Annotated in this window: 59 protein-coding genes and 1 pseudogene (1 of these 60 only partly in view); 29 read left to right on the forward strand and 31 right to left on the reverse strand. The window is 68.0% G+C overall.

Features of this window, described 5'->3' with window-relative positions; all coding sequences use genetic code 11:
* Window positions 1–45: 45 nt before the first annotated feature.
* Window positions 46–660: a zinc metalloprotease gene (locus tag LI337_RS07920; RefSeq protein ID WP_227229265.1), complete on the reverse strand. Its 615-nt coding sequence runs from the start codon at window positions 658–660 to the stop codon at window positions 46–48.
* 361 nt (window positions 661–1,021) lie between these two features.
* On the opposite strand from LI337_RS07920, the gene LI337_RS07925 reads away from it, so the two are divergent.
* Window positions 1,022–2,401, forward strand: coding sequence for a TIGR00341 family protein (locus tag LI337_RS07925; protein ID WP_227229266.1), 1,380 nt, complete (start codon window positions 1,022–1,024; stop codon window positions 2,399–2,401).
* An 84-nt stretch (window positions 2,402–2,485) separates the two neighbouring features.
* Window positions 2,486–3,199, forward strand: coding sequence for an SIMPL domain-containing protein (locus LI337_RS07930; RefSeq protein ID WP_227229267.1), 714 nt, complete (start codon window positions 2,486–2,488; stop codon window positions 3,197–3,199).
* 21 nt (window positions 3,200–3,220) lie between these two features.
* On the opposite strand, the gene LI337_RS07935 is transcribed toward LI337_RS07930, so the two are convergent.
* Window positions 3,221–3,655, reverse strand: coding sequence for a universal stress protein (locus LI337_RS07935; RefSeq protein WP_227229268.1), 435 nt, complete (start codon window positions 3,653–3,655; stop codon window positions 3,221–3,223).
* 124 nt (window positions 3,656–3,779) lie between these two features.
* Here LI337_RS07935 and LI337_RS07940 point away from each other — a divergent pair, with 124 nt between their 5' ends.
* A complete protein-coding gene (locus LI337_RS07940; protein ID WP_227229269.1) occupies window positions 3,780–4,232 on the forward strand; it encodes a universal stress protein in 453 nt (150 codons plus the stop codon).
* A gap of 37 nt (window positions 4,233–4,269) precedes the next feature.
* Here LI337_RS07940 and LI337_RS07945 read toward each other — a convergent pair whose 3' ends face one another.
* Both LI337_RS07945 and LI337_RS07950 read right to left on the reverse strand, forming a co-directional pair.
* Window positions 4,270–4,815: a GNAT family N-acetyltransferase gene (locus LI337_RS07945; RefSeq protein ID WP_227229270.1), complete on the reverse strand. Its 546-nt coding sequence runs from the start codon at window positions 4,813–4,815 to the stop codon at window positions 4,270–4,272.
* Window positions 4,816–4,817: 2 nt separating this feature from the next.
* The gene (locus LI337_RS07950; RefSeq protein WP_227229271.1) at window positions 4,818–5,186 is read right to left on the reverse strand and encodes a universal stress protein; all 369 of its coding nucleotides are present in this window, start codon (window positions 5,184–5,186) and stop codon (window positions 4,818–4,820) included.
* Window positions 5,187–5,276: 90 nt separating this feature from the next.
* Here LI337_RS07950 and LI337_RS07955 point away from each other — a divergent pair, with 90 nt between their 5' ends.
* Window positions 5,277–6,080, forward strand: a complete 804-nt coding sequence (locus LI337_RS07955; protein ID WP_227229272.1) for a DUF5806 family protein — start codon at window positions 5,277–5,279, stop codon at window positions 6,078–6,080.
* Between the two features lie 47 nt (window positions 6,081–6,127).
* Here LI337_RS07955 and LI337_RS07960 read toward each other — a convergent pair whose 3' ends face one another.
* The gene (locus LI337_RS07960) at window positions 6,128–6,799 is read right to left on the reverse strand and encodes an SWIM zinc finger family protein (RefSeq protein WP_227229273.1); all 672 of its coding nucleotides are present in this window, start codon (window positions 6,797–6,799) and stop codon (window positions 6,128–6,130) included.
* A 157-nt stretch (window positions 6,800–6,956) separates the two neighbouring features.
* On the opposite strand from LI337_RS07960, the gene LI337_RS07965 reads away from it, so the two are divergent.
* Window positions 6,957–7,154 carry a DUF7472 family protein gene (locus LI337_RS07965; protein ID WP_227229274.1) on the forward strand — a complete coding sequence of 66 codons (198 nt, stop codon included), beginning with the start codon at window positions 6,957–6,959 and terminating at the stop codon, window positions 7,152–7,154.
* Window positions 7,155–7,208: 54 nt separating this feature from the next.
* On the opposite strand, the gene LI337_RS07970 is transcribed toward LI337_RS07965, so the two are convergent.
* Window positions 7,209–8,336, reverse strand: coding sequence for a DNA primase large subunit PriL (locus LI337_RS07970; RefSeq protein ID WP_227229275.1), 1,128 nt, complete (start codon window positions 8,334–8,336; stop codon window positions 7,209–7,211).
* 270 nt (window positions 8,337–8,606) lie between these two features.
* Between LI337_RS07970 and LI337_RS07975 the strand changes: the two genes are divergently transcribed.
* Together LI337_RS07975 and LI337_RS07980 are read left to right on the forward strand one after the other, a co-directional pair.
* On the forward strand, window positions 8,607–9,413 hold the full coding sequence (locus LI337_RS07975) for a coenzyme F420-0:L-glutamate ligase (RefSeq protein ID WP_227229276.1): 807 nt from the start codon (window positions 8,607–8,609) through the stop codon (window positions 9,411–9,413).
* A 121-nt stretch (window positions 9,414–9,534) separates the two neighbouring features.
* Window positions 9,535–10,518: a 5,10-methylenetetrahydromethanopterin reductase gene (locus LI337_RS07980; RefSeq protein ID WP_227229277.1), complete on the forward strand. Its 984-nt coding sequence runs from the start codon at window positions 9,535–9,537 to the stop codon at window positions 10,516–10,518.
* Here LI337_RS07980 and LI337_RS07985 read toward each other — a convergent pair.
* On the reverse strand, window positions 10,472–10,714 hold the full coding sequence (locus LI337_RS07985; protein ID WP_227229278.1) for a DUF8024 family protein: 243 nt from the start codon (window positions 10,712–10,714) through the stop codon (window positions 10,472–10,474). The genes LI337_RS07980 and LI337_RS07985 overlap by 47 nt on opposite strands.
* Before the next feature lie 123 nt (window positions 10,715–10,837).
* Here LI337_RS07985 and LI337_RS07990 point away from each other — a divergent pair, with 123 nt between their 5' ends.
* Window positions 10,838–11,137, forward strand: a complete 300-nt coding sequence (locus tag LI337_RS07990; protein WP_227229279.1) for a DUF7573 domain-containing protein — start codon at window positions 10,838–10,840, stop codon at window positions 11,135–11,137.
* Here the strand turns inward: LI337_RS07990 and LI337_RS07995 are convergent, their stop codons facing one another.
* Entirely contained in the window at window positions 11,138–11,488 is a 351-nt protein-coding gene (locus LI337_RS07995) for an ArsR/SmtB family transcription factor (RefSeq protein ID WP_227229280.1), read from the reverse strand. It lies immediately after the preceding gene.
* Window positions 11,489–11,865: 377 nt separating this feature from the next.
* Here LI337_RS07995 and LI337_RS08000 point away from each other — a divergent pair, with 377 nt between their 5' ends.
* A complete protein-coding gene (locus LI337_RS08000; RefSeq protein WP_227229281.1) occupies window positions 11,866–12,201 on the forward strand; it encodes a MarR family winged helix-turn-helix transcriptional regulator in 336 nt (111 codons plus the stop codon).
* 573 nt (window positions 12,202–12,774) lie between these two features.
* Here LI337_RS08000 and LI337_RS08005 read toward each other — a convergent pair.
* Complete coding sequence (locus LI337_RS08005; protein ID WP_227229282.1) at window positions 12,775–14,919, reverse strand: heterodisulfide reductase-related iron-sulfur binding cluster; 2,145 nt, start codon at window positions 14,917–14,919, stop codon at window positions 12,775–12,777.
* A gap of 180 nt (window positions 14,920–15,099) precedes the next feature.
* Between LI337_RS08005 and LI337_RS08010 the strand changes: the two genes are divergently transcribed.
* Window positions 15,100–15,294 (forward strand): hypothetical protein, encoded by a 195-nt coding sequence (locus LI337_RS08010; RefSeq protein ID WP_227229283.1) that lies wholly within the window; start codon window positions 15,100–15,102, stop codon window positions 15,292–15,294.
* 42 nt (window positions 15,295–15,336) lie between these two features.
* On the opposite strand, the gene LI337_RS08015 is transcribed toward LI337_RS08010, so the two are convergent.
* Genes LI337_RS08015 through LI337_RS08025 form a run of 3 tightly spaced genes read right to left on the reverse strand, consistent with a single transcriptional unit; the run spans window position 15,337 to window position 17,435 of the window.
* The gene (locus LI337_RS08015) at window positions 15,337–16,041 is read right to left on the reverse strand and encodes an energy-coupling factor transporter transmembrane component T family protein (protein WP_227229284.1); all 705 of its coding nucleotides are present in this window, start codon (window positions 16,039–16,041) and stop codon (window positions 15,337–15,339) included.
* Window positions 16,035–16,796: an energy-coupling factor ABC transporter ATP-binding protein gene (locus tag LI337_RS08020; protein ID WP_227229285.1), complete on the reverse strand. Its 762-nt coding sequence runs from the start codon at window positions 16,794–16,796 to the stop codon at window positions 16,035–16,037. The genes LI337_RS08015 and LI337_RS08020 overlap by 7 nt, the downstream gene beginning before the upstream one ends.
* A 57-nt stretch (window positions 16,797–16,853) precedes the next feature.
* Window positions 16,854–17,435 (reverse strand): biotin transporter BioY, encoded by a 582-nt coding sequence (locus LI337_RS08025; RefSeq protein ID WP_227229286.1) that lies wholly within the window; start codon window positions 17,433–17,435, stop codon window positions 16,854–16,856.
* Between the two features lie 170 nt (window positions 17,436–17,605).
* On the opposite strand from LI337_RS08025, the gene LI337_RS08030 reads away from it, so the two are divergent.
* Window positions 17,606–18,208 (forward strand): hypothetical protein, encoded by a 603-nt coding sequence (locus LI337_RS08030; protein ID WP_227229287.1) that lies wholly within the window; start codon window positions 17,606–17,608, stop codon window positions 18,206–18,208.
* Between the two features lie 80 nt (window positions 18,209–18,288).
* Here LI337_RS08030 and LI337_RS08035 read toward each other — a convergent pair whose 3' ends face one another.
* Window positions 18,289–19,242 (reverse strand): oxidoreductase, encoded by a 954-nt coding sequence (locus LI337_RS08035; RefSeq protein WP_227229288.1) that lies wholly within the window; start codon window positions 19,240–19,242, stop codon window positions 18,289–18,291.
* A gap of 102 nt (window positions 19,243–19,344) precedes the next feature.
* A complete protein-coding gene (locus LI337_RS08040; RefSeq protein ID WP_227229289.1) occupies window positions 19,345–19,830 on the reverse strand; it encodes an Lrp/AsnC family transcriptional regulator in 486 nt (161 codons plus the stop codon).
* Between the two features lie 260 nt (window positions 19,831–20,090).
* On the opposite strand from LI337_RS08040, the gene LI337_RS08045 reads away from it, so the two are divergent.
* The gene (locus LI337_RS08045; RefSeq protein WP_227229290.1) at window positions 20,091–21,032 is read left to right on the forward strand and encodes a DMT family transporter; all 942 of its coding nucleotides are present in this window, start codon (window positions 20,091–20,093) and stop codon (window positions 21,030–21,032) included.
* A gap of 54 nt (window positions 21,033–21,086) precedes the next feature.
* Here the strand turns inward: LI337_RS08045 and LI337_RS08050 are convergent, their stop codons facing one another.
* The 6 genes from LI337_RS08050 to rio1 all read right to left on the reverse strand — a co-directional run bounded on the left by LI337_RS08050 (window position 21,087) and on the right by rio1 (window position 26,866).
* Window positions 21,087–21,374, reverse strand: a complete 288-nt coding sequence (locus LI337_RS08050; protein ID WP_227229291.1) for a DUF6360 family protein — start codon at window positions 21,372–21,374, stop codon at window positions 21,087–21,089.
* Between the two features lie 769 nt (window positions 21,375–22,143).
* Window positions 22,144–23,799: a thermosome subunit alpha gene (thsA, locus tag LI337_RS08055; RefSeq protein ID WP_303645246.1), complete on the reverse strand. Its 1,656-nt coding sequence runs from the start codon at window positions 23,797–23,799 to the stop codon at window positions 22,144–22,146.
* A gap of 218 nt (window positions 23,800–24,017) precedes the next feature.
* Window positions 24,018–24,902, reverse strand: coding sequence for an NAD(P)H-hydrate epimerase (locus LI337_RS08060; protein WP_227229292.1), 885 nt, complete (start codon window positions 24,900–24,902; stop codon window positions 24,018–24,020).
* Window positions 24,903–24,981: 79 nt separating this feature from the next.
* Window positions 24,982–25,521 carry a KH domain-containing protein gene (locus LI337_RS08065; protein WP_227229293.1) on the reverse strand — a complete coding sequence of 180 codons (540 nt, stop codon included), beginning with the start codon at window positions 25,519–25,521 and terminating at the stop codon, window positions 24,982–24,984.
* Between the two features lie 8 nt (window positions 25,522–25,529).
* Window positions 25,530–25,928, reverse strand: a complete 399-nt coding sequence (locus tag LI337_RS08070; protein WP_227229294.1) for a hypothetical protein — start codon at window positions 25,926–25,928, stop codon at window positions 25,530–25,532.
* 80 nt (window positions 25,929–26,008) lie between these two features.
* Window positions 26,009–26,866, reverse strand: a complete 858-nt coding sequence (rio1, locus tag LI337_RS08075; RefSeq protein WP_227229295.1) for a serine/threonine-protein kinase Rio1 — start codon at window positions 26,864–26,866, stop codon at window positions 26,009–26,011.
* Window positions 26,867–27,742: 876 nt separating this feature from the next.
* Between rio1 and LI337_RS08080 the strand changes: the two genes are divergently transcribed.
* Complete coding sequence (locus tag LI337_RS08080; RefSeq protein WP_227229296.1) at window positions 27,743–28,423, forward strand: class I SAM-dependent methyltransferase; 681 nt, start codon at window positions 27,743–27,745, stop codon at window positions 28,421–28,423.
* Between the two features lie 25 nt (window positions 28,424–28,448).
* On the opposite strand, the gene LI337_RS08085 is transcribed toward LI337_RS08080, so the two are convergent.
* From LI337_RS08085 to LI337_RS08095, 3 genes are read right to left on the reverse strand one after another with little or no spacing between them, the layout of a single operon-like run.
* Complete coding sequence (locus LI337_RS08085) at window positions 28,449–29,543, reverse strand: ABC transporter ATP-binding protein (protein ID WP_227229297.1); 1,095 nt, start codon at window positions 29,541–29,543, stop codon at window positions 28,449–28,451.
* Complete coding sequence (locus LI337_RS08090) at window positions 29,540–31,240, reverse strand: ABC transporter permease (protein ID WP_227229298.1); 1,701 nt, start codon at window positions 31,238–31,240, stop codon at window positions 29,540–29,542. The genes LI337_RS08085 and LI337_RS08090 overlap by 4 nt, the downstream gene beginning before the upstream one ends.
* Window positions 31,241–31,267: 27 nt before the next feature.
* The gene (locus LI337_RS08095; RefSeq protein ID WP_227229299.1) at window positions 31,268–32,398 is read right to left on the reverse strand and encodes a thiamine ABC transporter substrate-binding protein; all 1,131 of its coding nucleotides are present in this window, start codon (window positions 32,396–32,398) and stop codon (window positions 31,268–31,270) included.
* A 132-nt stretch (window positions 32,399–32,530) separates the two neighbouring features.
* Between LI337_RS08095 and LI337_RS08100 the strand changes: the two genes are divergently transcribed.
* Window positions 32,531–33,628 (forward strand): AI-2E family transporter, encoded by a 1,098-nt coding sequence (locus LI337_RS08100; protein ID WP_227229300.1) that lies wholly within the window; start codon window positions 32,531–32,533, stop codon window positions 33,626–33,628.
* 434 nt (window positions 33,629–34,062) lie between these two features.
* On the opposite strand, the gene LI337_RS08105 is transcribed toward LI337_RS08100, so the two are convergent.
* Window positions 34,063–34,464: a hypothetical protein gene (locus LI337_RS08105; RefSeq protein ID WP_227229301.1), complete on the reverse strand. Its 402-nt coding sequence runs from the start codon at window positions 34,462–34,464 to the stop codon at window positions 34,063–34,065.
* Window positions 34,465–34,587: 123 nt separating this feature from the next.
* On the opposite strand from LI337_RS08105, the gene LI337_RS08110 reads away from it, so the two are divergent.
* On the forward strand, window positions 34,588–34,857 hold the full coding sequence (locus LI337_RS08110) for a hypothetical protein (protein ID WP_227229302.1): 270 nt from the start codon (window positions 34,588–34,590) through the stop codon (window positions 34,855–34,857).
* A 166-nt stretch (window positions 34,858–35,023) separates the two neighbouring features.
* A complete protein-coding gene (locus LI337_RS08115) occupies window positions 35,024–36,805 on the forward strand; it encodes a site-2 protease family protein (RefSeq protein WP_227229303.1) in 1,782 nt (593 codons plus the stop codon).
* Between the two features lie 395 nt (window positions 36,806–37,200).
* Here LI337_RS08115 and LI337_RS08120 read toward each other — a convergent pair whose 3' ends face one another.
* Window positions 37,201–37,722: an archaemetzincin family Zn-dependent metalloprotease gene (locus LI337_RS08120; protein WP_227229304.1), complete on the reverse strand. Its 522-nt coding sequence runs from the start codon at window positions 37,720–37,722 to the stop codon at window positions 37,201–37,203.
* A 39-nt stretch (window positions 37,723–37,761) separates the two neighbouring features.
* On the opposite strand from LI337_RS08120, the gene LI337_RS08125 reads away from it, so the two are divergent.
* From LI337_RS08125 to yciH, 5 genes are all read left to right on the forward strand, one after another.
* Window positions 37,762–38,184, forward strand: coding sequence for a UPF0146 family protein (locus LI337_RS08125; protein WP_227229305.1), 423 nt, complete (start codon window positions 37,762–37,764; stop codon window positions 38,182–38,184).
* Window positions 38,185–38,302: 118 nt separating this feature from the next.
* Window positions 38,303–39,169 carry a TIGR01548 family HAD-type hydrolase gene (locus LI337_RS08130; RefSeq protein ID WP_227229306.1) on the forward strand — a complete coding sequence of 289 codons (867 nt, stop codon included), beginning with the start codon at window positions 38,303–38,305 and terminating at the stop codon, window positions 39,167–39,169.
* Complete coding sequence (locus LI337_RS08135) at window positions 39,166–39,363, forward strand: DUF7534 family protein (RefSeq protein ID WP_227229307.1); 198 nt, start codon at window positions 39,166–39,168, stop codon at window positions 39,361–39,363. Before LI337_RS08130 ends, LI337_RS08135 begins: the two co-directional genes overlap by 4 nt.
* Before the next feature lie 112 nt (window positions 39,364–39,475).
* Window positions 39,476–40,144 carry an NADPH-dependent F420 reductase gene (npdG, locus tag LI337_RS08140; protein WP_227229308.1) on the forward strand — a complete coding sequence of 223 codons (669 nt, stop codon included), beginning with the start codon at window positions 39,476–39,478 and terminating at the stop codon, window positions 40,142–40,144.
* Between the two features lie 127 nt (window positions 40,145–40,271).
* Window positions 40,272–40,565, forward strand: coding sequence for a stress response translation initiation inhibitor YciH (gene yciH / locus LI337_RS08145; RefSeq protein ID WP_227229309.1), 294 nt, complete (start codon window positions 40,272–40,274; stop codon window positions 40,563–40,565).
* Window positions 40,566–40,662: 97 nt separating this feature from the next.
* Here yciH and LI337_RS08150 read toward each other — a convergent pair whose 3' ends face one another.
* Window positions 40,663–41,034: a rhodanese-like domain-containing protein gene (locus tag LI337_RS08150; protein ID WP_227229310.1), complete on the reverse strand. Its 372-nt coding sequence runs from the start codon at window positions 41,032–41,034 to the stop codon at window positions 40,663–40,665.
* A gap of 829 nt (window positions 41,035–41,863) precedes the next feature.
* Between LI337_RS08150 and sucC the strand changes: the two genes are divergently transcribed.
* Both sucC and sucD read left to right on the forward strand, forming a co-directional pair.
* Window positions 41,864–43,009 carry an ADP-forming succinate--CoA ligase subunit beta gene (gene sucC / locus LI337_RS08155; RefSeq protein WP_227229311.1) on the forward strand — a complete coding sequence of 382 codons (1,146 nt, stop codon included), beginning with the start codon at window positions 41,864–41,866 and terminating at the stop codon, window positions 43,007–43,009.
* Entirely contained in the window at window positions 43,006–43,875 is an 870-nt protein-coding gene (gene sucD, locus LI337_RS08160) for a succinate--CoA ligase subunit alpha (RefSeq protein ID WP_227229312.1), read from the forward strand. Before sucC ends, sucD begins: the two co-directional genes overlap by 4 nt.
* 1,007 nt (window positions 43,876–44,882) lie before the next feature.
* Here the strand turns inward: sucD and tatC (LI337_RS08165) are convergent.
* A pseudogene (gene tatC / locus LI337_RS08165) lies at window positions 44,883–45,704 on the reverse strand (twin-arginine translocase subunit TatC); the annotation flags it as partial.
* 143 nt (window positions 45,705–45,847) lie between these two features.
* On the opposite strand from tatC (LI337_RS08165), the gene tatC (LI337_RS08170) reads away from it, so the two are divergent.
* The 4 genes from tatC (LI337_RS08170) (at window position 45,848) to LI337_RS08185 (ending at window position 49,454) form a co-directional block, all read left to right on the forward strand.
* A complete protein-coding gene (gene tatC / locus LI337_RS08170; protein ID WP_227229314.1) occupies window positions 45,848–48,091 on the forward strand; it encodes a twin-arginine translocase subunit TatC in 2,244 nt (747 codons plus the stop codon).
* 111 nt (window positions 48,092–48,202) lie between these two features.
* A complete protein-coding gene (locus LI337_RS08175; RefSeq protein WP_227229315.1) occupies window positions 48,203–48,379 on the forward strand; it encodes a ribbon-helix-helix domain-containing protein in 177 nt (58 codons plus the stop codon).
* Between the two features lie 78 nt (window positions 48,380–48,457).
* A complete protein-coding gene (locus LI337_RS08180; RefSeq protein ID WP_227229316.1) occupies window positions 48,458–49,186 on the forward strand; it encodes a queuosine precursor transporter in 729 nt (242 codons plus the stop codon).
* 76 nt (window positions 49,187–49,262) lie between these two features.
* The gene (locus LI337_RS08185; protein ID WP_227229317.1) at window positions 49,263–49,454 is read left to right on the forward strand and encodes a hypothetical protein; all 192 of its coding nucleotides are present in this window, start codon (window positions 49,263–49,265) and stop codon (window positions 49,452–49,454) included.
* A 42-nt stretch (window positions 49,455–49,496) separates the two neighbouring features.
* Here the strand turns inward: LI337_RS08185 and LI337_RS08190 are convergent, their stop codons facing one another.
* The 4 genes from LI337_RS08190 to LI337_RS08205 all read right to left on the reverse strand — a co-directional run bounded on the left by LI337_RS08190 (window position 49,497) and on the right by LI337_RS08205 (window position 52,123).
* A complete protein-coding gene (locus tag LI337_RS08190) occupies window positions 49,497–50,264 on the reverse strand; it encodes an RlmE family RNA methyltransferase (RefSeq protein ID WP_227229318.1) in 768 nt (255 codons plus the stop codon).
* Between the two features lie 250 nt (window positions 50,265–50,514).
* Window positions 50,515–50,886: a toxin-antitoxin system TumE family protein gene (locus LI337_RS08195; RefSeq protein WP_227229319.1), complete on the reverse strand. Its 372-nt coding sequence runs from the start codon at window positions 50,884–50,886 to the stop codon at window positions 50,515–50,517.
* A 62-nt stretch (window positions 50,887–50,948) separates the two neighbouring features.
* The gene (locus LI337_RS08200) at window positions 50,949–51,467 is read right to left on the reverse strand and encodes a helix-turn-helix domain-containing protein (protein WP_227229320.1); all 519 of its coding nucleotides are present in this window, start codon (window positions 51,465–51,467) and stop codon (window positions 50,949–50,951) included.
* Between the two features lie 176 nt (window positions 51,468–51,643).
* Complete coding sequence (locus LI337_RS08205) at window positions 51,644–52,123, reverse strand: hypothetical protein (RefSeq protein WP_227229321.1); 480 nt, start codon at window positions 52,121–52,123, stop codon at window positions 51,644–51,646.
* Window positions 52,124–52,242: 119 nt separating this feature from the next.
* Between LI337_RS08205 and LI337_RS08210 the strand changes: the two genes are divergently transcribed.
* On the forward strand, window positions 52,243–52,662 hold the full coding sequence (locus tag LI337_RS08210) for a PPC domain-containing DNA-binding protein (protein WP_227229322.1): 420 nt from the start codon (window positions 52,243–52,245) through the stop codon (window positions 52,660–52,662).
* Between the two features lie 42 nt (window positions 52,663–52,704).
* Window positions 52,705–54,676, forward strand: the 5' portion of a protein-coding gene (locus LI337_RS08215) for a DNA polymerase II large subunit (protein ID WP_227229323.1). 1,646 nt of this gene lie beyond the right edge of the window; the window shows 1,972 of its 3,618 coding nt (coding positions 1–1,972); its start codon is at window positions 52,705–52,707; its stop codon lies off the right edge, out of view.

The raw sequence follows: 54,676 nt of genomic DNA on the forward strand, positions 1-54,676 counted from the left end.
ACGCACGGGGCGGGGTCGCACGCCGCTCGGGGTGCACCCGCCGACTCACACCGACTCGTTCAACAGCCGTCTGCTCGTCTCGCTGAACCGGAACTCGGGCGTCGCGTCGCTCGGCAACTCGCGCCAGTCGCGCATGATCGTCCACGCCTCCTCGTCGGCGTGGTGGTGGCGAAGCCCGAAGGCGTGGCCGATCTCGTGGAGGATCAACCACGCACCCTGCGTCCCCGAGGCGTAGCCGGCGACGGCGGTCCCGTCGCCGTAGAGTCCGTAGCCCCCGGCTCGACCGGCGAGTAGAAGCACGTCACACAACACGTCGCGCGGGCGGGCCGAGTCCCACCACGAGGCCACATCCGAGAGTGACCGTCGTCGGATCACCCACGGGACGTAGGTCGGCGCACCGACGAACAGTTTCGGGTCGTGCGTCAGCGCGTCTCGGAGGACGTACCGCACCACTCCGAGTGGGAGTCGGGCGTCGCCGGGCAGGCGATCGGAAGGTGTGAGTCGGATCGCCCGCGGGACCGTCGCGGTCGCGGTGTCGGCAGGAGAGAGGGTCGTTGGCCGCACCTCGCTTCCGGCGCTGGCGGTGCCCGCCAGACCGACCGTGACACCGGTTGCGCTTGCGATTCGACCGAGGACCCCCCGGCGCGAGACCGAACGCATCTGGCTACGAGGTGGTAACCACGAGTGCATAACACTTCTGTCAGTAGTTCTGTTCGATCAACTGGTAGGATGCGGGACGTGGCGGCCACGAGTGCGAGCGGACCTCTGCCACGACCGCGACAGCACCAGCAGGACACAGCACCGCAGACCGCACCTCTGTCCTCGCCAGACGCGGATGGTCGAGACGCCGGGGGCTTTCACCCCTCGTTGTCCGCGACTCACTCGACGGTGATTCTGTCTTCCGGGCGCGTTCACCTCTCGTCGTCCACGACCGATTCACCCGAACAGTCCACGACCGACTCCACCCAGCCATCCCGGTCCGACCCCCGACCTATTTCCCGGTCGCCTGCGACGCGAAATCGTGCGACTCGTAGAGGTGACAGTGCCCGCCGGCAAGCGCCAGGCCGTCCTCTCGGTGCTGGACGACGAGGAGATAGACTACGTCGTCACCGAGGAGACCAGCGGCCGAGAGTACACCGCCGTCGTCACCTTCCCGGTGCCGAAGGTCGCGGTCGAACCCGTCCTCGACGACCTCCGGGACGCGGGCCTCGGCGAGAACGCCTTCACCATCGTCCTGACGCCCGAGACCGTCGTCTCACGCCGGTTCGAGCAGTTACAGGAGAAGTACGACGACGAGAACGACAACGGGGACCGCATCGCCCGCGAGGAACTCGTCGCCCGCGCCGCCGACCTCGCGCCGAACCGCTGGGTCTACCTCGTGATGACGACCGTCAGCGCCGTGGTCGCCACCGCCGGTCTCCTGCTGGACTCGGCGGCCGTGGTCGTCGGCTCGATGGTCATCGCGCCGCTGATCGGCCCGGCGATGGCGACCAGCGTCGGCTCCGTGCTGGCCGAGCGCGACCTGTTCGTCCGTGGGATCAAACTCCAGGCAGTGGGCGGCCTGCTGGCCGTCGTCGCCGCCGGCCTGTTCGCGCTCCTGCTCCGGACGACCGGTGTCGTCCCCCTCGGTCCCGGTGAAGTGCTGGCCATCGGCGAGGTGGAGGAGCGACTCGACCCCGGCGTACTCTCGCTGGCGGTGGCACTCGCCGCCGGTGTCGCCGGGGCGTTCAGCCTCTCCTCCGGCGTCTCCTCCGCGCTCGTCGGGGTGATGATCGCCGCCGCGCTGGTGCCGCCGACCGCCGTCGTCGGCATCGGCATCGCGTGGGGCGAACCGGCGACGGTCGTCGGCTCCGGCATCCTCGTGTTGATCAACTTCCTGTCGGTGAACCTCTCGGCGCTGGTCGTGCTCTACCTGCAGGGCTACCGCCCCGAGAACTGGTTCCGCGAGGACGAGGCCCGGACCGCGACGCTCCGCCGGATCGGGACGCTCGTCGTCGCCGTCGCCGTGCTCTCGCTGTTCCTCGGCGGAGTCAGCTACACCGCCGTCCAGACCGCCGCCTTCGAGGAGGACGCCCGCACGACCGTCGAAGGCGAGTTGGCCGACTACCCCGACGAACTGACGCTCGTCTCGATGGACGTGGAGTACGGCGGCGAACTGGTCCGCCGGCCGGCCGGCGTGGTCGTCACGGTCGGCTACCCCGCCGAGACCGATCCGCCCTCGCTCCGTGGTGATCTCGCGGGTGCGATTCACGACCTCCCGGCGGACCGGTTCGGCGTCGTCGATCCATCGACCGTGACGGTCGAAGTGCGGTACGTCGCGGTCGAACGCCCGCCGGATGCGGCGGAACTCGGGACACCGGAGACGCTGACACCGACCGCGAGACGGGCAGTGGCTGCCTGAGAACGATCCGCCAGCCAGCCGATATGTAAAACGGAATTTTGTGCTTAGCGCGGCTTCAAGCCGTGAGCCGTCGAATATCTTGGTATGCGACGAGCACTCCTCGCAGTGGCCCTCGCAGGACTCCTCCTGCTCGCGGGCTGTACCGCACCGCTCCAGACGAACGCGTCCTCGACCGACGGGGACACCGGGCCGACGCTCTCGGCCTCGGGCACCGGCCAGATCAGCGCCGAGGCCGACCTCGCGGTCGTCTCGGTCGCCGTGACCGCCCGCGCCGACAGCGCCGACGACGCACGCGGTCAGGTCGCCGACGGCGTGGCGAGCGTCAGGCAGGCACTCGCGGACGCCGGTATCCCCGAGGACGCGGTGACGACGGCGTACTTCTCGGTCCGGCCGGAGTACGACGACGAGGACCGCATCCCCGACAGCTACCGCGCGACCCACGCGCTCCGGATCGAGACCGACCCCGCCCGCGCCGGTGAGGTCGTCGACCTCGCGGTCGGCAACGGGGCGACCGAGGTCAACGGCGTCCAGTTCACCCTGACCGACGAGACCCGCGACGAACTCCGCAGTGAGGCGCTCGCGCAGGCCGTCGACCGTGCCCGCGCCGACGCCGACGCGGTGGCTGGTGCGGCGGACCTGCAGATCACCGGCGTCGAGTCCATCTCGGTCGGGAACAGCTACTCGCCCGGCCCGTTCTACGCCGAGACCGCCGCAGATCGCGCCGGTGGCGCGACCAGTTTCGCGCCCGGTCCGGTGACGGTGTCGGCGTCGGTGTCGATCACCTACACGGTCGAGTAACCGAGTCCCGGACGCGACTCGTCACACCTCTTCCTCGGCCAACTGCCGCACCGTCAGCACCGGCACCGGACACGTTCGGACGACACGCTCCGCGACGCTCCCGATGAGAAACCGGTTCTCGCCGTGTCGCCCGCGCGTGCCGGTGGCGACCATGTCGGCGTCGTGTTCGCGGGCGTACTCCGAGATGACTGCCGCCGGGCGACCCTCCCGCACTGCGGTCGTCACCGACTGGTCGGTGGCGTCGGTCACGGTCGCCAGTGCCTCCTCGCCGCGTTCGTGGAGTGCCTCGCGCATCTCCTCGCGGACGCTCTCGGGTGACGACTCCACCTCGCCGGCGTCGACGACGTACAGCGCGTGGACCGAGGCGTCGAACCGCGAGGCGAGGTCGAGTGCCACCGTGATACAGCGCCGGACGCTGTCGGAGCCGTCGGTGGCGATGACGATCTCGTCGAACATACGCGCCACGTCGTCGGGCCGGGGCTTAAATCCCGCGTGGTGCCGGCGGGGTCGCCGGCGATCACCGCACGTCACCCCGACCGGAGGGGGAGCGTTTTTGCCGGATGGGGTCGCACGTGGCCGTATGACCGAGCCACTCGACATCGATCTCGTCCTCGCGCCGGTCGACGGGAGCGAGGAGTCCGTGACCGCGATCGAGTACGCGGTCGCCATCGCGGCCGAGTACGACGCCGACGTCCACACCGTGTACGTGCTCGGCGAGGAGGTCACGCGAGCGATCGAGACCGGCGCGGTCGACGAGACGTCGGTCGCCGACGACACCGGAGCGTTCGTCGACACCGCCGTCGAGATCGCCGAATCGTCGGGGGTCCACCTCTCGTCGTCCATCGCCTACGGCTTCTCGACGCGCGTGAAGACTCGCCACCCGGGTAGCGTCATCCTCGACACCGCCGAGGAACTGGCGGCCGACTTCGTCGTCGTCCCGCGCGAACCGGTCTCGGGCGACCCGGGCGAGGTGTTAGAGAAGGCCGCCGAGTACGTCCTGCTGTACGCGAGTCAGCCGACGCTGTCGGTGTAGTCGGGTTCGACGACGAGGCGGGCCGACTGCGGCGACCCTACGACAGCCGCAACGTCATCTCCAACTCGAAGCTCTCCGCGTCGCTGGTCTCGAAGCCGATCTTCTTGTAGAGGCCCACGGCGGCCCGGTTCCAGCGTTCGACCGTGAGCCACACCTTCTCGATGCCCTCCTGCTGGCCGTAGCCGAGCAGGCCGGTCATCAGTCGGGTGCCGATGCCGGAGCGCTGGTACGCCTGGAGGACGAAGATGGCGAGTTCGTACGCCTCGCCGTCGGGCACCAGCGTCGCGTGGCCCGCCGCGTCCGGCCCGTCCCACGCGATCACGTTCAGGCAGTCGTCGGTGAGGATGTTGTCCAGCCAGTCGCGGACGCGGTCCTCGCGGGCCGGCGGGATGCCCTGCGCGCGGTCGGAGGGGTCGAAGGCGTCGTACATCGCCACGAGCGCCTCGTACTCCGAGCGCCCGCCGATCTCCCGGTCCGGGTCGTAGGGCCGGAGTTCGATCTCGCGGTCCTCCCGGTCGGTGAACGTCAGGGGCGGCGCGTCGAACGACTCGACCGGCTCGTCGGCGAAGTTGCGGTCCGTCATGGTCACCTGACGAGCGTGACGGTCACGTGGGAGTTCAGCAGGACGAACTCCGCGACCTGGCCGATCTTGATCTTCCCCATCGGGCTGGTCTGGCCGCCGCCGATGACGATCTGCTCGAACCCCTCGTGTTCGGCGATCTCGACCAGTCGACTGCCGGGGTCGCCCTCGACGCGCCGCACCTCGGCGTCGATCGCCGCCGCGTCGAGCGTCTCGCGGACCTCCTGTGCTACGTCCTCGGGCGCGGGGTCGGACTCGGGGTTGTCGAGCACCGCGACGGTCAACTCGTCGCCCGCCTCGCGGACGCGGTCGACCGTCTGCTCCAGTGCTCGGATCGAGTCCTCGGTGCCGCCGACGCCCAGTAAGACCTTCATACGCGGTCGGTCGTAGGCATGGCTCAAAACCGTTGTGTGCGGCCCCCCGCGACGGAACGCTTTTTCCCTCCCCGCAGGCAACGACCGGGCATGGCAGACGATCCCGCGACGACGCCCGAGTCGGGCGACGAGGAGGCGACCGAGACCGCCACCGACGAGGCGGCGACCCGGACGCCGACCGACGACGACACCCCCCACACCTCGGGAGCGAGCGAGTCGCCGGCAGGCGACGACGCGAGCGACCAGTCCGCCGAACACGAATCGGGGACCGAGTCCGGCGACGACCAGTACGTCGACGCCGAGGACATGGCGCCACAGGAGTCCAGCGACCTCGCAGACGAGGCCGTCTCTGCCGAGGACGCGGCCGCCGACGTGCCGGCGGACGTGCAGAAGTACGCCCGCTTCCAGAAGATGGACGGCGCGCAGTACGACCGGGTCAACGAGTTCCTGCGCGACCGGACCTACATCACCGCCCGCGAGTGGGCTATCGCTCGGCTGTGTGCCGACTTCCGGACCGAGACCGGCGTCGAGATGACGAAGATCGGCGAGAACCTGCCGCGCTTGATCCCGTTCATGACCGACACCTACACGCCGCAGGCCGTGAATCAGGCGCGCCACTCCTTCGAAGAGAAGGTGACGAAGGCCGGCGCGACGTTCCTCTACGGCGCGATGTCGGGCTTCTTCACCGCCGAGGAACTGGACGAGACCATGTACGAGGTCAGCGAGGTCGCCAAGTTCTTGCTGGAAGTCGAAGGGGTAGACCTCTCTGTCGGCGACGAGTTGGAGGCCGAAGAACGCATCTCCAGTGTGATGCGGGAGGTCAGACAGTCCAGTGCGGAACTCCGGGGCGAGGAAGTGCAGTGTCCCGAGTGCGGCCACGTCCACGAGTCCTGAGGGTCGCGGTCGTCAACTCGCGGTCGGCGCCTGCCGACGCGACCGACTCACTCCACCAACTCGCCGAACCGGTCGTACTGCGGGGCACCACGATTCCGGGCGAGTCGTCGCAACCGCGATGCCGGGAACCGGTAGCGGTCCAACTCGTCGGGTGCAGTGTCCGCCCGGAGGGAGTCGAGATACACCGCCTCCACGACCGGTTCGTGGTCGCCGTAGTCGGCGTTCGACGCGAACTCGGCGATCGTCTTGCCGGCCGACTCGACGACCGCCTCGTCCGCTCGCTGGCCGGGTCTGCCGACGACCAGCAGGAGTTTCTCGGTCTCACGGTCGCGGACCAGATCACCCGGATCGAGGCGGTGCCGGCGACAGAGGGCCGCGTTCGCCTCCGCGTGCGGGACGAAGGTTCGCTCCCCGCAGACCGCACAGACCGCCTCGGTCGTCCCCGGCGGGGCGACGAGTCCCTCGGTCACCTCGATCGCGACCCGGCGGAGATGCTTACAGCGGGCACCGCGGATGGCGTAGTCCGGGCACGTGCAGGTCCGGTTCTGGAGGTCGACGACGTAGGTCCCGCTGTCGGTCTCGACGACGTACCGGCCGTCGCGCAGCGGTCTGACGGCCATCGGTTCGGTGCGTGCCCGGCGGGACCGGCCGGAGAAGCCGTCGGCTGGCAGTTTCGTCTTGCCGCGCGGTCGCCTCGCCGTCTGGTCGTTCTGTGACACGGGAATCGGGAGCGGGGGCTCCTCGGTGGACGTAGGTCGCCGAGCTACCTAAGACTTCGTCCGAGGGGACGAGACCGCCGAATTCGGCGTCTCGGCCGGCGCGACCGGCGACGATCACTTCGAAGTGCTTTTCATACGCCCGGCGGAAGCGCCAGTCATGGACTTAGACGAGGAAGCGCGCCGCCAGATCGCCGTGTCAGTCGTCGCCGTCGGCTTCTTCGTCGCACTGATCCTCGGCATCGGCGTCGTCTTCGCCAACTCCGGACTCGGCTCGACCGGCGGGCTGGCGCTCGTCGGCGCGATCGTACTGTTCATCTTCGTCATGGCCGCCGTCGGTGTGTTTCTCTCGGACTGACGACGGTCTCGGCGGCGACCTGCTACTCGACGCTCACGACCGACAGCCGACGGTTCAGGCTTCGGACTCTGCTTCCTCGGGGTCTGCGCCACGGTTCCGCCAGTCGTCGATCTCCGAGGCCTCGACCGACGCCAACGCGTCGCCGTAGTACGACATCGGATGCGAGACGGACTCACAGAGACCGCGCTCGTCGTCCTCCTTCACGCAGAGATCGTACGCCTCCATCGTCGCACAGGAGGGCGGCGGGTACTGTGTGACCGGCGTGTTCTGGAGATACTCGATCTGGTAACGGATCGTCTCCGCGTCGACCGACGAGTCGCGGTACAGCGCCACGATCTCGTCGGTGTCCATCCCGATGCCGGTGAGGAAGGCGGTCAGCGAGAAGGTCGCCTCCGCGTCGAGGTCGGCTCCGCGCTGGACCCGGCGCAGGAGTCCGTCCATGCACGGCGGGAACAGTTCGGGGACGACGGTGTCCAGTTGCCGGGTGCCGGACCGGTCGGCCAGCAGTTCGCGGAGGTCGGTGATCTTCTCGTCCAGTGCCTCGACCAGCGCCTCGTTCTCGGCGATGCCCTCGAAGGGGAGGCCCTCGGCGACCCGGCGTTCGACCGCGACCTCAAGCAGGCGGGAGAGTTCCGCACGGGTGACGCGCACCCGGCCGTCTGCCAGTTCGCGGTTCACCAGTCGCCAGCCGTCGCCCCAATCGGCCGTCGAGAGACGGAGGTACGCCCCGACTGCGACCCGGTAGCGGTCCTCGCTCCGGGCGGGCCGGTCGGCGGGCGACTCGGCGATGACGGCGTCCGCGAGGTCGAACTCCCGGAGGACGGTGTCCAGATCGACCGACGCGCCGCCGGTCCGGAGGTCGTCGTCCTGCGCGAAGTCAGCCTCGAAGCGGGCGCGGGCGGTCGCGGCCTCGGCGGCGGCGTACTTCTGCACGGCGGCCGGCGCGTCGACCAGCGAGACGAGGATGCGGGCGATGGGGTACGAGAGGAGTTCGTTCCGGTCGAACCGCGTGGTGTCCTCGGACTCGACGGTGCCGGCCAGCAGGGCGCGTTCGACGCGTTCCAGTCCGCGCTCGACCGCCGGGGCGTCCTCGGCGATCAGCGTCGGCAGATCGGCTCCCTCCTGCTCGACGGTCTCGCGGGCCGCGTCGAAGAAGGGGTACTTGGCGTCGAGCGCGCGCATGACCTGTGGTTTTCTGTCGGTTCGGATAAACGCGACGGTCGGGCGCGAGCCGGGGTGGCGAGGCGTCGAGACCCTCCCGTCGTGTGTTCGAAACCTGCGATCGTGCCGGAGCCTGCGAGCGTACGACCCGCACCCGCAACCGCGCAGCGAACAGCCCCGGCGACCGCACTGCGAACAGCCCCGACGACCGCACTGCGAAGGGCTCCGGGAACGTCGGCTACCCTCGCCTCGCAACGACCCGTTTTTGACCCCCGCCCACCCACAGCCCGTATGCACCTGTTCGCCGTCCCCGATCTGCCGGAGATCGGTCCGGGGGACGACCTCGCGGCACTGATCAGCGAGCGCGTCGACCTCCGCCCGGACGACGTAGTCTGTGTCGCCAGCACGGTCGTCTCGAAGGCCGAGGGACGCACCGCCGACCTCGCCGACTTCCCGGCCGGGCCACGCGCCAGAGAGATCGCCGACCGACTCGCCGACCTCACCGGCGACGAGAAAGACCCCCGCTTCGCGCAGGCCGTCCTGGAGGAGTCTGTCGACCTGCTGATGGAGGCTCCGTTCCTCCTGACCGAGACGCGCTTCGGCCACGTCGGGGTCAACGCCGGCATCGACCGCTCGAACGTCCCCGGTGGCGACCTGCTCCTGCTCCCCGAACGTCCGGGCGAGAGCGCCGAACGCATCCGGGCCGGCCTGTCGGGTGCAGACGCACCGACGGGGGTCGACACGCCGGCAGCGACCGCCACCGACACACCGGCCGTGCTCGTCACCGACACCTGCGGGCGACCGTTCCGGCACGGCCAGCGCGGGGTCGCGATCGGGTGGGCGGGTATCCCGGCGAGTCGTGACTGGCGCGGGGAGACCGACCGCGACGGCCGGGAACTGGGCGTCACCGTCGAGAACGTGATCGACGAACTCGCGGCGGCCGCGAACCTCGTGGCCGGCGAGGGTGCCGGCGGGACCCCGGTAGTCGTGATCCGGGAGTTCGACTTCGGCGACCACGCCGGCAGCGACAACCACTTCCGGGAGATAGAGGGCGACTTCGTCCGGCAGGCACTCCGGGAGTGGGACTTCGACGGCTGACCGCAGATCCACGACCACGGTCGCGGGACCGACCACGGGCCCGAAGCCGACCACCGATACCGGCGACGCCCGCCGACAGTACCCCCATTTAGCAGGCTCCGGTCCTACCGTCCGACAACGAATGCTCGGCATCGAACTCACGCCGGAACATCCCATCGACCGCGTCGTCGACCTCGGCCAGCGTGCCGAGGCGGCCGGCTACGACACGCTGTTCACCAGTTGCCACTACAACAACCGCGACCCCTTCGCGGCGCTCGCACGCCTCGCACACGCGACCGACGACATCCGCCTCGGACCGGGCGTCGCCAACCCCTACGAACGCCACCCCGTCACCCTCGCCGCGAAGACCGCCACGGTCGCCGAGCAGTCCGACGGGCGGGCCGTCTTCGGCATCGGACCGGGCGACCCCTCGACGCTCCGGAACCTCGGCCTCGCGGACGACCGGGGGCTGCGATCGGTCCTGGAGGCGTTCAAAGTCGCACAACGACTGTGGGCCGGCGAACGCGTCGACCACGAGGGCACCTTCGAGGCGCACGACGCCGGCCTGAACTTCGACGTGCCGGGCGAGATTCCCGTCTACGTCGGCGGCGAGGGGCCGCACATGTGCCGGATGGCCGGCAAACACGCCGACGGCCTGCTGTTCAACGGCTCACACCCGGCCGACCTGTCGTGGGCACGCGACCGCGTCGAGGAGGGGACGGAAGACCGCCCCGACGAGCGCGGCGACTTCGATCTGGCGGCGTACGCCAGCGTCAGCGTGAGTGCGGACGCCGAGGCGGCACGGGAGGCCGCGCGACCGCCGACCGCGTTCATCACGGCGGGGGCCGCCCCGCCGGTGTTGGACCGCCACGGCATCGACCACGACCGCGCAGACGAGATCGGCGAGAAGATCAGTGCCGGCCAGTTCGGCGACGCCTTCGAACTCGTGACGCCGGCGATGGTCGAGGCGTTCTGTATCGCCGGACCACCCGAGACCGTGGCCGACAGGATGGCGGCGGTGCTGGATCACGCGGACAGTCTCGTCGTCGGATCCCCGCTGGGTCCCGATCTGGACGCGGCTATCGATCTCGCCGCGACGGCGTACGACCGGGCGACGGGGGAGTGATACCGACGCCGTCGGCGAGTGCGCCGACGACGAGGAGGCCGAACCCGACGACGGCGGCCGTTGTCAGGCCCGCGCCGACGAGGAAGACGAGGAGCGCGAGTGGGTCGCCCCGGAGCGCCACGTCCCGGAGGAAGATCACGACGAGGTCGCCGATGCTTGTCAACAACGCGACGATGAAGTCGAGCAGTGTCGCCATGTCTCCCTGCACGGCGTCGACCGACTTGGGTGTGTCTGCTTCGGGTGGCGCGAGTCGGCCGAGAGTTGCGTCTCGCGGGTCGGCTCCGCCACGGCTAAGAGTCGTCGGGCGGTGTACGGAGATATGGGCGGAGACCGGTCGTTAGACGAGTTCGCCACCGACGACACGGAGCGTGCGGCGTCTGCGGAGACGGACGCCGGTGTCGACGCCGAGTGCGACGAGGGCTCGGAACCGGACTCGACCGACGCGACAGCAGACAGTCCCGAGGGCGACGCCCCGGAGCGCGAGGCTGGGGTCGACCCGGCGGAGTCGACGTACGCGTGGTCGCCGTCGGGAGCGACCTGCGCGTCCTGCGAGGCGACGGTCGAGCGCCGGTGGCGCGACGAGGGGGACCTCGTCTGTGCCGACTGCAAGTCGTGGTAGCTACTCGGTGAAGTTCTGTACTGCCGTCTGGACACCGTCGGTGCCCGCGACGAACTGCGCGTCGAGTTCGGCGTTCAGTGCCACGAGGAGGTCGGCGACGGGCGAGTCTGCGAGCGTGTACCGCGGGTAGCCACTCTCGGGGTGGTGCTTCCGCATCACGCCCAACTCCACGAGTGCCTCGCGGTGGTTGTGAAACGTCCGCTCGGAGACGCCCGCCTGCCCCGCGATCTCGGTCGGCAGGAGTTCCTCTCCCCGCGACTCCACGAGGGCACCGGCGATCCGCACGCGCGCCGGGGTCGAGAGTGCCCGTCCGAGCGGCGACCTGAACGTCGTGTCGGCGTTGCCGTCCATACACCGACTCTCGTGTGTGTCACCAAGTGTGTTTCTGATTTCACAGTCCCTGAAATCGACGGCACACTTTTTGACATAGAGGCAATCTGCGTGGTATTTCCTCAGAAACGTGTTGAGAAGATGCTTTTTCCCCCAGTAATTTTAAGCTACTGGCAAGACCACCACAGGGCACTGCGTCGCCGAGTGTTCACGGTCGATTTCGTTCCGTCGAGCCACTCGGTGAACCGAACTCTCCCAGGGACTCATGTACGCCTACTCGACTCACTACTGCGAAGCGGAACAGCACCACGACCACGTCACACGACAGACGACACCCCGGTCTGCAGACGGCGTCGCACCTCGACGTGGCCGACAGACGGCGGGTGGAGGTGAGCGCCGTGAGTAACACGCCGGAGTTCCGACTCGGCGACGTGTCGGCGTTCCAGCGCGACCTGCTGACCGCTATCGGACTCTTGGAACAGGACGACGAGACGCCGACGACCCGCGGGATGATCGACATTCTCGACCCGTACTACTCGGAGTCGATCACCCGTGGTCGGTTGAGTCGGAACCTCGACGACCTCTCTCGGCGCGACATGATCGACGTGGAACCGGTCGACGGACGGACGAACGCCTACTTCCTCACCGACACCGGCCGGTCGATGCTCCGCCGGAGTGTCGAACTCCGGCTCGGCGCACTCGAAGACGTGGAAGCGAACGGACAGAACGCCTGATCGGGGGCCGCCGACTCTCCCGTTCTCTCGACAGATCCGGGTTCGATCAGTGACGACCGTGACGAGCGCGTGACACCGACCCGAAACGTCTCTGTGACGGCGAAACCAGCGTGCTCCACGGCGACACTGCGACCGCTGACCGTACCGCCATAGCGACGGTCGACGGCACTGCCACAGTCACAGCGACCGCGACGATTGCTAGCGCACCTCTGCCACGACCGCACGGCACAGCGACAGCACCGCACCGCGACCGCCTCCGCGACAGCACCGCACCTCGGTCCTCCCCAGCCTCGGCGGGCAACGAGAGCGCCCGCCTCCACCGTCAGCGGCACGCTCTGAGGAGCCTTCGTCACCGGCGCTCCGCGTCGGTTGCTGGCGAGAGCTTTGCTCTCGCTCTGTCGTCGGCGCGCCGCGCCGACTGCCAGCGAGACCCTCGGTCTCGCCCTGTTCGGTTCCCTCGGGAAGACCTCGCGCGCGTCGGAGTCGCGCGCGCCGAGTGGTCGGCAAGAGCCCGTGCCACACCAGCCACCAGAGACACCCCGACCGCGACGTCCCGAGCGTCTGCGCGCGGCCTCAGTCCGCGCTCACGCCGGAGTCGTCGCCGACTTCCACGTCCTCGACCGACACCGCGCCACTGCCGGCGTCGAGCGCCTCGACCAGCAGTTCCGCCACGTCGATCACCTCGATGTCGTCCTCGAAGTCGCCCGTCTTCCGGCCGTCCTCGTACATCGTCCCGCACATCGGACAGGCGACGACGAACTTCTCGACTGCGTCGCCGGCGTCGGTGTCTTCGAGGGCTTCGCGCAGGCGCTCCTCCGAGGGCTTCGTCTCCTCGTTCTGGTCCATCCACAGGCCACCACCGCCGCCACCACAGCAGAAGGAGTCCTTCCGGTTGCGGGGCATCTCCGAGAGTCGCGCGCCGGTCGCGCGCACCAGTTCACGGGGGGCCTCGTACTCGTGGTTGTACCGCCCGAGGTGACAGGGGTCGTGGTAGGTGACGGTGTAGTCGAGTTCGGTGCCCGCGAGGTCGATGCGGCCCGACTCGACGAGGGTCTCCACGACCTGCGTGTAGTGGAACACCGGGTAGTCGAACTCCACGCCCAGTTCTGCGGCCATCTCGGGATACTCGTTCGAGAAGGTGTTGTACGAGTGCGGGTCGGTACAGACGATCTTCTCGAACTCGCAGTCGGCCATCGCGCCGGCGTTGTCCTCGACGAGCATCTCGAAGAGGCCCTCCTCGCCCACGCGGCGCACGTCGTTGCCGTCGTTCTGCTCGTCCTCGTAGAGGATGCCGTAGGAGACGCCGCTCGCCTCGAACAGACGCGCCAGCGACCGGGCGACGCGCTGGTTCCGCTCGTCGTAGGAGGGGTAGTCGCCGACGTACCAGAGGAACTCCACGTCCGCCTCGCGGGCGTCCGGCACCTCGAAGTCCAGGTCGTCGGTCCAGTCCGGCCGCTTGCGCTGGGGGTCGCCGAAGGCGTTCCCGTTCTGGAAGACGTTCATCATCGCGTCCTGCACGTTCTCCTGCATCTGGCCCGTCTCGGTCAGGCGGCGGTTCATCTCGGTGAAGTGCGTGAGGTGCTCGATCTCGACCGGACAGGCGTCCATGCAGGCCATGCAGGCCATGCACGACTCCATCGACTCGCTGTCGATGACGGACGTCCCGCCGTCGGCGACGATCTCGACCGAGTCGGTCTCACCGGCGTCCAGTTCCTCACGGTAGGTCTTCAGGTCGAGGATGACGTCGCGCGGGTCCAGATTGCGCCCGGAGGCCTTCGCGGGACAGACCGACGAACAGCGGCCGCACTTCGTACAGGCGTCCTGATCGAGCATCGCCTTCCACGAGAAGTCGTCGACGGAGGTGTAGCCGATCTCGTCGGGCGCGGCGTCCGAGGGCACACCGGGCAGTCGCCGACCCGCTTTCTCGTCGCGCGTGACGACGTTGGCGAAGGAGGAGATCATGTGGAACGGCTTCGCGTAGGGGATCCACGCGACGAACGCCAGCGCGAGCAGGGCGTGTGACCACCAGCCCCACCAGTAGAGCGACTCGGCGAGCCCGGCCGACACGCCGGCGGCGTCGAAGACGAGCGCGAGGAAGTAGCCGACGAAGCTGACCGTCTCGAAGGAGGGGAAGCCGGTCCCGACGATGCGCAGGCCCTCGATGAGGTAGCCGCCCACACCGAGGAGGAACAGCGACCAGACGAACAGCGCGTCCTCGTTCGAGGTGTGTTTGCCCCACAGCCGCTCGTTCCGGACGGCGTACCGGCGGTAGAGCGCCATGCCGACCCCGACGACGAAGAGGAGACCCATCGCGTCCATCACCAGCGAGTACGAGAGGTAGAAGTCGCCGACGAAGAAGGAGGGCTGGCCCAGCAGTTTCGTCCAGATGTCCATGTCGATGGCGAGGATGGTCGTCCCGATCAGCAGGGTGAGAAAGCCCCAGAGGATGAAGGAGTGCATCAGGCCGCCGTAGAGGTCGCGGTCGAACTGTTTCTCGTTCGAGCCGACGATCTTCGCCGCCGACGTGACGCGCGTCGAGAGGTCGTCGAGTCGCGGGAAGGGGTCCTCGGTCCCGCGCGCGTAGCGGGCGAACCGCTCGTACAGGCCGTACAGGAAGACGAGGATAGCGACGGCCGCGAAGAAGTAGAAGGCGACCTCGCCCACCGGACTGATGGTCCAGAAGGTCTCCCGCGTCGGCGTCGTCTGCAGGAATGTCATAGTCGTTCACGCGGGTACGGCAGGGTTAAATCTTGCCACACCGCACGGGCGTTTGACAGACGTTTCCGCGCGCAGTCCGGGAGTCCCGGGTGCAGTCGGCAGGCCGCGTCTCGCCGGGTCGAGCCTCACCGGAGGGCAGTCGCCGGAAGCACCTTCCGACAGGCGTGTCTCGCTCCGATTGTGACCGACGGCTTCACCGCCCACCTCCTCGCGGACGCGCGACTCAGACTCCTCGGTGTCGTCTTCGCGGGCGTCGTCCTCGTCGTCGGCGGCGTCCTCCAGTTCGTCCTCCCCACGAGCCAGTGGCTCCCGGCCAGCCTCGCGATCGGACTCCTCGTCACTGTCGGCGTCGGCCGCCGGTGGGTCGGCGGCTGAGGCGCGCACCGACCACGACGGGCCCCACTCGGACGAAGCGGCTCACAGCAGAACCGACACCGCCAGTCCGAGTCCGACGACCGCCCCGACCAGATCGCGCGGGGCGAACGCCAGCGCCGGAAGCGTCGGGTTCCACGCGAGACAGCGCGCCCGGAGCGCCAGCGCGAGTCGGTCCGCCCGCCCGAACGCCCGCGAGAGGCCGGCGGCCGCGGCCACCTGGATGCGCTCGTCCAGCCGACGCTCGCTGCCGAGTCGCGCGGCCATCGCCTCTCGCGCCCGGCGCACGTCGTCGCGCAGGACCGGGAGAAACCGGAAGACGAGCGCCACCCCGATCCCGAGAAACTGGCCCGGTCGCCCCGGTATCGTCCGCTGGATGGCCGCCCGCGTCTCCCGGACCGGCGTCGTGCGGACGTACGCCGCCGAGACGAGCAGGATCAGGGAGACACGATAGCTCGCGAGCAGGGGGAAGACAGCATCCGCCGGCACGAACCACGGCGCGCCGAGCGTCACCCCCTCGACGACCGGCGAGACGACGAGAAACGGGAGGACGTACCGGTAGGCCCACAGCGTCCGGATCGGGGAGGTGTCGGCCGCCAGTAGCAGGCCGGCGGTGACGACCGAGAGGACGGCGAGGCCGCCCGGCGTCGTGTGCGCGAACGCGGCCGCGACGAAGGCGAACTGGACGAACAGCTTCGTCCGGGGATCGAGGCGGTGGGCGAGACTGTCGCCCGGTTCGTAGGTCAGCATCGGTCGTCTCGGTCGTCGGTCGAGTGACTCGACTCGCCGGCGTCCGACGCCTCCGCTGGCGGCACGCGCACCCCGAGGTCGGCGAGTCGGTCGCGGGCGTCCGCAGGAGCGGCGTCCAGTGCGATCTCGCCGTCCTGCATCGCCACGACCCGATCCGCGAGGGGCAGTGCGTCCCGCAAGTCGTGAGTGACGAGGACGATGCCGGTGCCCTCGGCGTGGCGCTCCCGGAGGCGGGCGACGACCGACTCGCGGGCCGGCGCGTCGAGTCCGGTGAAGGGTTCGTCCAGCACGAGGTGGCTCGGCTCCATCGCCAGCGCACCCGCGATGGCGACGCGTTCGCGCTCGCCGCCAGAGAGTGAATCGATCCGCTCCGTCTCCCTGCCGGCCATCCCGACCGCGTCCAGCGCGTCGGCGACCCGGCGGTCGATCTCCGCGCGCGTGAGGCCGAGGTTCTCCGGGCCGAAGGCTACGTCCGCGCCGACGGTCGCGGCGACGATCTGGTCGCGGGGGTCCTGAAACACCATCCCGACCGCGGTGCGCGCCGCGACGAGATCGTCGGCGACGGCCGTGCCGTCGACCAGCACCGCGCCGGAGTCGGGTGTCAGGAGACCGTTGCAGTGCCGGACGAGCGTCGTCTTCCCGGAGCCGTTCGCGCCTGCGAGGACCAGAAACTCCCCGTCCGGGATCGTCAGCGAGACCGAGTCGAGCGCGAGGGAGTCGCCGTACCGATGAGTGACGTCGCGGAGTTCGATCATCGGGTCGGCTCCAGGCCGATCGGCGGCCGCCGTCTCGGGTCGGATCGCGTCACGGTCTCAGTCCGCCGAGAGGCGGTCGCTCCGGACGATGCCGACCGCGGCGGCGATCTTGACCGCCTCGAAGGGGACGAACGCGAGCGCCGAGACGACGAACGCCTCGACGAGGCCGACACCCTGCACGAGGGCGAAACCGGCCGTCCCGAGACCGTAGATGACCACGGTCCCCGCGAGCATCGCGCCGACGAGTCGGGGCGTGGAGGCGCGGTCGTAGTTCCCCAGATCGAGGCCACCGTGGACGACCACGCCGATCACGAGCGCCGCGACCGGATACGACCAGAGGTAGCCCGCCGTGAAGCCGACGAGTGGCTGGAGGCCCGCCTGTCCGCCGGCGAAGACGGGTGCGCCGGCCGCGCCCGCCGCGAGGTACAGCAGGATCGACGCGCTCCCCCAGACGGGACCGAGCATGATCCCCGCGAGGAAGACGCCCAGTACCTGGAGCGTGATCGGTGTGGGCGAGAGCGGGTTCGGGAAGGAGACGTAGGCGAACGCCCCCATCAGTGCCGCGAAGAGCGCGGCCCGGGCGAGGTTGCCGACGGCTTCCTCTCCGACCAGTTCGACAGAGTCCGTGTTCGTCACCATGCTCCCGGCTCTCTCGTAAACCGACGTGAAACTGGTGGTTTACGACAGGGACACCCCACTCGGGTCGTCGCCACCGAACCGTCGATTCAGCCGGGAACGAGGCGCTGAGTGGCACGATCGGCACACACGTCCAGCAAGCTTTTGTCCGTCGGTCACGAGATACGGCAGGCATGGACGAGAAGACCGAAGAACTCCGCGACATCTTCATCGACGCCACCGGGTCCGACACGGTGACGGAGCGACAGGAGGAGGGGCCCGGCTCGCTCGCGGACGAGCCCTCCGGCGACCCGGCGCGCATCCGGGAGTTGATCGGCCAGATGCGTGACCGCTACGAGTTCACGTCTCCCCTCTCCGACGAGACGCTCGAGACGGTGGTCCGGGCGTTCTTCGACGACGCGGACGACGCCGCCATCGCCGAGCGCATCGACGCCGACGCGGAGAGGGTGTTCGACGCTCGGATGGACCTCCACCTCCTGCGGGAGTCGGACACCGCCGACGCGGCGGTCGACCTCGTGGCCCTCCGGAAACTGCTGGTCGAGGACGCGAGCGTCGCCGACTGTGTCGAGCGGCTGGACGCCGACGAGGAGACGGTCCGCCACTACGCCCGCGTGGTCGAGACACGACTCGAGGCGACTCGCGCGAACGACCGCTTCCGCGACGAGTTCGCCGAACTGCTGACCGACGAGGAACTCTCCGACCGGATGGCACAGGACGCACGGGAGGACGGCCTGCGCGAAGCGACCGAGGACATCGAGACCGACGTGTCGTTCTGACGCCGAGTCGTTGCTCCCGACGAGGTACGCCCTCGTCACTTCTTTCGACGAGGTACACCGTCGTCACGTCTCCCGGCGAGTTACACCGTCGTCGTCTCGGGGAAGACGTACTCGACACCGGTCAGGTCTTCCGACACCTGCCACAGTCGCTCGGCCGTCGCCTCGTCGTACGACCGGTCGCTGGACCGTTGCGTCTCGGGGTAGCCACGCATGTCCATCAGGCCGCCGGGCCCGACGTAGTCGCCGCCGGTCACCGCGTCGGCGGTCGCGGCGTACAGCATCGGCAGCGCCCCCATCTCGGCCGACTGCGCGAGGAGGCTGTTCGCCACCTTCATCGCGGCCATCCTGACTCTGCTCCCGCGTGCCTCCGGGCCGCGGTACTGGAGGTTCGTCGCGGCGTACCCCGGGTGACAGACGACGCTCGTCACGCGCTCGATGTCCGCCGCGTCGAGTCGTCGGTCGAGTTCGTAGCCGAACAGGACGTTCGCCAGTTTGCTCTGTGCGTAGGCGTCCCACTCGTCGTACGCCCGTCGGCCCTGCAGGTCGTCGAAGTCCATCTCGCCGCGCTCGTGGAGTCCACTCGACTGGGTGACGACCCGCGTCTCGCCGTCGGTCTCGAGCAGCAGGTCGAGGAGGTGCCCGGTCAGCGCGAAGTGGCCGAGGTGGTTGACGCCGAACTGGGTCTCGAAGCCGTCTGCGGTCTCGCGACGCGGGATGGCCATCACGCCGGCGTTGTTACAGAGGACGCGCAGGTCGTCGTAGTCCGCCCGGAACTCGTCGGCGAATCGCTGGACAGAGGCGAGGTCGCCGAGGTCGAGGTCGCGCACGTCGAGGTCGGCGTCGGGGACGCGCCGGGCCACGTCGTCGCGGGCCGACTCTGCGCGGTCGCGACTCCGACAGGCCATCACCACGGTCGCGCCCGCGTCGGCGAACGCCCGCGTCGCCTCGAATCCGAGGCCGCTGTTCGCCCCGGTCACGATCACCGTCTCGTCACTGAGGTCCGGCATCTCGGCCGTGGTCCACCGCGAGGTCATGGGTTCACTTGGGGTGCCGGCTACAGAAAGTCGTCGGTGGTAGTGGTGGTGGTGAGTCCGACCTCGGTCGTCGCCACCGACCGCTCCGACGTCGGCGGTGGCTCACCCCTCGGTCAGTTCCGCGATCAGCGTTTCCAGACTGTAGCTCTCCAGAACGCGGGTGCTGTCCTGGAGCGTGTCGATGACGAACGTGGAGTTGGTTCGCTCGACGCCCTCGATGGCCTCGAACTCGCTGATGAGTCGTTCGACCGAGTCGCTGCTCGGCAGGTGCGCGACGACGATGAAGTCCGTCTCGCCCATCGTGAAGTACACCTGCGAGACGCCCTCGACCGCCCGGAGGCGGTCGCCGAACTCCTCGTACGAGCCCTCGTAGTCGGCGAGTACCTCGATCATGATCGTCACCCCCAACCCGACCGCGTCGAGGTCCACGTCGTAGAGGTCGTTCGTGAAGACGCCGGCGTCCCGGAGGTTGTTCAGCCGGTAGTGGATCGTCGAGACCGGGATGTCGGTCGCCTCGTGGAGTCGTTCGGGACTCCCGGTGCCGAGGTCGGCGATGGCCTTCAGCAGTCGCACGTCGCGTTCGTCCATCTCGTCCGGTCTCTCGCGGCCGCGACGTAATTATCCACCGTCACGCCGCCGGTGTGCCGCGTCTCACAGGAGCGACGTCGGACACGGCCGACCACCGGCGAGTCGCACGGAGATCTTCTGATAGAATTCTACAATACAAACTGGCTTCGACCCGATATCGTTCTAACTGTCACGAACTTCTCGAAAGCTATTCGGTCACAGGGAGGGTGCTTCGAAGAAGGACTTAACAACCCTCGACCACCGACGTTGAACTGTACTCGATGAACTTGGTCCAAAATTACAGAATACTCTCACGGACGCCAGTATTGTTCGTACTGCTCGCCGTCTTCTGGGGCACCTCCTTCGTCGCCATCGAAGTCGGACTGCACTACTTCCCGCCGCTGCTGTTCGCGGCGATCCGGTACGACGTGGCGGGGCTGCTGGTCCTCGCGTACGCCGTCGCCCGGTTCGACTCGTGGCGACCTCGGACGCGCGGCGAGGTCGCGGGGATACTCGTCGCGGGACTGCTCGTCTTCGGCGCGCACCACAGCCTGCTGTATCTCGGCCAGCAGTACGTCTCCGGGAGCATCGCGTCGGTGCTGATCTCGCTGTCGCCGGTGTTGACCGCCGGGTTCGCGGGCCTCCTCCTGTCGGGCGAGTCGCTCGACGCGAAGGGCATCGTCGGCCTGTTGACGGGGCTGACCGGCGTGGTGATCGTCCTCGATTCCGATCCGGCGCAGTTCTTCGGAGCCGACACACTCGGCATCGGATTGGTGTTTCTCTCGGCGGTGAGTTTCGCGCTCGGATCGGTGCTGACCCGCCCGTTCGAGAGCGACCTGCCGATCCAGGCGACGCAGGGGTGGGCGATGGTGCTCGGGGCAGTGCTGTTGCATCTCGGGAGCTACGTCCGGGGCGAGTCGGCCAGCGCGATTCTCTGGACGCCCTCGGCGGTCGCGTCGTTCGTCTATCTGACGCTCATCTCGGGCGTGCTCGCCTTCTCGATCTACTTCGTCCTCTTGGAGCGGATCGGCCCGGCGGAACTGAATCTCGTCGGCTATCTCGAACCGGTCACGGCCACGCTGGTCGGACTGGTCGTGCTCGGTCAGCCCATCGCCGTGACGACCGTCACGGGCTTCGTGACCATCTTCGCCGGCTTCACGCTGGTCAAGCGTGACCGGTTGGTCGATCTGGTGGACAGACGGGTCGGCACCTCGTGGCACTGAGTCGGCGCGATTCGACTCAACCGATTCGACCTTACTCGACGCTCCTGGCGTTCCTCACTCCTCGTCTCGTGCCGCCTCGACTCTGCTCGCGTACTTCTCCAACTCCTCGGCGAGGTCGCGGGCCTGCTCGGCCGAGAGGGTCACGCGGTCGGCGTGGGCCGGCAGGTGGTCGAGTTGCGTGTTGTCGAGTTCGAGTTCGAGCGTGACTGCCTGTGGATTCTTCCGGGGCGCGGTGACGTTCAGCACCGCGAAGGCCTCCTCGGTGAACTCGTGGCTCTCTGCCTCGCCGTCCAGCGTGTCGAAGGTCGTGTAGGCGTTGATCTTCAGGAGTCTGTCGGGCATACCGTGGTGTGGGTTCGTGACCGGGAAAGCGATGTCGGGTGGTACCCGGGAGAATCGGTCGTGGGTGGGTACTCTGACGAATCGGTCGTGAACACTGAGGAGTGAAACTTCCCGCGAGACATGCCTTCGGTCGAGTGAGTCGCGGACAGCGAGAGGTGAAAGCCCCCGCGCTCTCGACCCCCTTTCAGTGCCACCCGGTGGAATCTGCGAAAGCGCACGCAACACCCGGTGGACCAGTCGGTTTCAGCGCGAGCGCCTCCCTGCAACCGTCGGCTTGTCTGAGCCGGGTGCATCCCGGCGAAGTGCGCGGCACAGAGGTCGCGCCAGCCCATTCGACTGGTGAGTCTGTCGTGAGTTCCAGTGGAAAGTCGGCGGTCGCAGTGCGGTCGGCGCGTGCGCGACCTCGACGCGCACGCGAGGGAGTCGGATGCGGGCGGTGCGGAGAGCATCCGACGAGGCTGGGGAGGGGCGAGGTGCGGTGCTGGGCTGTGCAGTCGCGGTGCGGATGCGGTGCGGTCGCGGGTCCGCTGGTAGCCGCGCTACGACGAGTAGCGGTGCTGATGCTGTTCGCGGTGCTGTCGTGGTCGCGGTCTGCGGTGCTGTCGCGGTCAGCGATACTGCCACAGTCGCAACCGAAACCGTACACTACCCACTCTCACAGAACAGCCACGTCTAGCCGATCGAGCGTCGCATAAAAGTCAGAGTATCGCAGTCGAGTGCCGGTGCGCCGAAAGTCGGTGGAGTGGGGGTGTGGCGTATCAGCGGACGCTCACATCGCGCCGCCCATACCGCCCATGCCGCCCATGCCGCCCATGCCGCCGCCCATGCCGCCGGGCGCGCCGCCGTCGTCGCCGTCGTCGTCGCCGACCTGCCCGCCGGACAGGTCGCCTGCGGCGATGACGTCGTCGATGCGGAGGATCATGACGGCCGCCTCGGTGGCGGACTCGATGGCCTGCGTCTTGACGCGGAGGGGCTCGGTGACGCCCTCTGCCTCCATGTCGATGACCTCACCGGTGTAGGCGTCGAGGCCCGCACCGAACTCGCCCGCGTCGTGGCGGGCGCGGAGGTCGACCAGCGAGTCGATGGGGTCGAGCCCGGCGTTCTCGGCCAGCGTGCGCGGGATGACCTCAAGCGCGTCGGCGAACGCCTCGACGGCCAACTGCTCGCGGCCGCCGACGGAGTCGGCGAAATCGCGGAGTTCGAGCGCGAGGTCCGTCTCGGGTGCGCCGCCGCCGGGCAGGACCTTGCCGTCCTCCAGCGTGACGCGCACGACGCCGAGACTGTCGTCGATGGCGCGCTCGACCTCGTCGACGACGTGTTCCGTGCCGCCGCGGAGGATCATCGTCACGGCCTTCGCGTCCTCGACGTCCTCGACGAAGATGCGCTCGTCGCCGCCGACGTCCTTCTGCGCGACCGAACCGGCGAAGCCGAGGTCGCTCTCCTCGATGTCGTCGAGGTTGCCGACGACGCGGGCGCCCGTCGCGCGGGCCAGCCGCTTGAGGTCGGAGTTCTTCGCGCGGCGGACGGCGAGGATGCCCTCCTGTGCGAGGTAGTGCTGGGCCATGTCGTCGATGCCGTCACCGACGAACACCACGTCGGCGCCGGCGTCGGCGAGCTTGTCGACCATCTCCTTCAGCTGCTTCTCCTCCTGGTCGAGGAACTGCTGAAGCTGGTCGGGGTCGGTGACGTTGACCTCGGCGTCGATCTCCGTCTCCTTCACCTCGAGGGCACCGTCGAACAGCGCGACGTTGGCGTCCTCGACCATGTAGGGCATGTTGTCGTCGACGCGCTCCTTGTCGACGATGACGCCCTCGACGAGCTCCGAGTTGTCGATGGAGCCGCCGACGACCTTCTCGACGGAGACGTTGTCCGTGTCGATGCCGTCCTCGTCCTGCACGGCCAGCACGGCGTCGACGACGAGTTCCGCGAGGTGATCCTTCGCGGACTCCGCGCCCTTGCCCGTCATCGCCGTCGAGGCGATCTTGACGAGTTCCTCGCGGTCCTCTGCGGACACGTCGATGGCGTCCTCGGCGAGCAGTTCCTTCGCCTTCTCGGCGGCCTGGCGGTACCCCTGTGCGAGCGTCGTCGGGTGGATGTCGGACTCGATGAGCTCCTCGGCCTGGTCGAGGAGTTCACCGGCGATGACGACAGCCGTCGTGGTCCCGTCGCCGACCTCGTCCTCCTGGGTCTCGGAGACCTCGACGATCATGTTCGCCGCCGGGTGGTCGATGTCCATCTCCTTCAGGATCGTCACGCCGTCGTTCGTGACGACGACTCCGCCGGAGGAGTCGACCAGCATCTTGTCCATGCCTTTCGGTCCGAGTGTCGTGCGGACCGACTCGGCGACGGCCTTGCCGGCCGTGATGTTCATCGACTGGGCGTCGCGCCCAGACGTTCGCTGGCTGTCCTCCGAGAGTACGATCATGGGCTGGTTGCCCATCCGCTGACGCTGAGACATATCGGGCGTTGATTGTCTACGGTTCTATAAAAATCCGTCGTTTCGAGTTCGTGTCAACCGAAGCCACACCGACGCCCTCTTGCGATGTGGTGTGTGGTATCGCGCCCCACGAAGCGGCGAACGACCCCGAACCGCAATTCCACTCTAGGCTGTCGCTGGTGAGGAGTCGTCGGCCTGTCGAGCAGTCATCGCCGGACGTCGACCAGTCGCACCCAGTTCCGGGCACCGAACGGTTGTCGGTAGGGAATCTGGTCGTCGGTGGCGTCGGCGTCTTCCTTCTCCACCCTGTCCACGACCGCGCCGAATCCGACCCGCCGGTAGACGACCGGCGGGATGCCGATGTCGGCCAGCAGGAGATCGCCGACCGCCGGTCTGAGGTCGAGGTCGTCGGCCTCGTCTGCGAACCCGGTCTTCGGCAGTGCCAGCGTCAGCGTCGTGTCGGCGGAGACGGCGACTCCCGGCGTCTCGCCGGTCGTCGCCTGCAGGCCGGATGGCACGTCGAGCGAGACGACCGGTGTCTCGCTCGCTTCGATCGCGTCGATCATCTCCGCCGTCGTCCCGTGGGGCGGTCCCGACAGGCCGTACCCGATCAGCGCGTCCACCACCAGGTCGGCGTCGGCGAGCAGGTGAGTCAGTCCGGTGTCGGTGTCGCTACCGTCGGCGTCGTGCCGATCGGTCGCCGCAGTCACCGCGACGCCGCTCTTCGTCAGGATGCGACACTGTCGACCCGCCGGGCCGGAGAGGTCGGTCGGGTCGCGGTCGAGCAGGGTACGAGCAGACCAGCCGTGATTCCGGAGGTGTCGAACCGCACACAACCCACCGGCTCCGTTGCCGCCGCCGCCCGCGAGAACGATCACGGTCGGTGTCGCGTCGGCCTCTCGCCGACCGACGATCTGTGTCGGCTCCCCCGTCTTCCGCCGGACGATGCCGGCGAGGGTTCGGCCCGCGTTCTCGACCATCTGCAGCATCCCGAGTTCGACACAGTCTACAGCGACCCGGTCCACCTCGCGCATCTCGTCGGCGGTGACGCTCGGGACCTCGTGGCCGGACTCGGTACGGAAGACGGGCATAGCTCACGAGAGGACGCGAGCGGACAAAACGACTGGTGGCGACCGAGCGGGGAGCGTGGATTCGGCGACCGCGAAGACGCTACTCCGGCGTCAGGTCCACGTCGTTGGTCAGTTCGTTGTGCTTGCGTTCGAGGAAGGAGTACACCGCGCCGTGGGGTGCCCCGTCGAGGATCATCTCGGCCGCACGCCGGACCGCCTGCACTTCCTCGGGTTGGCCGATGATCCCGAGCGTCGAACCGTAGATGACGACGTTCGCACCCGACAGTTCCTCCATCAGTTCGCGGGTCCGGCCGTTCTCGCCGATGAGACGACCCTTGTGTCGCTGGAGGTCGTTCTGGTTGCGTGCCGCGTCGTCGATGTCGATGAGGTCGAACATCCGCAGATCGTGATCCAGCAGGGAGAGCGCCGCGTCGGGGGCGAAGCCGCGACCGATGGCCCGGACGATGTCGGGTGCGACCATCCCGGTGACCGGGTCGCCGACCGACTCGATCGCGACCGACCCGTTCTCGGAGTCGATGTCGAGGCGCACCTCGGCGGCCTCCTCTATCTCACGCATGGTCTCGCCTCCCTCACCGATGAGAACACCGATGCGGTCCTGCGGTACCGTCACGTGTTGCATGAGAGACGCTACCCGGTCGAGGCGTTTAAGCGTTCCTTCGCAGCGGCCGTGTGAGACCGACTGACGCCCGGCAGTGGGCCTCCCGGACCGCGACTGCCGACGCAGGCCACTGTCGAACCACGCGCCGTGACCCGCCGCCGGACCGCGACCGCGAGCAGGTAGTAGCGCGGTGCGACCCGCCACCGGACGAGTCGCCCGAGGAGGTCGCGGACTGCGGGGCGGCCACCCTCGCCCGCGGTGACGACCACTCCGGCGACCGTCGGTCCCCACGCCCCGACGAGGACGGCGAGGATGGGTGTCGGCTCGGCGACGAGGCTCTCCGCGAGCCACGCGGTCCACGACCACGCGAGCGTCACGAGTGCGAACGCGAGCAGTGGTCGGTCGGCGACGCGACTGCGGACGAACATACACCCCCGACGACGGACAGCTATCTGAACGTTTCGCGGGTCGAGAGGGGCTCGGTCCCGGCGCGTCCGCCGGGGTCGGCTCAGGGCGTCGGGTCGACCTCGGTCACGTAGTCGTACAGCGTGTCGCCGTCCACGTCGACGCCCTGCCGGGAGAAGAAGCCCGCCACGTTTCGGCAGTCCCGGCGCAGGAACTCGTCGGCGTTCGGGTGGTGGACGGTCACGGCCTGGCCGAGGTCGATGACGACCAGTTCGCCCTCGTGGACGATCAGGTTGTACTCCGAGAGGTCGCCGTGGACCAGGCCGGCCGAGTGGAGTCGGCGCATGTACTCCCGGACGACCTCGAAGGCGGTCTCGGGGTTCTCGACGTGGACCTCGGCGAGTCGGCGCGCGCGGTCCTCGACGAGGCCGACGAGTTCCATCACGAGGACGTTCCGCTCGACCGCGATGGGGTTCGGGACGCGGACGCCCGCCTTCCTCGCGCGTTCGAGGTTCGCGTACTCTTTCCGGGTCCACGCCAGCACGGTCTTGCCTTTGTCGCCGCCGATGCCGTCGAACCGGGGGTCGCCGGCGAGGTAGTCGGTCATGTGCCGGAAGTTCGAGGCGTTGATCCGGTAGATCTTGACCGCGACGTCGGTGCCGTCCGCGCCGAGTGCCTCGTAGACGTTCGCCTCTTTGCCGGTGGAGATCGGTCCGCCGAAGGCTTCGATGTGCCCGTCCTGGACGAGTTTGTAGATGGCGGCGAAGGTCGCGTCGTCGAACACCGACTGTTCGACCTTGAACTGGTCGGCGTCCTTCAGGCGCTTGCGGAACTCGCTGAACTCGCGGTCCCGCTTGCGCGCGATGGTGTCGGCTTCGCTGTCCGACACGTCGATCTCCTCCCACTCGTCGCCGAATCCCTCGACCGCGTCGGGTTCGATCAGACCGAACTCCTCTGTCACGACTGGTCGTTGCACGTCCGCGCGTAAAACGTCTCAGGTGTCGTACTGGGGAGATCGTGTCGTAGATCGACGTGGGTCGGGAGACGGGGGAGGTGGTGACGACTGCGACTGCGACTGAGGTGATACCCGTGACGACACCGCAAACCGCGACAGCGACGACTACTGCACCGCGAACTGCGACAGCACCAGCACCGCTACTCGTCGTAGCGCGGCTCCCAGCGGAACCGCCACAGCACCGCACCGCATCCGCACCGCGACTGCACAGCCCAGCACCGCACCTCGTCCTCCCCAGCCTCGCCGGATGCTCTCGGCACCGCCCGCATCCGGCTCCCTCGCGCGCGTCGAGTCGCGCACGCCGACCACCACAGCACTGCAATACGGGAACGAAATTTCGACTCACGTCACAGGTACCAGTCGAACGGGCTGGCGCGGCTTCATGCCGCGCCGACGGTCGCAGGGAGGCGCTCGCGCTGAAACCGACTGGTCCACCGCGAGTTGCATGCGTCCCCGCGAACTCTCCGGGTGGGACTGAAAGGGGCCGGCGTCTCGATCCGGCCCCGACGCCGTAAGCAAGGCGAGACCGGAGGTCTCGCCAGCAGACGGGCGAGGCTCGGCTCGCCCGTCAGCACCGCAGGGAGGGCGGTCGGCTTGCCGACCGCCCGACTGAGGAGCGCAACAAGTCGCGGCGGTCTTCGTGAGCGAAGCGAACGAAGGCTCGTCAGAGCTTGCCTCTGACGGTGGTCGAGACGCCGGGGGCTTTCACCCCTCGTTGTCACCGACCGACTCGACACCAGCCACACCACCAACCGACTCGCCACCGACCGAGTACACGTCCGAACTCCGAACCACTATCCCACCCGCCGCCGAAGCCCGACCATGAGCGTCAGAGCAGAGTTCGACGCGTGGGCCGCAGACGGCCGCGACAAAGGCATGGAAGACCGCCACTGGCACACCGCGAAACACGTCCTCGCGCGGATGCCGGTCGAACCGGGCGAGACCGTCCTCGACCTGGGCACCGGATCGGGCTACGCCGCCAGGGCACTCCGGGCCGCAGACGACGCCGGGCGTGCCTACGGCCTGGACGGCTCACCCGAGATGGCGCGGAACGCCCGGAGCTACACCGACGACGAGCAGGTCGGCTTCCTCGTGGGCGACTTCGACGAACTCCCCTTCGCCGAGGACAGCGTGGACCACGTCTTCTCGATGGAGGCGTTCTACTACGCCAGCGACCCCGCACACACCCTCGAAGAGGTCGCCCGCGTCCTGCGACCCGGCGGGACGTTCTTCTGTGCGGTGAACTACTACGAGGAGAACGTCCACAGCCACGAGTGGCAGGAGTACATCGAGGTCGAGATGACGCGCTGGTCGGGCGAGGAGTACCGCGACGCGTTCCGCGAGGCCGGGTTCCACGTCGCCGAACAGGACAACGTCCCCGACACCGAGACCGAGATTCCGCCCGCCGACGCCTTCCCGACCGAGGACTGGGAGACCCGTGAGGCGATGGTCGAACGCTACCGCGAGTTCGGCACCCTGCTGACCGTCGGTGTGGTGCCCTGAGCAGTCGGGTCCGGTTCTCGACCGCTCAATCGAGGAGCAGTCGCGCATCCGCAGGACCGAAGTCGAGCGTCACGTCGCCCGACAGCGCGTCGTCGTGGCTGAGGACCACCGACCGACCTGCCCACTCGCAGTGGACCCGCGTCGTCGCGCCGAGGAACTCCGACTCCCGTACCGTCGCCGGGAACCGGTTCGTAGTCTTCGCCGTGATTTCGTCGTCATTCGATCCGCCGACCACTCGGAGGTGTTCCGGGCGGACACAGAGCGTCACGCTGTCTCCGACCGCGACCGACTGGACGCTCCCGGCCGTGTCACCTCTTGCCTCCCGCGCCACCCCGAACTGCCGGTCGCCGACGCGCACCGCCACCCGCGAGTCGTCCGCGCCGACGACCCGGCCGTCGAACAGGTTGTTGTCGCCGACGAACGACGCGACGAACCGCGTCGCCGGCTGTCGGTACACCTCGCGTGGCGCGCCGACCTGCTCGACGCGTCCGTCGCGCAGGACTGCCACCCGGTCGGACACCGACAGCGCCTCCTCCTGGTCGTGGGTGACGTAGACGGTCGTGATCCCCAACTCCGACTGGATCTCCTTCACCTGCAACCGGAGGCGCTCGCGGAGTTGTGCGTCCAGCGCCGACATCGGTTCGTCCAGCAGGAGCAGTCGCGGACCGGGAGCCAGCGCCCGCGCCAGCGCGACGCGCTGCTGCTGACCGCCCGACAGCGCGCCGGGGTCGCGGTCGCCCAGCCCCGAGAGGTCCACGAGGTCCAGCAGGTCCGCGACGCGCTCGTCCGCCGACACGCCACCCGGCGGGTCGTGGAACTTCAGCCCGTAGGCGACGTTCTCCCGGACCGACAGGTGGGGGAACAGCGCGTAGTTCTGGAAGACGACGCCGACTCCTCTGTCCTCGGGCGGGACCCCGGTCATCACCTCGCCGTCGAATCGGACGTCCCCGGCTGTCGGCTCCTCGAATCCCGCCAGCAGGCGCAGGGTGGTCGTCTTGCCACACCCGGAGGGACCGACCAGCGTGAAGAACTCGCCGTCCGAAATCTCCACGTCGATGCCGGCGACCGCGTCGGTGTCGGCGTAGGACTTCCGGACCCCGTCGAGGGTGACGCGGGTCACAGTCGCCCCCAGCGCCCGCCGAACCGGTCGACGACGACGAAACTCAGACTCGTGACGACGAGCAGGACGACACCCATCGCGGTCGCTGGCCCGAGTCTCCGACCGATGTAGCGTTCGAGCGCGACCGGCATCGTGTACCACTCCGACCCGGTCGCCAGAATAACCGTCGAATCGAACTCGCCGATGCTGATGGCGACCGCGAACGCCGCGCCCGCGACCACGCCGGGCGCGACGAGGGGGAGTTCCACGTCCAGCAGCGCCCGGACGCGACTCGCGCCGAGGCTCCGGGCCGACTCCACGAGACGGTCGTCCAGTGCGTCCAGCAAGGGTGCGACGTTGCGGACGACGAAGGGGTACGCGCCGACCGCGTGGGCCGCGACGACCGCGACCGCGCCCGTCACCCGAATGCGGTACGCGCCGATCTCCAGTCCGAAGACCAGCCCTCGAAGCAGACCGAGACCGACGACGATGCCCGACACCGCCAGCGGTGCCATCGTCAGCGCGTCGATGGCGGCCCGACCCCGAAAGCGCCGGGTCGTCAGCACCGACAGCGCGACCCCCATGGGGAGCGCGACGACCAGCGTCCCCAGCGCGAAGACGAGCGAGTTCCTGATCGCGGGGAGTGGGCGAACCTGCGCCGACGTGCCGGTCGCCTGTCGCTCCACGAGGAACTCGTAGTTCGCGGTCGTCAGCCCACCGTCACCGCCGGTCACGCTGGCGAGGATCATGCTGGCGATCGGGCCGACGAAGACGAGGAGGACGACCCCGGCGTAGCCCGCGATGCCGGTCCGGACTGCGAGCGCCCGGAGCGACCAGTCGTCTGGCACGAGCGACCGGCGCGGGAGCGGGTGTGCGCCCTCGCCGGCCCCCGACGTGCGCGCCTCGTACCGGAGGTAGGCGTAGGTCAACCCGAGCGAGATGGCGGTCTCTATCGTCGCCAGCGCGGCCGCGTCGGCGTACTCCAGCGACCGCACCTTCGAGTAGATGAACACCTCGACGGTCGCCAACTGCACCCCGCCGAGTGCCAGCACGATGGGGAACGAGGCGAAGGTGAAGACGAACGTCAGGGTCGCGCCGATCAGGATCGCGGGGCGAAGCTGTGGCGCGACCACGTCCCAGAAGGCCCGCAGGGGGCCGGCACCGAGACTCCGGGCCGTCTCGACGGTTCGGGCGTCGACCGACTCCCAGGCCGCCGTCGTCACCCGCGTCACCAGCGGTGCGTTGTAGAAGGCGTGCGCGACGATGATCGCCTCTAAGGTGAACAGCAACTCGACGCGCGGGAGACCGAGTGCCGCGAGCAGGGAGTTCAGCGTGCCGTTCGCACCGAAGGTCGCCACGAAGCCGATGGCGACCATGATCGAGGGCATGACGAACGGGAGGATGGTCAGCGAGCGCAGCGTCTTGCGGCCGGGAAAGTCGTATCGCGCGAGCAGATAGGCACCCGGGAGTCCCAGCAGGACGCTCGCGATGGTCGAGTAGGCGGCCTGCTTCGCCGTGAACCAGAAGATGTCCACGAGGTAGAACTCCGAGGTGAGAATCTCCCGGAACGCGGCGAGCGAGAACCGCCCCTCGGCGTACACCGCGTCGACGAAGACGGTGGCCACCGGGTAGTAGAAGACGACGAGGAGCACCAGCGCCGTCGCTCCCGCCACCAGCGTCAGCGCGCGTCGTTCCAGCCAGTCTGTCGCCGTTCTCACGCTTTCTCCTCGCTCGCGGGCCGTCGCCTACTTCTGGGCGACTTCCCGCGACCACGCGTCGACCCACTCGGAGACGTTCCCCTTCAGTTCGTCGTATCCGAACGTCACCGGTTCCGGCGGTTCCTTCGCGTACTGCGCGAAGTCTGCGGGCACGTCCGCGTCCTCGGTCGCCGGGAACGCGACGTTCCGGACCGCGATCTCACCCTGCACCGCCGGTCGGAGCATGAAGTCCATGAACTGCCGGCCCACCTCGGGGGCGTCGGCGTCCGCGAACAGCGCCATCCCCTCGGGGTTCGCGTACCCCTGATCGTTCAGGAAGCGGATCTGGTGTTTCGAGAGGTCCTGTCCCTCGGCGTTGGCGAACACCTGGTCCGTGGAGTAGGAGACGACCATCGGCGCTTCACCCTCGGAGTAGGCGGCGTAGGCGTCCGACCACGATCCGAGGATGCGCACGTCGTTGTCGACCAACCGTCGCCAGTAGTCGAGGTAGCCGTCCTCGCCCATCGCGGCGATGGTGTGCAGGAGGAAGGCCCGGCCGGTCGCCGACGACTGCGGGTTCTGGGTGATCAGATCGCCCGCGAACTCCTCGGCCAGCAGGCCGTCGAACGTCTCCGGGGCGACCGCCTGGTTCTCGTCGTACACCAGCGAGATGTAGCCGGTGTCGAAGGGGATCGCTCGTCCCTGCGGGTCGAACTGGAGGCCTGGTTTGACGTTCCCGGCGTTCGACAGTTCGGCCGGGACGAACAGATCCTCGGAGAGTTTCTCGTCGACTCGGATGAGCGCGTCCGTGTCGAGACCGACGTACACGTCGGCGTCGACCGCGACACCGCGACTCGCACGTTCGATGAAGTAGTTGATCTCGGTGTCCGGCGTCTGCCACTCGATCGTCGCGTCGAACTCCGACTCGAACTGCTCTTTCAGCCACGGCCCGGGACTGGACGACGGTGCGTCCACGAAGGGCGCGTAGGTCGCCACCTGCAGCGTCGTCGGTCCCGACTCGGTCGTCCCGGTCGTCGCGCCGTCGGTTCCCGCGCCGTCTCCGGTTCCGGTGTCGGTTCCACCCTCTGTCGCCGGGACGGCGTCTCGACTGACACACCCTGCGAGGAGTGCCGTCGCACCACCCGCACCGGCACGTCTGAGGAAGGCACGTCGTCTCATTACTCGGTGGTTTCGGCCAGTGGTACTTGAATCGCGTGGTTGGCGGTCGGGGCGCAACACTCGCCGGGATCAGTCACGTTGTCGACATCTCGGTGGAGCAACCGTTTTCCCGTCGGCTGTGGTACGTCCGCTGTGGCACCCGACAGACGGTACGTCCTCGGCGGTCTGCTCGTGCTCCTGAGCCTGCTCGCGACCGTCGTCCTCCTGAACGTCGTGGCGACGGTCTTCTTCGCGGTCACGGTCGCGTACCTGCTCGCACCGCTCCGGACCAGACTCCACGAGCGGGGCATCTCCCAGTGGTGGGCCAGCGTACTGGCGACGGCCGCCGGCTTCCTCGGCACCGTCGCGGTCTTCACACCCCTCGTCGTCGTCCTCGTCCTGCGGTTCGAGTCGCTGGTGGCGCTGCTCGATCTGATCCCCGACTCGGTGACGCTCGCCCTCTTCGGCTTCGAGTACGTCGTCACGTTCGACACCGCGCTGGCGGTCGTCGTCGCCCGCCTCTCGGCCATCGCCACCCAGTTCGTCACCGCCGCCCCGGTCCTGCTCATCAAACTCACCCTGTTCGCGTTCGTCGTCTTCGCGCTCCTGCTCCGGGAGGACGCGACCCGCCGGGCGGTGTTGGCCATCGTCCCGCCGAGTTACCGGGGGACCGCGAAGGCACTGGATCGCCGGACCCGCGAGACGCTCTTCGCCATCTACGTCCTGCAGGCCGCGACCGCGCTGGGGACGTTCCTGATCGCGCTCCCGGTGTTCGTCCTCCTCGGCTACGAGTTCCCGGTCGCGCTGGCGACGGTCGCGGCCGTCCTCCAGTTCCTCCCCATCGTCGGGCCGAGTATCCTGCTCCTCGGTCTCGGCGTCTACCACCTCGCACTCGGGGAGGTTCTCCAGGCGGTGCTGGTCGCGGTCGGCGGCGGCTTCTTCATCGCCTGGTTGCCGGACGTCCTGATCCGGCCACGCCTGGCCCGCGAGACGACGAACCTCCCGGGGAGTCTCTACTTCGTCGGCTTCGTCGGCGGGTTGCTCTCGCTGGGTCCAATCGGCGTCATCGCCGGGCCGCTGGCCGTCGCGCTGGTCGTCGAGGTGGCCGCGCTCCTCTCGGCGGAGATGAACACGGTCGCCGTCGGCGACGACGAAGACGGGGACGACTCGAGCGCCGGCGCGGTCGCGGTGGGTGGCAGCGAGGAGGAGCGATCCGATGCCAGTGACGGTGGTGACTCCCCGGCGTCGTAAGCTGGAGCGTTGCGGTGTCGTCGTGGTGAAATCCCGGCAGAACGTGACTGCATCTGCGACAGCAACGCGACTGGTTCGGAGCGCACCTCTGCCACGACCGCTACCGCAACAGGTCTCCAAACCGCACCCGCGACAGCAACGCTACTCGTCGTAGCGCACCGACGAGAGGCCCGCGACTGCAACCGCGACAGCACCGCACCGCGACAGCACCGCACCGCGACCGCACCTCGGTCCTCCCCAGCCTCGACCGCCTCTCGGCACCGCCCGGCGGTCTCCCTCGCGCGTTCCTCGCGCGCCGGGTTGTCTGTGAAAGCGCACACCACACCGGTCACTCGACCACACGTCGCCAGCAGTCGGGGAGGGTCGGGGACGACTGCGACTGCTGGGTTCCCGATCGAGCCGACACCGAAACCGGGTGCCACCGACGATCCGACTCAGGACTCGACGATCTCGACCGTCACCCGGTAGAACCGCGTCCCGCTCTCCGGATCGGCCAGCGCGACGTGGTACGTCCGACCGTCGGTACTCCCGGCGAGTCGTACGCGATACCGGTTCTCGACCGTGGTCGTCGTCTGCACGCGGCCGTCTTCGCTGTCCGCGCGCTCGACGAGTTCGACGACCGGACTCGGCGACTCGAACTCGCTGGCGTCGTAGGCGGCCGGCGCGTCGGCGGCGGCGTCCGGTGCCGGACGCGCGGTGATCTCGACCGTCGGTCCCCCGGTCGAGAGGAGGACGACCCCGACACCACCGACGACCACGGCGAGGAGGAGCACGACGCCGAGGAGTGGTCGGAGGCCCTCGATTCCGGCGGTCGTCGCGGGCGGGGTCTCTCGCACGGCCGGGGCTACCGGCGCGAGTCGGGAGGGCCTTGTGCCCCTCGCTCTCGGTGTGCGACACCCTCTCGCGTGCGACACGTCGGCGCTCGTAGCTTTATCTCCTCAGCGCGCGTCTCTCGGGGTATGGGACTTCTCGACAGCACATTCGGCGGACGAACCGACTTCCCGGACGACGCGACCATCATCGAGATCACCGACGGCGAGGCGGAGATCGTCACCTCCCGCCGGTCGCGTGCGCGACGCGCGCTCCGGCGCACGATCACGACCCTCGGTCTGGTCGCGGTCGGCGCTGGCGTCCTGGCGTACCTCTCGCGCCGCCGGTCGGCCCGACAGATCGCGGAGATCGAGGTGGAGGCCGACGACGCGATGGAGACCGACACGCCGAGCGAGTGAGGTCGTCCACGGACGACGTGGCGGGCGGGGGCGTCGCCCCGACGACCCAGACCCCGAACGCGACCCACTGACCGCAGGACTGCGTGGGCCAGCGGCCCCACGCTCGCCGCGGCTCGTGGCACCGTAACCCGAACGCATTTCCGCGCACCGCCCTTCTCTCCGCCCGATGAATACCCTGCTCTGGATACTCGTCGGCGTCCTCGCGTACTCCGCGGTCGCCGTCGCTCTGCAGACCCGTGGCTACATCCCACGGTCGGTTCGCCTGCAGGGACCGCTCACCACGATCCACACGAGACGTGGCCGGGCGTTCCTGAACTGGCTCGCCCGACCGAAACGGTTCTGGCGTGCGTGGAGCAACGTCGGTGTCGGCATCGCCCTGGTCGTGATGGTCGGCTCCTTCTTCCTCCTGATCCTCGCGGCCCTGTCGGCACTCGGCACCGACCAACCCTCCGCCGTCAGCCAGCCGCGCAACTTCCTCGTCATCCCCGGCGTCAACGACTTCCTCCCGCTGTCGGTCGCCCCCGAGATCGTCTTCGGTCTCCTCGTGGGGCTGGTCGTCCACGAGGGCGGCCACGGCCTGCTCTGCCGCGTCGAGGACATCGACATCGAGTCGATGGGGATCGTCCTCCTGACGGTCCTCCCCATCGGCGCGTTCGTCGAACCGAACGAGGAGAGCCAGAAGAACGCCGATCGCGGCGGCCGGACCCGGATGTTCGCCGCCGGCGTGATGAACAACTTCGCCATCACCGCGATCGTCTTCGCGCTCCTCTTCGGCCCGGTGATCGGCTCGATCGGTCTCGCACCCGGCGTCGGCGTCGGCGCGGCCTACGGATCCGCCGCAGACGCCGGCATCGGCCAGGGCGACCGCATCACCGCGATCAACGGGACCACGGTGGACACGAACGACGAACTGCTCGCCGCACTCGAGGCGACGGGTGGCTCGCAGGTCGCCGTCGAGGTGAACGGCGAGCGGACCGCGATGGTCGAGCGGTCCCCGATCGTCGTCGCCTCCGCGGAGGGGAACCCGGCGAACCTCTCGGTCGATCCGAGCGCGGACGACCCGATCACGGTCGACTCGGTCAACGGGACGCCGGTGAACACGATGTCGGAGTTCCGGACCGCAGTCGAAGACCGGGAGTTCGCGGTGCTGGGCACCAGCGAGGGCGACCGCCGGACGCCGATCGGCACCTTCGCGCAGGTCAGTCCGGAGCGCCCGCTCGCCGACCAGACCGACCTCGAAGCCGGTGACACGATCACGATCACCCGGATCGGCGACCAGCGGATCGTGGACGCCGGCGATCTGACGGCGACGCTCGACGGCTACCAACCGGGCGACGAGGTGACGCTCCGACTCTACAGCGACGGTGCGTTCCGAACCGTGACCGTGACGCTCGACGAGGACGGCTTCGTCGGTGTCAGCCCGGCGGGTGGGGTGAGTGGACTGGCGCTGACCGACTTCGGTGTCCAGCACTACCCCGCCGGCACGTACCTCTCGCTGCTCGGCGGCGAGGGCGGCGAGGGGAGTCTCGACGGGGTGCCGCTGGCCGGCGCGGCCGGGTCGTTCCTCGGGCTGATCTACGTCGCGCTGATCCTCCCGCTGGCGTCGGTGGTGCTGGGCCTGCCGTACAACTTCCCCGGCTTCACCGGCTTCTGGACGAACTTCTTCGTCGTGGAGGGCCCGCTGGCGTTCCTCGGCGGCGGGGTGTTCCTGCTGGCGAATCTCCTCTTCTGGACCGGCTGGATCAACCTCCAACTCGGCCTGTTCAACTGCATCCCCGGCTACCCGCTGGACGGCGGGCGCATCCTCCGGACCTCGGCGGAGGCGGTCGTCTCCCGGCTGCCGGTCGGTGACGGCTACACGCTTGTCCGCACCATCACGACCGGTGTCGGCTTGACCATGCTGGTCGCGCTGGTGTTGACGGTGTTCGGCCCGACGCTGTTGAACTGATGACGTCGAGGACTGGAGCGTTCCGTCGGGAACTGTAGAGGCGGTGCCCGCGACCGCGACAGCACCGCAGCCCGTAACTGCAACCGTACCGCGACGAGCGAGTAGCATCCCGGCTCACGCTACACGCACCAGTCGAGTGGGCTGGCGCGACACCTCGGCGACGGAGGGTCGCTTCGGGCACCACACCTCGGTGGCGTGGGGCCGCCTCGGGCACCACACTTCGGCGGCGTGGAGCGCCGGTGACGAAGGCTCGTCAGAGCGTGCCCCTGACGGTGGTCGAGAGACCGGGGGCTTTCACCGCTCGTCGTCACCGACCGACTCGACAGAATTCTCGTCTCCGACTCACTAGACAGCGTTCACGCGAAAAACTACCTCAGCCGACAGCTCTCAGACGCTCACCGAACCAGCCGACTACAGGTCCCACAGAGGTTCTCCTCTTTCACGTCCACCTCACGAACCGTCGGCGAGAAACTCATCACACATTTGCTGTTGTCACAGTGCTCTAGCCCGACCGTGTGGCCGATCTCGTGGACGACCTCCTTCCGGACGCGGTCGGCGAAGACCTCCTTCGCGGGCTTGGTGGAGATGCCGCCGTCCGAGGAGGTGTTGAGCCGGTAGGTGGAGATGACGGAGCCGGAGCCGTTGAGGTACGCGAGGCCGAAGACGTAGTTTCGGCGGCGGTAGAAGAGGTCCTCGCTGGTGATCCCGATGTTCTTGTCACCGGAGCCGGTTCTGCTCGCCAGTTCGATGAACTCCTCGGCCCGGTACTGGTTCCGGCTCCGGTCGAACGCGCCGTCGGGGATCCCCTGCTCGTTGTGGACCGTCACGTCGCAGTCGTAGACCGACCGCAACGCGGCAGAGGCCTCCCGCTTGACCTGTGCGGGAACCTCCCCAATCGGCACGATATCCACAAGCATGGAAGGGGTTAAGCAGTGGCCTGTGATAAATATCCCGACGTGCCGACCGACGCCTGTCCCGCGCTCGTCCGACGACTCGCCGACTACCGTGAGGTGGTCGAGATCGGTGTCGGTCGACGCCCGGAAGTCGCCCGCGCCCTCGCCGAGCGCGGGGTGTCGGTCACGGTGACTGACGTCCACGATCCACGCGAATTCGGCGTGGCGCTCCCCGAAGCAGTGCGGTTCGTCCGCGACGACGTGGTCGCCGCCAGCGAGTCGTCCGACCCGCACCCCTGCTACCGCGCCGCGGCGTACTACGCGCTGAACTGTCCGCCGGAACTCCACCGCCCGATCCGGACGCTCGCCCGCCGGCACGGGGCAGACTTCCTGTTCACGACCCTCGGCGGCGACCAGCCCGCGATCCCCGTCGACCGCGAGACGCTCCCCGGCGAGACGCTGTTCGTGGCACGCGACGGTCCCTGAGCCACTCGTCGAGGCCGGTCCGATCTCCCGTCTGCGTGGGTCGGCGGCCGCGAGACGGAACCTGTCACGCGACGACAAAGCCGGAAACCATTTCCTGTCGGCCGGCGGGGTGTACCCTATGCGAGTCGAAGCGGTCGTACTGGACATCGACGGGGTGCTCGTCGACGTGGCCGACTCCTATCGCCGGGCTATCGTCGACGCCATCGACCACGTCTGCGGGCGCACCATCGCCCGCGAGGAGATTCAGTACTTCAAGAACGCGGGGGGGTTCAACAACGACTGGGAACTCACGTACGCCGGGGCGCTCTACGTCCTCTCGAAACGCGAGGGACTCCGGATGAGCCTCGAGGAGTTCACCGACGAGATCGAGACACGGGGCGGCGGGTTGGCGGCCGCCCGGTCCATCGTCGGCGAGACACTGCCGATGGTGCCACAGGCGCGCGTGAAGGACAAGTGGGACATGGACGCCCTGCGGGACACCTTTCAGGCGCTGTACCTCGGGGGCGACCGGTACCGCGAACTGGAGGGCGGCGAGCCACCGATCGAGACCGAGGGGTACATCGAGGACGAACCGGTCCTGATCTCGCCGGCGACGATCGACGCGCTGACCGAGCGCTACGCGGTCGGCGTCGTGACGGGACGGCCTGCGGCCGAAGCCGAGATCGCGCTCTCGCGGGTCGGTCTCGACGTGCCGGTCGACTACCGGTTCACGATGGACGACGACACCGCCGGGAAGCCGGACCCCGAGGCACTGATCGAACTCGCCAAGCGACTCGACGCCGAGTCGGTCGCGTTCGCGGGCGACACGCTGGACGACGTGTTGACCGCCCGGAACGCCGACGAGACAGACCCCAGTCGGGTCTACTACGGGATCGGCGTGTTGACCGGCGGCTTGCGCGGTGAGGCAGGCCGCGAGCAGTTCACCGAGGTCGGAGCCGACGCCGTGATCGATCACGTCGACGACCTGCCGGAGTTGCTCGAATGAACCAGTTCTCGTTGTTCGTCTCGACGATGGTCCTCCTCGACATCGTGGGACTGCTGTTGACTGTGCTGTTGCTCCCGCCGGCGTCGACGCAAGTCGGCTTTCTGGCGACGATCGTTCTCGCGCCCGTACTCGCCTTCTTCCTCGCGTATCGTGGCGGGTTCGAGGCGCTCGGTCTCGGCGGACTGGTCGATTGAGAGGGCTTCTCTGTCCCCGGCAGAGGCAGAACGTCTCTGTCGGCCTCACGCCGGCAGAGGCAGTCGTGGCCGGTCGCGCAAGGCTTAGGGACGCGCCGCACACAGTCGAACTATGCGAATCGCGCTACTCGGCGGCACCGGCGACATCGGCGAGGGCCTCGCGCTCCGGTGGGCCTACGACAGCGACCACGAGGTACTGATCGGCTCCCGCGACCCCGCACGGGCACGCACCAAAGCCGAGGAGTACGAGACGGAACTCGACAGCCGCGGCCGCGAGGTGACCGTCAAGGGGTTCGTCAACGAGATGGCCGCCGACCGTGCGGACGTGATCGTGCTCGCGGTCCCGCCGTACCACGTCGCGGACACGGTCGAGTCGGTCGCCGACAAACTGGACGACGAGGACGTGCTCGTGACGCCTGCGACCGGAATGAAACGCGACGAGGACGGCTTCCACTACCACCGGCCCTCGGCGGGGAGCGTGACGGCGCTCGCAGTCGAGGCGGCACCCGACGACGTGCCGGTCGTCGGCGCGTTCCACAACCTCCCGGCCGGTCGACTCGCCGACCTGGACGCCGAGTTGGGTATCGACACACTGCTCGTCGGCGACGACGAGGACGCCAAGGAGACGGTCCGTCTGCTGGCCGAGGAGATCGAGGGCCTGCGCGTGCTGGACGCCGGCGGCATCGCCAACGCGCCGGAGATCGAGGGCGTGACGCCGCTGCTCATCAACGTGGCGTCGAACAACGACGACCTGCACGATCTGGGTATCCGGTTCACCTGAGGCGGGAGAGAGGCGTTCGAGGTGAAGCGACAGAGTCGCGCCACACCCGCCGAGGGACCGGAATACGACCACCTGACGGCGGTGGGTCCCGACAATGTTTAATAGCCCGGTCGTGTAGGCGGGACTAATGTCGGAAGTCTGCTCGACGTGCGGGCTGCCCGAGGAACTCTGCGTCTGTGAAGACGTCGCGAAAGAGTCCCAGCAGATCAGCATCCGCATCGACGAGCGCCGCTACGGTAAGGAGGTAACGATCATCGAAGGCTTCGACCCCAAGGACGTGGACCTCGACAGTCTCTCGTCGGACCTGAAGTCCAAGTTCGCCTGCGGCGGCACGGTGGAGGACGACTCCATCGAACTGCAGGGGAACCACACGGGGCGCGTGGAGGACTTCCTCCGCGACAAAGGCTTCAACGTCGCGTGATCGTCACCTGACCGGCCCGCGTCGAGTCGCTTTTTCGCAGAGTCAGTGGGAGTTCGCTCGTGAGTAGCAACGCGCTCGGTCTCCCAGCGAGTGCGGCTCAGAACGGTGCGTCCGGTCCCTCGTCGGCCTCGGCGCTCGCCCCGTCGGGATCGCTTGTCTCGACCGGCCCCTCCCACGCTTCGAGGCCGCCAGCCATGCTCTCGACCGTGGCGTCGGCGGTGCCCTCGTAGGAGCCAACGAGTCGCGCGGCCTGCACGCTCGCCTTCCCGTGCGGGCAGACGGTGACGACGCGGTCGGCGTCGGCCAGTTCCTCGACCCGACTCGGCAACTGCTCGAAGGGGATGTTGACGCTGTCGGGGATGTGGCCCCGGTCGAAGGCGTGTTTCGAGCGGATGTCTACGACTGCCAGCCCCTCGCCGTCGGTCGCGAGGAGGTCGGCCACCTCGTCGGGGTCGATCTCGCCGTCCATGGGAGTCGGTAGCGGTGTGGGTGGTTTATGTTTCTCGGTCGGGGTACGTCTGAGAGAACTCGCGTGAATCGGTTGCAGACGATTCGGGTGAATACGTCGTGAGGTGCTCGGTCGAATCGGTTGTCGGGAACTCGGTCGAATACGTCGTGAACGACGAGGGGTGAAAGCCCCCGCGCTCTCGACCTCCCGCGACTCGGGGCGCTCCTCAGTCAGGCGGGCCGGCAAGCCGGCTCGCCTTCCCTGCGGTGCTACCGTCGTCGGGGGAGGATCGAGAGCGCGGCCCCTTTCAGTCCCGCCCGGTGGATTCTGCGAAAGCGCACGCAACTCGCGGTGGACCAGTCGGATCAGCGCGAGCGCCTCCCTGTAACCGTCGGCGCGACACGGAGGTCGCGCCAGCCCATTCGACCGGTACCTCTGTCGTGAGTCGAATTTCTGCTGTGCTGTCGCGGTGCAGTCGGCGCGTGAGAAGCGTCTTCGTGAGTGAAACGAACAAGGCGAGACCGGAGGTCTCGCCAGCAACCGGCGCGAAGCGCCGGTGACGACGGTCAGCGAGAGCGTGCCTCTCGCCAGACGCGAGGGAGGTCTGCGGGCGGTGCTGAGAGCAGACCGAGGCTGGGGAGGACCGAGGTGCGGTCGCGGTCTGCTGGGCTGTCGGGGTCGCGGTCCACGAGTCGGTCGCAGTCGCGGCCTGCGGTGCTGTCGTGGTTGTGGTCCAAGTAGCAATCCCAGCCACGGAGATCCACTCGACCGGATCGCCCGACCAGCCAACACCGAGTTCACGTCACGAATGATCGGGATTTAAGCGGGCACCCGCCCGTCCCACGACTGTATGAAACTGCACGAGTATCAGGCGAAACAGATCTTCGCCGACGCCGGAATCCCCGTCCCGGACTCCCGGCTGGCGACGTCTGTCGCGGAGGTCGAAGCGGCGGTCGAGGAGATCGGCTTCCCGGCGGCCATCAAAGCACAGGTCCACGTCGGCGGACGTGGCAAGGCTGGCGGCATCAAGATCGCCTCGGACGCCGAGGAAGCGAGCCAGTACGCCGACGAGATTCTCGGGATGGACCTCAAGGGCTACACCGTGGACCGGGTCCTCGTCGAGGCCGGCGTCGACTTCGTCAACGAACTGTACGTCGGGATCACGATGGACCGCGGCGAGGGCAAGCCCGTGGCGATGGTCTCGACCGAGGGCGGCGTCGACATCGAGTCGGTCGCCGAGGAGACCCCCGAGGCGATCGCCCGCGAGCACATCGACCCCGCGTTCGGCCTGCATCCGTTCCAGGCCCGGAAGGTCGTCTACGAGGCCGGCATCCCGCGTGAAGTGGCAGGCGACGTGGCCTCAATCCTGACGACGCTGTACGACCTCTACGAGTCGCGTGACGCCTCCGAGATCGAGATCAACCCGGTGATGATCACGAGCGACGACGACGTGGTCGCCGCCGACGCCGTGATGAACATCGACGACGACGCACTGTTCCGCCAGCCGGATCTCGCGGAACTGGAAGAAGAGACGTTCTCGGACGATCTGGAGAAGAAGGCCAACGAGTACGGCTTCGACTACGTACGCCTCTCGGGCAACGTCGGTATCATCGGCAACGGCGCGGGCCTCGTGATGACGACGCTGGACCTCGTGGACTACTACGGCGGCGAACCCGCCAACTTCCTCGACATCGGCGGCGGTGCGAAGGCCGAACGCGTGACCCACGCGCTGGATATGGTCTTCTCGGACCCGAACGTCGACGCCGTCGTCTTCAACATCTTCGGCGGGATCACGCGCGGTGACGAGGTAGCGAAGGGGATCAACGAGGCGCTGGAGGGCTTCGACGAGATTCCGAAGAAGGTCGTCGTCCGCCTCGCCGGGACGAACGCGAAAGAGGGCATGGAGATTCTCAACACCGATCTCGTAGAGGTAGAGGAGACGCTCGAAGCGGCCGTGCAACGTGCCGTGCAGAACGCTCAGGAGGTGGACGCATGAGCGTCCTCGTCGACGACGACACTCGCGTCGTCGTGCAGGGGATCACCGGCGGGGAGGGCTCCTTCCACGCCGAGCAGATGATCGAGTACGGGACCAACGTCGTCGCCGGCGCGGTGCCGGGCAAGGGCGGCCAGAAGGTCCACGGCGTCCCGGTCTACGACACGGTCCACGCCGCCGTGCGCGAGGAGGACGCCGACGCCTCGGTCGTCTTCGTCCCGCCCGCGTTCGCGGCCGACGCGGTGTTCGAGGCGCTGGACGCACCGCTCGATCTGGTCGTGGCCATCACCGAGGGCGTCCCCACGGGCGACATGGCGAAGGTCTACAAGCGACTGGGCGAGGTCGACACCCGCCTGATCGGCCCGAACTGTCCGGGCATCATCACGCCGGGCGAGGCCAAACTCGGCATCCTGCCGGGCAACATCTTCGCCGACGGCAACGTGGGTCTCGTCTCCCGATCTGGGACGCTCACCTATCAGGTCGTCGACAACCTGACGAGCCGCGGTATCGGTCAGACCACCGCCATCGGTATCGGCGGGGACCCGATCATCGGGACGGACTTCGTCGATGCGCTCGAACTGTTCGAGGCCGACGAGGAGACCGAGGCGGTCGTCATGTGCGGTGAGATCGGTGGCGAGGACGAGGAGGAGGCCGCCGCGTACATCGCCGAGCACATGGACACGCCGGTCGCGGGCTTCATCGCCGGGCGAACCGCCCCGCCGGGCAAGCGCATGGGTCACGCCGGCGCTATCGTCTCCGGCAGTGGGACCGGGACCGCGGAGTCGAAGATTCAAGCACTGAACGACGCGGGCGTCCCGGTCGGCGACACCCCCGAGGAAGTGGCCGACTCCATCGAAGACTTCCTGTAAGACGGGTCGTGTAGTCGTTACTCGGCAGTTTTCTCGTATTTTTGATGGCGATTCGCGGGCGATTGCTTTCTGGCGAGTGGTTCGGCTGACGACTGGATCAGTGACCGCGACTGTGACCGTATCGTAGACTGCGACAGCGGCCGTATCGTAGACTGCGACAGCGACCGCACCGCAGACCGCACCAGCACCGCTACTCGATCCGGGACAACCGGACTATTCGACCGCGACCGCGACATCCCTGCACCGCAACCGCGACCGCACCTCGTCCTCCCCAGCCTCGGCGGACGCTCTCGACACCGCCCGCGTCCGCCTCCCTCGCGCGTTCCTCGCGTCTGGCGAGAGACAAGCTCTCGCTGACCGTCGTCACCGGCGCTTCGCGCCGGTTGCTGGCGAGACCTCCGGTCTCGCTCTGTTCGGTTCCCTCACGAAGACGCCGACCGCACCGCGACAGCGTCGCCGGTTTCCCACCACTACTCACGTCACACTCCACCAGTCAGATGGGCTGGCGCGACCTCCGTGTCGCGCACTTCGCCGGGATGCACCCGGTTCAGGCAAGCCGACGGTCACAGGGAGGCGCTCGCGCTGATCCGACTGGTCCACCGGGCGTTGCATGAGTCTCCGCGAAATCACCGGGTGGGACTGAAAGGGGCCGGCGTCTCGACCCCGCCCCGACGATGTAAGCAGAGCAAGAGCGAAGCTCTCGCCAGCAGTCGGGCGACTCCCGTGTCGCCCGACAACACTGGACTGAACGAGGGCGCGGAGCGTAGCGACGCGCCCTCGTGAGGGAAGCGCGCACCGAGTGTCTCGTGAGGGAACCGAACGAGACTCAGCGAGAGCTTCGCTCTCGCCAGACGCGGCGGGTCGAGACGCCGGGGGCTTTCACCGCTTGTCGTCTGCAACTCACTCTACAGCAACCAGCTCGGCCGGGAGCTTTCACCTCCTGCCCTCTGCAACTCACTCGACCGAGTTCACCACGTAGCAAACAGAACCGACACACGAACCACAGTCTAGTTCCCGGTCCACCGAAGCAGGGCCAGGGTCCCCTCGAACAGACCGACCATCGTCGCCGCGACCAGAATCGGCGACATCCCGGTCGGGTCCGGACTCACGAGGAACGCCAGCCCGAGGAACGCACCCCAGAACAGCAGGCGCTTGTCCTCCAGCCAGATCCGCGTGACGAGGTTCATCATGATCGCCAGCATGATGAAGAGCGGAATCTGGAAGACGATGGCCATGTAGCCCATCAGGATGAGGATGAGGTTGAACGTCTCCTTCAGGCCGAACGCGATGATCGCGGTGCCGGTCGTGTAGGAGGTGAAGTACGCGAAGATGGCCGGCAGGATGATGAAGTGCGCGAAGGCCACGCCGACCAGCGCGAGGATCAGACTCGTCGGGACGGCCGCGAGGTAGTACTTGCGCTCTTTCGGGTAGAGTCCAGGCCGCATGAACAGGTACGTCTGGTAGACGAAGACGGGAAGTCCGATCACCACGCCCGCGAGGCTGGCGACCTTCACCTCGGTCAAGATCAGTTCGAGCGGCGCGTACAGTCGGGGTCGTGTGTCCTGTGCCGGGAGATCCGGGATGTGCGTGTTCCAGAGGAAACTGATCGCGGAGTCCGCGACCGGAAACACCGCCAGCGTGACGACCATGGCGACGCCGACGACGACCGCCACACGGCGCACCATCTCCTCGATGTGCTCCGTGAGGGGCATCTCCTGGTCGCTCTCGGGACCGTCGCCGAACAGGCCGCCGTCGTCCTCGTCGGGAGCGGGGTAGTCCGGCTCTGCGGTGGGGGCGTCCGCCGTCGCCGTGTCTGCGGTCGCCTCGCTGAGTCCCGTGGTCGCGTTCGACTCCTCGGCCATTCATCGAATGGTGGCTTCCCAGTGCTTATAGGCCTTTTTCCATCCGGCGGCGACCGGGCGCGGTCGGGGTAAAAAGATTGATAACGCGAACTCGGCTTATGTCGGATAGTATGTCCAGCGCGCTCGACGAGGACACTCGCCGCACTATCGACGAGGGTCGGCGAACAGCCGGCGCGATGTTGCGCGCCGCCCAGCAGGACCTCCAGAAGGTCTTCATCGTCTTCCTCGTCGGCTTCCTCGGCGCGTTCTACGCTCTGAGCTACGCGGTCTGGCCCTTCCTGAAGGACGTCACCAAGGCCCGGATGGAGGGTGTGCTCGGCGAGGAAGTGCAGATCATCGCACAGACCCCCTTCGACGTGATCCTCTTACAGGCGAAGATATCGCTCGTCGTCGGTGTCATCGTCTGTCTCCCGGCGTTCATCTACTACTCCCGTGACGCGCTCCGGGTGCGCGGGATGTGGCCCTCGTCGCCCGTCGAGCCGTGGAAGGCGGTCCTGATCGGGGTGCTCTCCGTCCTGCTCTTCCTCGCCGGGTTGGCCTACGGCTACCTGTTCTTCTTCCCGGTGATGTTCGAGTTCCTCGCGGGCAACGCGCTGTCTGCGGGGTTCAAGCCGACCTACTCCATCGTGAAGTGGGCGCAGTTCATCTTCCTGCTCACGCTCTCGTTCGGACTCGCGGCACAGATGCCACTCGCGATCACCGGGTTGTCGTACTCCGGCATCGTCCAGTACGAGACGTTCCGCGACAAGTGGCGGTACGCGGTCGTCCTCATCTTCGTCTTCGGCGCGCTGTTCTCGCCGCCGGACCCCTTCACACAGATCATGTGGGCCGTGCCCCTCCTCTTCCTCTACGGCTTCAGTCTCTACCTCGCCAAGGTCGTCGTCACGGCGAAGCGCGGGAGCGAACAGATCGACGTCTGGGCGACGACCAGAGACCGGTGGAACCTCGTCGCCGGCAGTGGCGTCCTGGGCTTCGTCGTCGTCTACGCGTTCTACACGCGCGGTGGCGTCGAACTCGTCAACTCGCTGCTGGCGTCGGTCAGCGACTATCGGGTCGTCGGGGCCGGCGGGACGCTCCCGCTGTCGGCGACGGCCGAGACGGCCGTCTTCGGCGTCGTCGGCGCACTCCTCTTCGCGCTCGGTGCCGTGATGTACTTCGTCTACAACGGGATCGTCGCCACCGACCAGGCGGAGACGGGCACGCCGGCCGGCATCGACATCTCGATCCTTGACGCCGCCGGCGTGCGGGCCGCCCCGCCGGAGGCGTTCGAGGAGATGACCGAACCGCAGGCACTCGAACTCGCCAACGAGGCGATGGACGAGGGCGACAAGGAGAAGGCCCGCGTCATCCTCGACCGCTTCGACGAGGCGGAGTCCGAACGCGAGGCCGGGGCGGACGCCGACGGGGCGGCAGCAGAGGCCGACTCCGACGCCGAGGGCGGCACCGCCGAGGAGATTCCCGGCGTCGCGGACGACATCGGCGACCGGGCCGGGCGGGCCGGCGAGTCGTTCTTCTCGGCACTGTCGGACGACGACGAGGAGGACGAAGACGACATCGGGGGCTACTACACCGACATCCAGTTCATCCTCGACAGTCTCACCTCGCGGGCCTTCTGGCTGGTCGCCATCTTCATGGTGACGCTGGCGGTGACGTTCACGGGCCTCTACCTCGGCGGACTGGCGATCGTCTTCGACAACTTCACCAGCAGACTCCCACCACAACTGCAGGACGGGCAGTTCCTGACGGTCGTCGCGCTCCACCCGGTCGAGGCGCTGATCTTCCAGGTGAAGTTCTCGACAGTCATCGCGGCCATCGCCACCGCGCCGTTCGTCGGTTACTTCGCGTGGCCCGCCCTGCGGGAGCGGAACATCGTCCGTGGCAACCGGAACGTCATCTTCGGCTGGATCGCGGCGCTCGCGGCCGGCCTGATCGGCGGCTTCGTGCTCGGCTACCTCTACATCGCGCCGACGGTCATCTCGTATCTCGTCGCCGACGCGGTGCAGGCGGACATGCTCATCCGGTACCGGATCACCAACTTCTTCTGGTTGATCTTCTTCATGACGGCCGGTATCGGCCTGCTCGCCGACATCCCGGTGCTGATGGTCCTCCTGAACACCGCCGGCGTCAGTTACCGGGCGATGCGCGGTCGGTGGCGCGAGGTGACGGTCGGCATCCTCACCTTCGCGGCGCTGTTCACGCCGGCCAGTATCTCGACGATGCTGCTCGCGACTATCCCGATGATGGCCGCCTACGGCACCGGACTGGGCATCCTGTGGCTCGTGACGTTCGGCGGCCGCCGGAACCTCGCCCCGAGTCGGACGGAGACCGGCGGCGAGGCGCAGGCGGCCGACTGAGTGCTGCTCGGCCGACCCTCGAACCGCGACGTGAGCGAGTGACCGCCGGCGCGTCTGCCGACGGCAGCGTCGGAACGCTGACGTTTTATATTCCCACGAGAATCCTCGGGTATGACCAAGATAAGCGTCGAGATCCCCGACGAACTGCTCGCCGACCTGGACGAGCACGTCGGCGACGACAAGAAGTTCGTGAACCGGAGTGACGCGGTCCGGGCCTCGATCCGGAAGACGCTCGACATGCTGGACGACATCGACGCCCGCCACGGGCGACTGGACGACGATGAGTGAGGACACCGAGAGCCGGCCCGGCGACTCGACGCGGACGAGTGAGGCGACTGCCCCAGCCAGCCCGTCGGGTGATCCTCGATGAGCGGGACGGCGACCGGCGGCCGCGCCGGGACGGGCCAGATCGTCCTGATCGCGCTGTTCGTCACCGCCCTCGTCACCGCACAGTTGACGGCGGCGAAGGTGCTGGCGTTCTCGCTACCCTTCGCGGTCCCGCTGGCGGGGTCGACGCTGGCACTCCCCGGCGCGGCGCTGGCGTACGCCCTGACGTTCTTCGCGTCGGATTGCTACGCCGAACTGTACGGCAAGCGGTCGGCACAGACGCTCGTCAACGTCGCGTTCGCGATGAACTTCGTCATGCTGGCGCTGGTCTGGAGTACCATCGTCGCCCCCGCGTCGCCGGCCAGCAGCGTCCCGCCGGGCGACTTCGCGGCCGTGTTGGGCGCGAGCACCAACATCGTGATCGGGAGTCTGCTCGCCTACGTCGTCAGCCAGAACTGGGACGTGATCGTCTTCCACCGCCTGCGAGAGCTGACCGACGGTGACGCGCTGTGGCTCCGGAACCTCGGCTCGACTGCGACGAGCCAGGCCATCGACACCGCCATCTTCGTGACGGTCGGCTTCTGGGCCGCACCGCTGGTCCTGTCGGGCAGTCCGATCATCCCGCTCGCCGGACTGGTCCCCCTGCTCGTCGGCCAGTACGTCCTGAAACTGTTGATCGCGGTCGCCGACACCCCGTTCGTCTACGCCGTCGTCGGCGTGCTCGGCGGCCAGTCGGGCCGTGGTGGCGGCGTCTCGTCGCCGGACTGAGTCGGCAGAGACTGCCGGCAGAACCGGTCGGATCGCCAGCATACCGCTTTATGCGATCTGCTACCGAACGTCACTCGTGACGACACAGCGGCGCATCCGCCTCGCCGAGAGCGAGGCGATGGAGGGCGGCGTCCGGTGTCCGAAGTGCGGGAGCTACACCTCGTTCGGTGACATCGTGGCGGCCGGTGGTTGTGGCGGCGGGGAGTGGCGCGGCGGCGACTGCGACGCCAGTCTCTCGCTCGACCTAGTCCTCGAGAATCCAGAGTGAGCGAACGCAGAAGCCGACCGGGTCGGCGAGCAGTGCCGCCGATCAGACCGGCGAGGCGAAGCCGAACCGCGGTTTCACGTCCTCGACGCGAACCGTCACCGTGTCGCCCTCCGCGACGCCGGAGACGAACAGCGTGAAGCCCTCGACGTGAGCGATGCCGTCGCCCTCGCTGCCGGTGTCGACGATGTCGACCTCCAGTTCGTCGCCGACCCGCACCGGCGCGGTCAGCAGGCCCTTCCCGACGAGGTAGAGTTCGGAGGACTCGTCGCGGGAGGCGTCGGGGTGGATCGCCCGGACGTACTCGAACTCGGTCTCCATATCGGCACGGAAGTCCGCGAGGTCCTGCCCGTCGAACACCTTCACCGCGAGGTCGCCGCCCGGCCCGAGCAGTTCGAGTGCGGTCTCGAAGGCCTGTCGCGCGAGGTGGATCGACCGGGCGTGGTCGAGGCCGTACTCGCCGGTCATGTTCGGTGCCATGTCGGAGATGACGAGGTCTGCTCCCTGCTCGCCGACGCGCTGGCGGAGTTTGGTCCGGGTGCGCTCCTCGGTCATGTCGCCCCGGAACGTCTCGACGTTCTCGTGGTCTACGTCGCGGATGCGCTGGAGGTCAACGCCGACGACCGTGCCGTGGTCGCCGACGCGCTCTGCGGCGACTTGGAGCCAGCCGCCGGGTGCGGCCCCGAGGTCGACGACCGTGTCGCCCTCGGCGATGAGGCCGGCGTCGTCGTCGAGTTGCTGGAGTTTGTACGCCGACCGACTGCGGTAGCCCTCCTGTTTCGCGCGGTTGTAGTACTCGTCTTTGCCGCTCATGGATTGCTCACCCCAGATCGTGGTCGAATCGCCGATGAATCCGTGGTCATACCTGTGCTGTCGCGGTCGATCCGGAAAGGTACGTCGGATAGTGACTGTGCCTGCGAGGTGACGACCGTCGGTGCCGAAGCGTGTCACGTAGAGCCATCTGACGGTCCAGTGGACGGCAATCGGGGACACAGAGCTGACTCTGCTCGAAGTGTCGTGACCGGGATGGTCACCCAACTGACCGTCGCCGGTGATGTTCCACCTACGCTCGTTCCCACAGCGTCTCGATGCGCTCCTCGATACGACCGAAGACGAGTCGACCGACGTCACGATGGTCGCTCGGCCACTGAGCGTTCTCTGCGTCGGTTCGACTCGCAGTCGGTGGTGGATGGAAGTGGTCGCGTGCGTTGTGTGCGTTCGGGTGTCGATCCCAGCAGCACATCCACGTGTCGTCGCTTCGCTCCTCTCTGTAGTGGAAATTGAAGTCGTCGTTACGATACCAACGAACCTCGAGCCGTGCGGTCGCCTCGTCCGGATAGTACTCACTGGACAGTTCGACGCGAAGGTGTAGTCGCTCCGCCTCGACGATCTCCGCCCGCTCGACCGTGCGACTGCCGGCGAACCGGGATCGCATCTGCTCCAACACAGCCCGATCTATCGGCGCAGGACTCGCGCCGTCGTCCACCGGAACCATCGTTAGCTGTGTGACGGAGCGGTCGAACCGGCGGCCTTCCGCCGAGCGCGTTCGTGGAACCGACGTTCCTCGACGGCGGTCGCCCAGTCGCCGAGATCGACGTACACGTCGTCGATTCGGTGCGCATCGAACCCGAGCACGTCGACTTCGGCAGGCGACTCGGCGTCGTACTCGTCGCGGTACGTCTCGATCCTGTCCGTGAGTTCCGAGACGCGGGCTTGTAGTTCGTCGATGGTGTTCTCTCGCGCCAGTTCGTTCACTCGTCGCCACTCGAAGTAGTCGTCGTTGCGTTCGTACCGGACCGGTCGCCCCTCGTGGCGGACGACGATGCCGAGGTCGGCGTAAAACGAGAGATGTGTCCGGGCAGACTGCACCGAGCAGTCCGCCTGCTCTGCGATCTCGGCGGCGGACATCGGCTCTCTGGCGTGGAGCACCGCGCCGTAGACGCGCTGTTTAGTGTCTTCGTCCCCGAAAGGTTGCTCGAACGGCGGGGGGTCGTCCTTCGGACTGTCGTCTACCATGCCTCGACCGACGAGGGTGACACACATATTTCTTTCTCTGGCAAAAATATGTGTTTCGGGTTCGGTGTCACGAACCGTGGTTGCGGTACCGGAGTACACGGCTCCCTCACGGCTCCGGGCGCTGTCCCAACGTCCCGGTGCTGTCTCGGCGTGCCGGCGCTGTCTCCGACCGTCGCTCACTCCGACTCAGAGCCGGTCGTTTCGACGCCGAGATCGGCACAGGATTCGGTGAACGGTGTCAGCAGTCCTTCCTCGTTTATCAGATACCGGATGGAGTAGCAGTCCGCCTGCCCCTCTCTCAGGTCGGGACCGATAGCCGCCCAGTCGTTCTCGTCAACTCTGGCCGACAACACCCATGGCCCACGGTCACGCGGCCAATCGCCGGTGAACGCGGCACCGCCGACCTCGCCGTCCCGCATCGCGTCGAGTCGCACCGTCTCCTCGTAGACCATCTCGTCGCGGCGGTCGATCCGGAGCGTGAGGTCGTGTGGGTCGCGGTCGCGGTTGAACGCGCCGAGTGAGTGGATGCGGTACGTCGGTGTGAGCAGTGGACCGGCACAGCCAGCGAGCGAGGTGCTTCCAGCGAGTGCCGCAGTGCGAGCGAGCGTGCCGGTCCCGCCAGCGACGAGTCGGAGGGTGTGTCGTCTGTCGAGCATCGGAGGGCAGTCCGTCGGTGCTTCGGCCGCGACCGCCGAGTATCCACCGACCCAGTCGCTGGCTCACACGGACGCCCGGACAGCACAGATTTTTCATCCCCCCGTCCATCCGTCAGGCTATGAACTACCGGGAGGTCACGGGGAGCCGCGAGTTCCTCCTGCGACTCGACACGGACGCCGACTGGCGGCAGGAGATCGAGGAGTTCGCCGCGCGAGAGGACATCGACGCGGCGTGGTTCCTCGGGATGGGCGCGGTGCAGGACGCCGAGATCTGGTTCTACGACCAGTCCGACTACGAGTACCGGTCGGTGCGGTTCGACGAACCGCTGGAGGTCGCCAGTTGCGTGGGCAACGTCGCCCTGCTGGACGACGAACCCTTCGCGCACACCCACGTCGCGCTCTCCCGCCCGAGCGGCCAGACGCTCGCCGGCCACCTCAACGCCGCGACGGTCTTCGCCGGCGAGGTGTACCTCAAGACGTTCGAGGAACCGCTGGAACGCGAACACGACGACGTGACCGACCTCGACCTGTGGCTGTGAGGTGTCGGTGATGGGCGCATCGACCGAGGGGAGGTGCTCGTGATGCGCGAGGACGACGAACGCTACTTCGAGCGCATCGAGAGTCGGCTGGACGAGGCGTTCGACCGCGCCGAGGCCGCGAAGGCGCAGGGCCACGATCCGAAAGAGGCGGTCGAGATTCCGGTCGCGAAGGACATGGCCGACCGGGTGGAGAACATCCTCGGCATCTCCGGCGTCGCGGAGCGCGTCCGCGAGTTAGAGGGCGAGATGTCCCGCGAGGAGGCCGCGCTGGCGCTCGCGGAGGACTTCGCCGAGGGGAAGGTCGGCGACTACGACAGCAGGGAGGGGAAGGTCGAAGGCGCGGTCCGGACCGCCGTCGCCCTGCTGACCGAGGGGGTCGTCGCCGCCCCCATCGAAGGGATCGACCGCGTCGAACTGCTGGAGAACGACGACGGGACCGAGTTCATCAACGTCTACTACGCCGGCCCGATCCGCTCTGCCGGCGGGACGGCGCAAGCGCTCTCGGTCCTCGTGGCCGACTACACCCGGACGCTGATCGGCGTCGAGGAGTACAGGGCCCGCGACGAGGAGATCGAACGCTACGCCGAGGAGGTCAACCTCTACGACAAGGAGACCGGACTCCAGTACACGCCGAAAGACAAGGAGTCGACGTTCATCGCCGAGCACATGCCGATCATGCTGGACGGCGAGGCGACCGGCGACGAGGAGGTCTCGGGCTTCCGCGACCTCGAACGCGTTGACACCAACAACGCTCGCGGCGGGATGTGTCTCGTCCTCGCGGAGGGGATCGCACTGAAGGCCCCGAAGATTCAGCGGTACACCCGCCAACTCGACGAGGTCGACTGGCCGTGGCTCCAGGATCTCATCGACGGCACCATCGGCAAAGACGACTCGAAGGCGGCGGACGACGCCGAAAGCGAGTCCGAAGCCGACGAGGAGAGCGAGGGAGCCGACACAGGTGACGAGACCGACGAGGAGACGCCCGCAGACACACCGGCCGGCCCACTCCGCGTCGAGCCCTCCACGAAGTTCCTCCGAGACCTGATCGCCGGGCGACCCGTCTTCGGCCACCCCTCCGAGTCCGGCGGCTTCCGACTCCGGTACGGCCGGTCGCGGAACCACGGCTTCGCCACGGCGGGCGTCCACCCCGCGACGATGCACCTCGTGGACGACTTCCTCGCCACCGGGACGCAGATCAAGACCGAGCGCCCGGGGAAGGCGGCCGGCGTCGTCCCGGTCGACTCCATCGAGGGTCCGACGGTCAGACTCGCGAACGGCGACGTGCGCCGCATCGACGACCCCGAGGAGGCACTCGAAGTCAGAAACGGCGTCGAGAAGATCCTCGACCTGGGCGAGTATCTCGTCAACTACGGCGAGTTCGTGGAGAACAACCACCCACTCGCGCCGGCGTCGTACACCGTCGAGTGGTGGGTCCAGGAGTTCGAGTCCGCCGGCGGGGACGTGCAGGCGATGGAAGACTCCCCGCACGTCGATCTGGACGACCCGACGCCCGAGGAGGCCCTGGAGTGGGCGACCGAGTACGACTGTCCGCTCCACCCGAAGTTCACCTACCTCTGGCACGACGTGTCGGTCGAGGCGTTCGAGACGCTGGCCGACGCGGTCGCGAGCGGCGAGGTCGTCGCCGGCGACGGCGGAGCGGTCGAAGGAGCGATCCCGGACGACCTCCGGTCGGAGGAGGCCGATCCGATCTCCGGCGACCTCCGAATCGAGCGAACCGACGAGTTGCAGACGACGCTCGAATCACTCCTCGTCGAACACACCCAGACCGAGGAGGCGATTCGGATTCCCGAGTGGCGACTGCTCGCCGCGTCGCTCGGCGTGACGCCGGAACTGGAGCAGACCTGGGACGACCTCTCGGCATCTGCCCGCGAGCACGCGGTCGAAGACCCGGGCGACAACGCGGTCGCGGCGGTCAACGAGGTCGCGCCCTTCGAGGTCAGGGAACGCGCGCCGACCCGGATCGGCAACCGGATGGGCCGCCCCGAGAAGTCCG

This window comes from Salinirubrum litoreum, assembly GCF_020567425.1.
GTDB classification, from domain to species: domain Archaea; phylum Halobacteriota; class Halobacteria; order Halobacteriales; family Haloferacaceae; genus Salinirubrum; species Salinirubrum litoreum.

Excerpts from the sequence above, each read along its gene's own strand:
- LI337_RS07955 (WP_227229272.1), top strand. The coding sequence starts at position 5,277 with ATGGCAGACGATCCCGCGACGACGCCCGAGTCGGGCGACGAGGAGGCG.
- LI337_RS08115 (WP_227229303.1), top strand. The coding sequence starts at position 35,024 with ATGAATACCCTGCTCTGGATACTCGTCGGCGTCCTCGCGTACTCCGCG.
- LI337_RS08200 (WP_227229320.1), bottom strand. The coding sequence starts at position 51,467 with ATGGTAGACGACAGTCCGAAGGACGACCCCCCGCCGTTCGAGCAACCT.
- LI337_RS08050 (WP_227229291.1), bottom strand. The coding sequence starts at position 21,374 with ATGCCCGACAGACTCCTGAAGATCAACGCCTACACGACCTTCGACACG.
- LI337_RS08030 (WP_227229287.1), top strand. The coding sequence starts at position 17,606 with ATGGACGAGAAGACCGAAGAACTCCGCGACATCTTCATCGACGCCACC.
- LI337_RS08205 (WP_227229321.1), bottom strand. The coding sequence starts at position 52,123 with ATGCTCGACAGACGACACACCCTCCGACTCGTCGCTGGCGGGACCGGC.
- LI337_RS08035 (WP_227229288.1), bottom strand. The coding sequence starts at position 19,242 with ATGACCTCGCGGTGGACCACGGCCGAGATGCCGGACCTCAGTGACGAG.
- LI337_RS08150 (WP_227229310.1), bottom strand. The coding sequence starts at position 41,034 with ATGGACGGCGAGATCGACCCCGACGAGGTGGCCGACCTCCTCGCGACC.
- LI337_RS08045 (WP_227229290.1), top strand. The coding sequence starts at position 20,091 with ATGAACTTGGTCCAAAATTACAGAATACTCTCACGGACGCCAGTATTG.
- LI337_RS07935 (WP_227229268.1), bottom strand. The coding sequence starts at position 3,655 with ATGTTCGACGAGATCGTCATCGCCACCGACGGCTCCGACAGCGTCCGG.
- LI337_RS08065 (WP_227229293.1), bottom strand. The coding sequence starts at position 25,521 with ATGCAACACGTGACGGTACCGCAGGACCGCATCGGTGTTCTCATCGGT.
- sucD (WP_227229312.1), top strand. The coding sequence starts at position 43,006 with ATGAGCGTCCTCGTCGACGACGACACTCGCGTCGTCGTGCAGGGGATC.
- LI337_RS08020 (WP_227229285.1), bottom strand. The coding sequence starts at position 16,796 with ATGATCGAACTCCGCGACGTCACTCATCGGTACGGCGACTCCCTCGCG.
- LI337_RS08095 (WP_227229299.1), bottom strand. The coding sequence starts at position 32,398 with ATGAGACGACGTGCCTTCCTCAGACGTGCCGGTGCGGGTGGTGCGACG.
- LI337_RS08175 (WP_227229315.1), top strand. The coding sequence starts at position 48,203 with ATGACCAAGATAAGCGTCGAGATCCCCGACGAACTGCTCGCCGACCTG.
- LI337_RS08210 (WP_227229322.1), top strand. The coding sequence starts at position 52,243 with ATGAACTACCGGGAGGTCACGGGGAGCCGCGAGTTCCTCCTGCGACTC.
- LI337_RS08130 (WP_227229306.1), top strand. The coding sequence starts at position 38,303 with ATGCGAGTCGAAGCGGTCGTACTGGACATCGACGGGGTGCTCGTCGAC.
- LI337_RS08135 (WP_227229307.1), top strand. The coding sequence starts at position 39,166 with ATGAACCAGTTCTCGTTGTTCGTCTCGACGATGGTCCTCCTCGACATC.
- LI337_RS08060 (WP_227229292.1), bottom strand. The coding sequence starts at position 24,902 with ATGCCCGTCTTCCGTACCGAGTCCGGCCACGAGGTCCCGAGCGTCACC.
- LI337_RS07965 (WP_227229274.1), top strand. The coding sequence starts at position 6,957 with ATGGACTTAGACGAGGAAGCGCGCCGCCAGATCGCCGTGTCAGTCGTC.
- LI337_RS08195 (WP_227229319.1), bottom strand. The coding sequence starts at position 50,886 with ATGCGATCCCGGTTCGCCGGCAGTCGCACGGTCGAGCGGGCGGAGATC.
- thsA (WP_303645246.1), bottom strand. The coding sequence starts at position 23,799 with ATGATCGTACTCTCGGAGGACAGCCAGCGAACGTCTGGGCGCGACGCC.
- LI337_RS07950 (WP_227229271.1), bottom strand. The coding sequence starts at position 5,186 with ATGAAGGTCTTACTGGGCGTCGGCGGCACCGAGGACTCGATCCGAGCA.
- sucC (WP_227229311.1), top strand. The coding sequence starts at position 41,864 with ATGAAACTGCACGAGTATCAGGCGAAACAGATCTTCGCCGACGCCGGA.
- LI337_RS07980 (WP_227229277.1), top strand. The coding sequence starts at position 9,535 with ATGCTCGGCATCGAACTCACGCCGGAACATCCCATCGACCGCGTCGTC.
- LI337_RS08025 (WP_227229286.1), bottom strand. The coding sequence starts at position 17,435 with ATGGTGACGAACACGGACTCTGTCGAACTGGTCGGAGAGGAAGCCGTC.
- npdG (WP_227229308.1), top strand. The coding sequence starts at position 39,476 with ATGCGAATCGCGCTACTCGGCGGCACCGGCGACATCGGCGAGGGCCTC.
- LI337_RS08110 (WP_227229302.1), top strand. The coding sequence starts at position 34,588 with ATGGGACTTCTCGACAGCACATTCGGCGGACGAACCGACTTCCCGGAC.
- LI337_RS07995 (WP_227229280.1), bottom strand. The coding sequence starts at position 11,488 with ATGGACGGCAACGCCGACACGACGTTCAGGTCGCCGCTCGGACGGGCA.
- LI337_RS07975 (WP_227229276.1), top strand. The coding sequence starts at position 8,607 with ATGCACCTGTTCGCCGTCCCCGATCTGCCGGAGATCGGTCCGGGGGAC.
- LI337_RS08005 (WP_227229282.1), bottom strand. The coding sequence starts at position 14,919 with ATGACATTCCTGCAGACGACGCCGACGCGGGAGACCTTCTGGACCATC.
- LI337_RS08070 (WP_227229294.1), bottom strand. The coding sequence starts at position 25,928 with ATGTTCGTCCGCAGTCGCGTCGCCGACCGACCACTGCTCGCGTTCGCA.
- LI337_RS07945 (WP_227229270.1), bottom strand. The coding sequence starts at position 4,815 with ATGACGGACCGCAACTTCGCCGACGAGCCGGTCGAGTCGTTCGACGCG.
- LI337_RS08080 (WP_227229296.1), top strand. The coding sequence starts at position 27,743 with ATGAGCGTCAGAGCAGAGTTCGACGCGTGGGCCGCAGACGGCCGCGAC.
- LI337_RS07990 (WP_227229279.1), top strand. The coding sequence starts at position 10,838 with ATGGGCGGAGACCGGTCGTTAGACGAGTTCGCCACCGACGACACGGAG.
- LI337_RS08190 (WP_227229318.1), bottom strand. The coding sequence starts at position 50,264 with ATGAGCGGCAAAGACGAGTACTACAACCGCGCGAAACAGGAGGGCTAC.
- LI337_RS08180 (WP_227229316.1), top strand. The coding sequence starts at position 48,458 with ATGAGCGGGACGGCGACCGGCGGCCGCGCCGGGACGGGCCAGATCGTC.
- LI337_RS07930 (WP_227229267.1), top strand. The coding sequence starts at position 2,486 with ATGCGACGAGCACTCCTCGCAGTGGCCCTCGCAGGACTCCTCCTGCTC.
- LI337_RS08040 (WP_227229289.1), bottom strand. The coding sequence starts at position 19,830 with ATGGACGAACGCGACGTGCGACTGCTGAAGGCCATCGCCGACCTCGGC.
- LI337_RS07940 (WP_227229269.1), top strand. The coding sequence starts at position 3,780 with ATGACCGAGCCACTCGACATCGATCTCGTCCTCGCGCCGGTCGACGGG.
- LI337_RS07985 (WP_227229278.1), bottom strand. The coding sequence starts at position 10,714 with ATGGCGACACTGCTCGACTTCATCGTCGCGTTGTTGACAAGCATCGGC.
- yciH (WP_227229309.1), top strand. The coding sequence starts at position 40,272 with ATGTCGGAAGTCTGCTCGACGTGCGGGCTGCCCGAGGAACTCTGCGTC.
- LI337_RS07920 (WP_227229265.1), bottom strand. The coding sequence starts at position 660 with ATGCGTTCGGTCTCGCGCCGGGGGGTCCTCGGTCGAATCGCAAGCGCA.
- tatC (WP_227229314.1), top strand. The coding sequence starts at position 45,848 with ATGTCCAGCGCGCTCGACGAGGACACTCGCCGCACTATCGACGAGGGT.
- LI337_RS08015 (WP_227229284.1), bottom strand. The coding sequence starts at position 16,041 with ATGCTGACCTACGAACCGGGCGACAGTCTCGCCCACCGCCTCGATCCC.
- LI337_RS08120 (WP_227229304.1), bottom strand. The coding sequence starts at position 37,722 with ATGCTTGTGGATATCGTGCCGATTGGGGAGGTTCCCGCACAGGTCAAG.
- LI337_RS07970 (WP_227229275.1), bottom strand. The coding sequence starts at position 8,336 with ATGCGCGCGCTCGACGCCAAGTACCCCTTCTTCGACGCGGCCCGCGAG.